Annotated in this window: 53 protein-coding genes and 1 riboswitch (2 of these 54 cut by a window edge); of the genes, 37 read left to right on the top strand and 16 right to left on the bottom strand. The window is 71.7% G+C overall.

The annotated features are described in order from the left end of the window. The 3 genes from AB5J87_RS11015 to AB5J87_RS11005 all read right to left on the bottom strand — a co-directional run. Positions 1-1452, bottom strand: the 5' portion of a protein-coding gene (locus AB5J87_RS11015) for a M4 family metallopeptidase (RefSeq protein ID WP_369376217.1). It extends 591 nt beyond the left edge of the window; 1452 of the gene's 2043 nt are visible here — the first part of the coding sequence; its start codon is at positions 1450-1452; its stop codon lies off the left edge, out of view. Positions 1453-1968: 516 nt separating this feature from the next. Next, the gene (locus tag AB5J87_RS11010) at positions 1969-3930 is read right to left on the bottom strand and encodes an ABC transporter ATP-binding protein (protein ID WP_369383470.1); all 1962 of its coding nucleotides are present in this window, start codon (positions 3928-3930) and stop codon (positions 1969-1971) included. An 8-nt stretch (positions 3931-3938) separates the two neighbouring features. Beyond that, positions 3939-5720 carry an ABC transporter ATP-binding protein gene (locus tag AB5J87_RS11005; RefSeq protein WP_369376216.1) on the bottom strand — a complete coding sequence of 594 codons (1782 nt, stop codon included), beginning with the start codon at positions 5718-5720 and terminating at the stop codon, positions 3939-3941. A gap of 149 nt (positions 5721-5869) precedes the next feature. On the opposite strand from AB5J87_RS11005, the gene AB5J87_RS11000 reads away from it, so the two are divergent. From AB5J87_RS11000 to AB5J87_RS10985, 4 genes are read left to right on the top strand one after another with little or no spacing between them, the layout of a single operon-like run. Next, positions 5870-6811: an ABC transporter ATP-binding protein gene (locus tag AB5J87_RS11000; RefSeq protein WP_369376215.1), complete on the top strand. Its 942-nt coding sequence runs from the start codon at positions 5870-5872 to the stop codon at positions 6809-6811. 2 nt (positions 6812-6813) lie between these two features. After that, on the top strand, positions 6814-7557 hold the full coding sequence (locus AB5J87_RS10995; RefSeq protein ID WP_369376214.1) for an ABC transporter permease: 744 nt from the start codon (positions 6814-6816) through the stop codon (positions 7555-7557). 35 nt (positions 7558-7592) lie between these two features. After that, complete coding sequence (locus tag AB5J87_RS10990; RefSeq protein WP_369376213.1) at positions 7593-8900, top strand: sensor histidine kinase; 1308 nt, start codon at positions 7593-7595, stop codon at positions 8898-8900. Then, positions 8893-9537, top strand: a complete 645-nt coding sequence (locus AB5J87_RS10985) for a response regulator (protein WP_369376212.1) — start codon at positions 8893-8895, stop codon at positions 9535-9537. The genes AB5J87_RS10990 and AB5J87_RS10985 overlap by 8 nt, the downstream gene beginning before the upstream one ends. Before the next feature lie 29 nt (positions 9538-9566). Here the strand turns inward: AB5J87_RS10985 and glgX are convergent, their stop codons facing one another. Beyond that, on the bottom strand, positions 9567-11669 hold the full coding sequence (gene glgX / locus AB5J87_RS10980) for a glycogen debranching protein GlgX (protein ID WP_369376211.1): 2103 nt from the start codon (positions 11667-11669) through the stop codon (positions 9567-9569). A 293-nt stretch (positions 11670-11962) separates the two neighbouring features. Between glgX and AB5J87_RS10975 the strand changes: the two genes are divergently transcribed. From AB5J87_RS10975 to AB5J87_RS10950, 6 genes are all read left to right on the top strand, one after another. Then, positions 11963-13210: an Ig-like domain-containing protein gene (locus AB5J87_RS10975; RefSeq protein WP_369376210.1), complete on the top strand. Its 1248-nt coding sequence runs from the start codon at positions 11963-11965 to the stop codon at positions 13208-13210. Between the two features lie 226 nt (positions 13211-13436). Continuing rightward, positions 13437-14681, top strand: a complete 1245-nt coding sequence (locus AB5J87_RS10970) for an Ig-like domain-containing protein (protein ID WP_369376209.1) — start codon at positions 13437-13439, stop codon at positions 14679-14681. A gap of 85 nt (positions 14682-14766) precedes the next feature. Then, positions 14767-15534, top strand: coding sequence for an enoyl-CoA hydratase/isomerase family protein (locus AB5J87_RS10965; RefSeq protein ID WP_369376208.1), 768 nt, complete (start codon positions 14767-14769; stop codon positions 15532-15534). A 253-nt stretch (positions 15535-15787) separates the two neighbouring features. After that, positions 15788-16291: an ATP-binding protein gene (locus AB5J87_RS10960; RefSeq protein ID WP_369376206.1), complete on the top strand. Its 504-nt coding sequence runs from the start codon at positions 15788-15790 to the stop codon at positions 16289-16291. Between the two features lie 435 nt (positions 16292-16726). Further along, positions 16727-17533 (top strand): polysaccharide deacetylase family protein, encoded by an 807-nt coding sequence (locus AB5J87_RS10955; RefSeq protein WP_369383466.1) that lies wholly within the window; start codon positions 16727-16729, stop codon positions 17531-17533. Beyond that, positions 17533-18714: a YncE family protein gene (locus AB5J87_RS10950; RefSeq protein ID WP_369376205.1), complete on the top strand. Its 1182-nt coding sequence runs from the start codon at positions 17533-17535 to the stop codon at positions 18712-18714. Before AB5J87_RS10955 ends, AB5J87_RS10950 begins: the two co-directional genes overlap by 1 nt. 59 nt (positions 18715-18773) lie before the next feature. Here AB5J87_RS10950 and AB5J87_RS10945 read toward each other — a convergent pair whose 3' ends face one another. After that, complete coding sequence (locus tag AB5J87_RS10945) at positions 18774-19964, bottom strand: cytochrome P450 (protein WP_369376203.1); 1191 nt, start codon at positions 19962-19964, stop codon at positions 18774-18776. Then, positions 19961-20680, bottom strand: coding sequence for a tRNA-dependent cyclodipeptide synthase (locus tag AB5J87_RS10940; RefSeq protein ID WP_369376201.1), 720 nt, complete (start codon positions 20678-20680; stop codon positions 19961-19963). Before AB5J87_RS10940 ends, AB5J87_RS10945 begins: the two co-directional genes overlap by 4 nt. A 369-nt stretch (positions 20681-21049) precedes the next feature. On the opposite strand from AB5J87_RS10940, the gene AB5J87_RS10935 reads away from it, so the two are divergent. Together AB5J87_RS10935 and AB5J87_RS10930 are read left to right on the top strand one after the other, a co-directional pair. Further along, positions 21050-21262 carry an EF-hand domain-containing protein gene (locus AB5J87_RS10935; protein WP_369376200.1) on the top strand — a complete coding sequence of 71 codons (213 nt, stop codon included), beginning with the start codon at positions 21050-21052 and terminating at the stop codon, positions 21260-21262. A 221-nt stretch (positions 21263-21483) separates the two neighbouring features. Beyond that, entirely contained in the window at positions 21484-22050 is a 567-nt protein-coding gene (locus AB5J87_RS10930; protein ID WP_369376199.1) for an HIT family protein, read from the top strand. A gap of 54 nt (positions 22051-22104) precedes the next feature. On the opposite strand, the gene AB5J87_RS10925 is transcribed toward AB5J87_RS10930, so the two are convergent. The 4 genes from AB5J87_RS10925 to AB5J87_RS10910 are packed head-to-tail and all read right to left on the bottom strand — an operon-like array spanning position 22105 to position 25391. Then, complete coding sequence (locus AB5J87_RS10925; protein WP_369376198.1) at positions 22105-22872, bottom strand: hypothetical protein; 768 nt, start codon at positions 22870-22872, stop codon at positions 22105-22107. Positions 22873-22931: 59 nt separating this feature from the next. Further along, positions 22932-24032 (bottom strand): thiamine-phosphate kinase, encoded by a 1101-nt coding sequence (thiL, locus tag AB5J87_RS10920; protein ID WP_369376197.1) that lies wholly within the window; start codon positions 24030-24032, stop codon positions 22932-22934. Beyond that, positions 24029-24694 (bottom strand): d(CMP) kinase, encoded by a 666-nt coding sequence (locus AB5J87_RS10915; protein ID WP_369376196.1) that lies wholly within the window; start codon positions 24692-24694, stop codon positions 24029-24031. Before AB5J87_RS10915 ends, thiL begins: the two co-directional genes overlap by 4 nt. Then, the gene (locus tag AB5J87_RS10910; RefSeq protein ID WP_369376194.1) at positions 24687-25391 is read right to left on the bottom strand and encodes an HIT family protein; all 705 of its coding nucleotides are present in this window, start codon (positions 25389-25391) and stop codon (positions 24687-24689) included. The genes AB5J87_RS10915 and AB5J87_RS10910 overlap by 8 nt, the downstream gene beginning before the upstream one ends. Before the next feature lie 302 nt (positions 25392-25693). Here AB5J87_RS10910 and AB5J87_RS10905 point away from each other — a divergent pair, with 302 nt between their 5' ends. Beyond that, positions 25694-26407 carry an NADPH-dependent F420 reductase gene (locus AB5J87_RS10905; protein ID WP_369383464.1) on the top strand — a complete coding sequence of 238 codons (714 nt, stop codon included), beginning with the start codon at positions 25694-25696 and terminating at the stop codon, positions 26405-26407. 135 nt (positions 26408-26542) lie between these two features. On the opposite strand, the gene AB5J87_RS10900 is transcribed toward AB5J87_RS10905, so the two are convergent. From AB5J87_RS10900 to gcvT, 4 genes are all read right to left on the bottom strand, one after another. Further along, positions 26543-27913, bottom strand: a complete 1371-nt coding sequence (locus AB5J87_RS10900; protein WP_369376193.1) for an L-serine ammonia-lyase — start codon at positions 27911-27913, stop codon at positions 26543-26545. Positions 27914-28072: 159 nt separating this feature from the next. Next, on the bottom strand, positions 28073-29335 hold the full coding sequence (glyA, locus tag AB5J87_RS10895; protein ID WP_369376192.1) for a serine hydroxymethyltransferase: 1263 nt from the start codon (positions 29333-29335) through the stop codon (positions 28073-28075). 25 nt (positions 29336-29360) lie between these two features. Then, positions 29361-29738 (bottom strand): glycine cleavage system protein GcvH, encoded by a 378-nt coding sequence (gene gcvH / locus AB5J87_RS10890; RefSeq protein ID WP_369376190.1) that lies wholly within the window; start codon positions 29736-29738, stop codon positions 29361-29363. A gap of 69 nt (positions 29739-29807) precedes the next feature. Then, entirely contained in the window at positions 29808-30923 is a 1116-nt protein-coding gene (gcvT, locus tag AB5J87_RS10885; RefSeq protein WP_369376189.1) for a glycine cleavage system aminomethyltransferase GcvT, read from the bottom strand. Positions 30924-31072: 149 nt separating this feature from the next. After that, positions 31073-31166: riboswitch (glycine riboswitch) on the bottom strand. Positions 31167-31294: 128 nt separating this feature from the next. On the opposite strand from gcvT, the gene AB5J87_RS10880 reads away from it, so the two are divergent. From AB5J87_RS10880 to AB5J87_RS10830, 11 genes are all read left to right on the top strand, one after another. Continuing rightward, a complete protein-coding gene (locus AB5J87_RS10880) occupies positions 31295-31960 on the top strand; it encodes an AAA family ATPase (RefSeq protein ID WP_369376188.1) in 666 nt (221 codons plus the stop codon). Between the two features lie 67 nt (positions 31961-32027). Further along, positions 32028-32792, top strand: coding sequence for an enhanced serine sensitivity protein SseB (locus AB5J87_RS10875; RefSeq protein ID WP_369376186.1), 765 nt, complete (start codon positions 32028-32030; stop codon positions 32790-32792). Between the two features lie 124 nt (positions 32793-32916). Beyond that, on the top strand, positions 32917-33714 hold the full coding sequence (locus tag AB5J87_RS10870; RefSeq protein ID WP_369376185.1) for an enhanced serine sensitivity protein SseB C-terminal domain-containing protein: 798 nt from the start codon (positions 32917-32919) through the stop codon (positions 33712-33714). Positions 33715-34055: 341 nt separating this feature from the next. Next, positions 34056-35054 (top strand): ABC transporter permease, encoded by a 999-nt coding sequence (locus tag AB5J87_RS10865; protein WP_369376184.1) that lies wholly within the window; start codon positions 34056-34058, stop codon positions 35052-35054. A 66-nt stretch (positions 35055-35120) separates the two neighbouring features. After that, the gene (locus tag AB5J87_RS10860; protein ID WP_369376183.1) at positions 35121-36881 is read left to right on the top strand and encodes an ABC transporter substrate-binding protein; all 1761 of its coding nucleotides are present in this window, start codon (positions 35121-35123) and stop codon (positions 36879-36881) included. A 103-nt stretch (positions 36882-36984) separates the two neighbouring features. After that, on the top strand, positions 36985-37995 hold the full coding sequence (locus AB5J87_RS10855; RefSeq protein ID WP_369376182.1) for an ABC transporter permease: 1011 nt from the start codon (positions 36985-36987) through the stop codon (positions 37993-37995). Further along, positions 37992-39086, top strand: coding sequence for an ABC transporter ATP-binding protein (locus AB5J87_RS10850; protein ID WP_369376181.1), 1095 nt, complete (start codon positions 37992-37994; stop codon positions 39084-39086). Before AB5J87_RS10855 ends, AB5J87_RS10850 begins: the two co-directional genes overlap by 4 nt. Before the next feature lie 65 nt (positions 39087-39151). Further along, complete coding sequence (locus AB5J87_RS10845; protein WP_369383463.1) at positions 39152-40390, top strand: ABC transporter ATP-binding protein; 1239 nt, start codon at positions 39152-39154, stop codon at positions 40388-40390. A gap of 96 nt (positions 40391-40486) precedes the next feature. Then, positions 40487-41896, top strand: a complete 1410-nt coding sequence (locus AB5J87_RS10840) for a M1 family metallopeptidase (protein ID WP_369376180.1) — start codon at positions 40487-40489, stop codon at positions 41894-41896. 43 nt (positions 41897-41939) lie between these two features. Next, a complete protein-coding gene (locus AB5J87_RS10835) occupies positions 41940-42596 on the top strand; it encodes a trimeric intracellular cation channel family protein (protein ID WP_369376179.1) in 657 nt (218 codons plus the stop codon). A gap of 151 nt (positions 42597-42747) precedes the next feature. Beyond that, positions 42748-43587 carry a thioesterase family protein gene (locus AB5J87_RS10830; protein WP_369376178.1) on the top strand — a complete coding sequence of 280 codons (840 nt, stop codon included), beginning with the start codon at positions 42748-42750 and terminating at the stop codon, positions 43585-43587. A 90-nt stretch (positions 43588-43677) separates the two neighbouring features. Here the strand turns inward: AB5J87_RS10830 and AB5J87_RS10825 are convergent, their stop codons facing one another. Beyond that, positions 43678-44319 (bottom strand): TetR family transcriptional regulator, encoded by a 642-nt coding sequence (locus tag AB5J87_RS10825; protein WP_369376177.1) that lies wholly within the window; start codon positions 44317-44319, stop codon positions 43678-43680. Positions 44320-44413: 94 nt separating this feature from the next. Between AB5J87_RS10825 and AB5J87_RS10820 the strand changes: the two genes are divergently transcribed. The 4 genes from AB5J87_RS10820 (at position 44414) to mnmA (ending at position 47293) form a co-directional block, all read left to right on the top strand. Further along, positions 44414-44572, top strand: coding sequence for a hypothetical protein (locus AB5J87_RS10820; protein ID WP_369376175.1), 159 nt, complete (start codon positions 44414-44416; stop codon positions 44570-44572). Positions 44573-44574: 2 nt separating this feature from the next. Continuing rightward, positions 44575-44844: a DUF4190 domain-containing protein gene (locus AB5J87_RS10815; RefSeq protein ID WP_369376174.1), complete on the top strand. Its 270-nt coding sequence runs from the start codon at positions 44575-44577 to the stop codon at positions 44842-44844. 78 nt (positions 44845-44922) lie between these two features. After that, positions 44923-46092 carry a cysteine desulfurase family protein gene (locus AB5J87_RS10810; RefSeq protein WP_369376173.1) on the top strand — a complete coding sequence of 390 codons (1170 nt, stop codon included), beginning with the start codon at positions 44923-44925 and terminating at the stop codon, positions 46090-46092. A 76-nt stretch (positions 46093-46168) separates the two neighbouring features. Next, entirely contained in the window at positions 46169-47293 is a 1125-nt protein-coding gene (gene mnmA / locus AB5J87_RS10805; RefSeq protein ID WP_369376171.1) for a tRNA 2-thiouridine(34) synthase MnmA, read from the top strand. On the opposite strand, the gene AB5J87_RS10800 is transcribed toward mnmA, so the two are convergent. Continuing rightward, positions 47290-47607, bottom strand: coding sequence for a DUF427 domain-containing protein (locus AB5J87_RS10800; protein WP_369383461.1), 318 nt, complete (start codon positions 47605-47607; stop codon positions 47290-47292). The two genes, mnmA and AB5J87_RS10800, sit on opposite strands and share 4 nt — an antisense overlap. 233 nt (positions 47608-47840) lie before the next feature. Between AB5J87_RS10800 and AB5J87_RS10795 the strand changes: the two genes are divergently transcribed. The 9 genes from AB5J87_RS10795 to gatB form a co-directional block, all read left to right on the top strand. Then, positions 47841-48380, top strand: coding sequence for a TIGR00730 family Rossman fold protein (locus AB5J87_RS10795; RefSeq protein ID WP_369376170.1), 540 nt, complete (start codon positions 47841-47843; stop codon positions 48378-48380). A gap of 16 nt (positions 48381-48396) precedes the next feature. Beyond that, positions 48397-49086, top strand: a complete 690-nt coding sequence (locus tag AB5J87_RS10790; RefSeq protein ID WP_369376169.1) for an SDR family oxidoreductase — start codon at positions 48397-48399, stop codon at positions 49084-49086. Continuing rightward, complete coding sequence (locus AB5J87_RS10785) at positions 49083-50111, top strand: methionine synthase (RefSeq protein WP_369376167.1); 1029 nt, start codon at positions 49083-49085, stop codon at positions 50109-50111. The genes AB5J87_RS10790 and AB5J87_RS10785 overlap by 4 nt, the downstream gene beginning before the upstream one ends. Positions 50112-50142: 31 nt before the next feature. Next, on the top strand, positions 50143-52335 hold the full coding sequence (gene ligA, locus AB5J87_RS10780; protein ID WP_369376166.1) for an NAD-dependent DNA ligase LigA: 2193 nt from the start codon (positions 50143-50145) through the stop codon (positions 52333-52335). Between the two features lie 274 nt (positions 52336-52609). Further along, positions 52610-54724, top strand: coding sequence for a putative bifunctional diguanylate cyclase/phosphodiesterase (locus AB5J87_RS10775; RefSeq protein ID WP_369376165.1), 2115 nt, complete (start codon positions 52610-52612; stop codon positions 54722-54724). 152 nt (positions 54725-54876) lie between these two features. Further along, positions 54877-55173 (top strand): Asp-tRNA(Asn)/Glu-tRNA(Gln) amidotransferase subunit GatC, encoded by a 297-nt coding sequence (gatC, locus tag AB5J87_RS10770; protein WP_105871234.1) that lies wholly within the window; start codon positions 54877-54879, stop codon positions 55171-55173. Between the two features lie 4 nt (positions 55174-55177). Further along, positions 55178-56671 carry an Asp-tRNA(Asn)/Glu-tRNA(Gln) amidotransferase subunit GatA gene (gene gatA, locus AB5J87_RS10765; RefSeq protein WP_369376163.1) on the top strand — a complete coding sequence of 498 codons (1494 nt, stop codon included), beginning with the start codon at positions 55178-55180 and terminating at the stop codon, positions 56669-56671. Then, positions 56668-56907 carry a hypothetical protein gene (locus AB5J87_RS10760; protein WP_369376162.1) on the top strand — a complete coding sequence of 80 codons (240 nt, stop codon included), beginning with the start codon at positions 56668-56670 and terminating at the stop codon, positions 56905-56907. Before gatA ends, AB5J87_RS10760 begins: the two co-directional genes overlap by 4 nt. A 16-nt stretch (positions 56908-56923) precedes the next feature. Next, a protein-coding gene (gene gatB, locus AB5J87_RS10755; protein WP_369376161.1) for an Asp-tRNA(Asn)/Glu-tRNA(Gln) amidotransferase subunit GatB crosses the window boundary here: on the top strand, positions 56924-57671 show its beginning. It continues 764 nt past the right edge of the window; only the first 748 of its 1512 coding nucleotides appear in the window; the start codon lies at positions 56924-56926; its stop codon lies off the right edge, out of view.

The raw sequence follows: 57671 nt of genomic DNA, 5'->3' as shown, positions 1-57671 counted from the left end.
GTTGTAGGTCACGCCGTTGATGACCTTGGTGCCGCTGCCCTCGGAGGCCAGGTAGAACCAGTGGTTCGCCGGGCCGGAGGAGTAGTGGACGTCCAGGTTGCCGACGCCGGAGTACCAGGAGTCGGCGGAGCCGCCGTCCTTGCTCGGCTTGTCCATGTAGCGCAGCGGGGTGCCGTCGCCATTGATGTTGATCTTCTCGCCGATGAGGTAGTCGCCCGGGTCCGACGCGTTGTTGGCGTAGAACTCGACCGCGGTGCCGAAGATGTCCGAGGTCGCCTCGTTGAGGCCGCCGGACTCGCCGCTGTACTCCAGGCCCGCCGTGTTGGAGGTGACGCCGTGCGTCATCTCGTGGCCGGCCACGTCCAGCGCGGTCAGCGGGTCGTTGTTGCCCGAGCCGTCGCCGTACGTCATGCAGAAGCAGCTGTCGTCCCAGAACGCGTTGACGTACGCGTTGCCGTAGTGGACCCGGGAGTACGCGCCGACGCCGTCGCCGCGGATGCCGCTGCGGCCGAAGACGTTCTTGTAGAAGTCCCAGGTCTCGCCCGCGCCGTAGGCGGCGTCGGCGCCCGCGGTGGCGGCGTTGGAGTTGGTGCCGTCGCCCCAGGTGTCGTTGGTCTGGGTGAACAGGCTGCCGGTGCCGGACGAGCCGTGGTTCAGGTTGTACGTCTTGTGGCCGCCGCGCCCGCCGTCGGTCAGGGTGTAGTTCGAGCCCGACTGCGTGGTGCCGAGGGTGACCTGGCCGCTGTAGTGGGTGTTGCCGACACCGGTCTCGATGCCCTGCCACTGGTACAGCTTGGCGCCGGTGGCGGCGTCCGTGATGACGTGCAGCTGGTTCGGGGTGCCGTCCTCCTGGAGCCCGCCGACGACGGTCTCGTACGCGAGGGTCGGGGTGCCCTTGGCCATCCAGACGACCTTGCGCGGGGCGCGGTCGGCGGTGGCCTTCTTGGCGCCCTTGTCGGCGGCGGCGGCGAGGGCCTGCTTCTGCGCGCCGGCCGGGCCCTGCTTGGCGGTGGTGGCGATGTTCTTCAGCTCGGCGCGGTTCGCCTTGATGACGCCCTGGGGGGCGCCGGCGGCCGAGGCGTCGACGACGAGGTCGCCGCCGAGGACCGGCAGACCGGCGTAGGTGCGCTCGTAGCGGGTGTGGGTGGTGCCGTTCTGATCCTTGATCACATCCCGGACGACGAGCTTCTCCTGCGCGCCCAGGCCCAGCTGCTTGGCGGTGGTGGCCGCCTTGCCGTCGGCCTGGCGTATCAGCTCGGCGCGCTGTGAGGGCGAGAGCTTGGCGGGCAGGGCGCCCGGGTTGCGTACGGCCTGGGCCTTGAGGGCCTTGGCGGACGCGGAGTCGTCGGGGCGTGCGCTGGCGCTGGCGGCCTGGACTCCGACGGTGAGCATGGCGGCTGCGGAGAGCAGGGCGGCGGTGGCGGTGGCACGACGACGGTGCGTGGATCTCACGCGAACTCCTTCTGCGAGGGGGGTACCGGCGGCTGGGTGAGGCCGTCCGGCTGGAGCATGCGGAGCAGTGGTTCTTGGATCGGGGAGAGAGTGCCAGGAGTGGCCGAGTGCTGTCAGGAGCGCGTCAAGAACTTGGCTGGAAATCGTTCGTTGTGCGCGGGCCCCCGTTCGTTAAGCGAACGTTTCGTGGGTCAACACCTGGGCGCAATCGGGGAGTCGGGGGCGACCGGATAGAGGGGAGTGTCCGGATACGCACCGTGCGCCACCAGCGTGAACGGCCATCGTGAGGGCCGCGGAAGACGATCCTCACAATGGCCGCAATCAGCCTCCGCACTTGCTCCACCCGGTGTCCGCATGGCGGACGGTGTGACGGATGTGGCGTTCCGGCCGGGGTGCGCGGCGCCGCGGCGCACCGCCACCGGGCGGGCGCGGGGCGCCGCGCCCCGGCGGGCGGTCCCGCGCCGCGGACGCGCGTGCCGCGCCCCGCGACCCGGGCGGGGTCCGCAAGGGCCGCCCCTACGCCAGGCTCTCCCGCCACGCCCGGTGCAGATCGGCGAACCGGCCCGTGCCCGCGATGAGTTCGGCCGGGGAGCCGTCCTCCACGATCCGGCCGTGCTCCATCACCAGGACCCGGTCGGCGATCTCCACCGTCGACAGCCGGTGGGCGATCACCACGGCCGTGCGCCCGCGCAGGACCGTGTGCATCGCCCGCTGCACCGCCCGCTCCCCGGGGATGTCCAGGGACGAGGTCGCCTCGTCCAGGATCAGCACCGCCGGGTCGGCGAGCAGCGCGCGGGCGAACGCGACCAGCTGGCGCTGCCCGGCCGAGATCCGGCCGCCGCGCTTGCGCACGTCCGTGTCGTACCCGTCCGGCAGCCCCGCGATGAAGTCGTGCGCGCCGATCGCCTTCGCGGCGCGCTCGATCTCCTCGCGGGTGGCGTCCGGGCGGCCGATGGCGATGTTGTCGGCGACCGTGCCGGAGAAGAGGAACGCCTCCTGGGTGACCATGACCACCCCGCGCCGCAGCTCCCGCACCGCGAGGTCGCGCAGGTCCACGCCGTCGAGCAGGACGTCCCCGGCCGTCGGGTCGTAGAAGCGGGCCAGCAGCTTGGCGAGCGTGGACTTGCCCGCGCCGGTCGAGCCCACCACGGCCACCGTCTGCCCGGCCGGGATCGTCAGGTCGAAGCGCGGCAGCACCTCGCCGCCCGTGCGGTAGGAGAAGCCCACGCCCTCGAACACGACGTCGCGGCCCGGCAGTTCGCCGCGCCGCTCCGGCAGCGGCACCGGGTGCTCGGGCTCGGGCACGGTCGGGGTCTGGGCGAGCAGACCGGCGATCTTCCCCAGCGAGGAGACGGCGGCCTCGTAGGAGTTGAGGAACATCCCCAGCCGGTCGATCGGGTCGTACAGCCGCCGTACGTACAGCACGGCCGCGGCCAGCACCCCGAGCGCGAGGGTGCCGTCGGCGACCCGGTAGGCGCCCCACAGCACCATCGCGGCGACGGCGGTGTTGGCCACCAGCCGGGAGCCCACCACGTACTGCGCCATCTCCAGGATCGCGTCGCCGTTGGCGCGCTCGTGGACGTGGTTGAGCTTCTCGAACTCGGCGTCGTTGGCCTTCTCGCGGCGGAACGCCTGGACCGGGCGGATGCCGTTCAGGGTCTCCGCGAACTTCACGATCACCGCCGCGATGGCGGTGGACCGGGCGTCGAACGCCACCGAGGCGCGGCGCCGGTAGCGGCGGATCAGCAGGTGCAGCGGCGCGTACGAGGCCACCGCGACCGCGCCGATGCCCCAGTCCAGCCAGAGCAGCATGGCGCAGATGTAGACCGCCGAGAGGACGACGCCGATCAGCTCCTGGAGGCCCTCGTTGAGGAGCTCGCGCAGCGACTCCACGTCGGAGGTGGAGCGGGAGATCAGGCGGCCCGAGGTGTAGCGCTCGTGGAAGTCCACGCTGAGCGCCTGCGCGTGCCGGAAGATCCGCCCGCGCAGATCGAGCAGGACGTCCTGGCCGACCCGGGTCGAGGTGCCGATGAACGCGTACTGGAGCAGGCCCGAGCCCAGCGCGCACAGCAGATATCCGGCCGCGACCGCGATCAGCGGCCCGTGGTCGTCGTCGCGGAACGCGGGCACGCCCCGGTCGATGGCGTACGCCACCAGCAGCGGCCCGGCCTGCACCGCGGCCTGCTGGAGCAGCACCAGCAGCACCGTGAGCGCCACCCGCCCCCGCATCGGCCGCAGCAGATCGCGCAGCAGCGCGCGGGTGGCGCCGTGCGGTACGGGCAGGGTGTCGCTGTCGAAGGGGTCGCCGGCGCCGGGGCCCGCGGGCTTCGTGGCGGCGAGCCGGGCGCCCTCGGGCGGGGCGTCCTCGGGGCCGGCCTTCCCGGTCCGGGCCCGCTCGGTCGGGGCGGCGGGCCCGGGGGCCGCCGCGGCCGGTCCGCCGTCCGGCTCCTCCGGGTCGGTGGGGCGCTCCGCGCCCATGGTCGTGGTCACCGGTTCTCCCCCTTGTCGTCCGCGCCCGACATCAGCCAGGCGTACTCGGCGTTGCCGCGCAGCAGTTCCTGATGGGTGCCGACGGCGGCGACGCGCCCGCCGGAGAGCAGCGCCACCCGGTCGGCCAGCATCACCGTCGACGGGCGGTGCGCCACCACCAGCGCGGTCGTCTCGCGCAGCACCTCCCGCAGCGCCGCCTCCACCCGCGCCTCGGTGTGCACGTCGAGCGCGGAGAGCGGGTCGTCGAGCACCAGGAAGCGGGGCCGCCCCACCACCGCCCGGGCCAGGGCGAGCCGCTGGCGCTGCCCGCCGGACAGGCTCAGCCCCTGCTCGCCGACCTGGGTGTCCGGGCCGTGGGGGAGTTTGCGTACGAAGTCGGCCTGGGCGATGTCGAGCGCCCGGTCGAGGTCGCCCGGTCCGCCGCCGCCCATCAGGACGTTCTCGCCGACGGCGGCCGAGAACAGGGTGGGCTCCTCGAAGGCCACCGCGACGAGCCCGCGCAGCTCCTCGCGCGACAGGGCGGTGATGTCCACCCCGTCGAGCGTGATGCGCCCGCCGGTCGCGTCGTACAGCCGGGGGACGAGCGCGGTGAGCGTGGTCTTGCCGGAGCCGGTCGCCCCCACCACGGCCATCGTCTCGCCGGACCGTATGTGCAGGTCGACGCGGTCCAGTACGGGGGCGCTGCCCTCGGGCGCGTCCGGGTAGCCGAAGCTGACGTTCTCGAACCGCATCCCGCCCGCCGGGTCCGCGACGGCACCGGCCGCCGCCTCCCGGGGGGCGTCCGACTCCTCCGGCTCGTCCATCGCCTCGAAGAACCGCTCGGTCGCCGTCGCCGCCTCCTGGCTCATCGCGAGCAGGAAGCCGATGGAGTCGACCGGCCAGCGCAGGGCGAGCGCGGTGGAGAGGAACGCCACCAGCGTGCCCGCCGAGAGGTCGCCGTCCGCGACCCGGACCGTGCCGAGCACCAGCGCCGCCCCGATGGCGAGTTCGGGGATGGTGGTGATCAGGCCCCACAGCCCGGCCAGCAGCCGCGCCTTGCGCAGCTCCGTGCCGCGCAGCCCGCCCGCGAGCTCGGTGAAGGCCCGCGCCTGGCTGCGGTGGCGGCCGAAGCCCTTGATGATGCGGATGCCGAGGACGCTCTCCTCGACCACCGTCGTCAGATCGCCGACCTGGTCCTGGGCCCGGCGGGCCGCCAGCGAGTAGCGCGTCTCGAAGAGCGAGCAGAGCACCACCAGCGGCAGTACGGGAAGGATGAGGACCAGCCCGAGCGACCACTGCTGGGAGAGCAGGATGACAAAGCCCGCCAGGATGGTCACCGCGTTGACCAGCAAGAACGTCAACGGGAAGGCGAGGAACATCCGCAGCAGACTCAGATCGGTGGTGCCCCGCGACAGCAGCTGGCCCGAGGGCCACCGGTCGTGGAAGGCCACCGGCAGCCGCTGCAGGTGCCGGTAGAGATCGGCCCGCATCGCCGCCTCGACCCCGGCCAGCGGACGCGCCACCAGCCAGCGCCGCAGCCCGAACAGCAGCGCCTCGGCGATGCCGAGCAGCAGCAGGACCAGGGCGCCCAGCCAGACGCCCCCCGGGTCCCCTTCGGTGACCGGCCCGTCCACGATCCACTTGAGGACGAGCGGGATCACCAGCCCGAGACAGGACGCGACCACGGCGACGAACGCCGCGATGACCAGGCGGGTCCGGACCGGCCGCACATAGGGCCGGAGCCGCAGCAGCGTGCGGACCGAGGACTGGTTCTTGGTGGGTGCATGTATATCTGGCATCAATCAACGACCCTATGCTTCGCGGCCGGTGACGCCCACGGCTTTTCGACGGGCGACCAAGGTCGTACCCAGCATCGACCGATCGGTTGATGCGGTGTCGAGCGCGATGGGCGATGTGGCCGGATACCGGCGCGGGCGATTCTCGGTACATGCCCATCATCGAGGTCAACACACTGCGCAAGGCGTACGGCCGCACCACCGCCGTCGACGGCGTCTCCTTCACCGTGGAGGAGGGCGAGATCTTCGGGATCCTCGGCCCCAACGGCGCGGGCAAGACCACCACCGTGGAGTGCGTCGAGGGACTGCGGGTGCCCGACTCCGGCACCGTCCGGGTCGCCGGACACGACCCGGTCGCCGACCGCGCCGAGGTCACCCGGCTGCTCGGCGTCCAGCTCCAGGAGAGCGAACTCCAGCCCAAGCTCACCGTCCGCGAGGCCCTGGAGCTGTACTCCGCCTTCTACCCGAGCCCGGCCGACTGGCGCCCGCTCGCCGAACGCCTCGGCCTCACCGACCGGTTGACCACCCGCTTCTGCGCGCTCTCCGGCGGCCAGAAGCAGCGCCTGCTGATCGCGCTCGCCCTGATCGGCAACCCCCGGGCCGTCGTCCTGGACGAGCTGACCACCGGCCTCGACCCGAGGGCCCGCCGCGACACCTGGGAGCTGATCGAGGACGTGCGGCGCGGCGGGGTCGCGGTGCTGCTGGTCACCCACTTCATGGAGGAGGCCCAGCGGCTCTGCGACCGGATCGCGGTGATCGACCGGGGCAGGGTCGTCGCCCTGGACACCCCGGCCGGTCTGGTGAGCCGGGCCGCGGCGCCCACCCTGGTCTCCTTCACCCCGTCCGCCCCGCTCGACGCGGAGCTGCTGCGGGAGCTGCCCGCGGTCTCCGAGGTGGAGCTGCGCGAGGGCCGGTTCATCGTCCACGGCGGCGAGGACACCGTCAACGCCGTCCTCACCCTGCTGGCCCGCCACCACGTCACGGCCGGGCAGCTGCGCGTCACCGAGGCGTCCCTGGACGACGCCTTCCTCGATCTCACCGGGCCCGCCGGGGCTCCGCAGCCGGCCACCGCCCCGCACGGAAAGGCACACTGACCATGTCCACCGCCACCACCGCCGTCCTGCGGACCGAGTTCCGCCTCTTCCGCCGCGAGCCCGCCGGGATCTTCTGGATCATGGCGTTCCCGACCCTGCTGCTGTCGGTGCTCGGCTCCATCCCGTACTTCCGCCAGCCCGACGACTCCCTCGGCCGGCTGCGGCCCGTGGACGTGTACGTGCCGGTCAGCGTGCTGCTCGCGCTGGTGATGGCCGCGCTCCAGGCGATGCCGCCGGTGCTCACCGGCTACCGCGAGCGCGGCATCCTGCGCCGGATGTCCCTCACCCCGGTCCGGCCGACGGCGCTGCTGGGCAGCCAGATGGCGCTGCACGGCGCCGCCGCCCTGGTCTCGGTGGCGCTCTCGCTGACGGTGGGCCGGCTCGCCTTCGACGTACGGCTGCCGGGCAGCCCGGCCGGATACGTCCTCGCGCTCGCCCTGTCGCTGGTGGCGGCGCTGTCGCTGGGCGCGCTGGTCTCCGCCCTGTCCCGGACCGCGAAGATCGCCAACTCGGCCGGTGCCGCGCTGTTCTTCCCGATGATGTTCACCGCCGGGCTCTGGCTGCCGGTGCGGGCGATGCCGGAGGTGCTGGCCAGGATCGTGGAGAGCCTGCCGTTCGGCGCCGCCGCCCAGGCCCTCACCCAGGCCGCCGCCGGAGACTGGCCCGGCTGGTCCCACCTGGGGGTCCTCGCCCTGTGGACGGTGGTCCTGTCGGCCGCCGCCACCCGCTGGTTCCGCTGGGAGTGAGGCGCGTGGAGCCGGTCGTGCCCGACACTGGGCGGATGGACGATCAAGGAAGCGGGGCGGTGCCCCGGCCGGGCGTGACCGTGCTGGTGGGCAGCCGCGAGGCGCGGGCCCGGGTCGACGAGCGGTGGCGGCTGTTCCACCGCTGGGGCCCGTACGTGATGCTCGGCTTCGGCACCCTGGCGGCGGGCGCCACCGCCGAGGCCCTGATGGGCCCGGCCGAGCGGTGGGCCGCCGGCGTCCTGGTGGTGCTGGCCGTCGCCCTCCAGCTGGTCTGGGACCGGGGCCCGGCGGCCCGGCCGACCCCCTCGCGCGCCTCCCTCCTCTACTACGTGCTGCGCTGGGCGATCGCCTTCGCACTGACCTGGCTCAACCCGTTCTTCGCCTTCTACGCCGTCGTCGGCTACTTCGGGGCCCAGCTGCTGCTGCCCGAACGCTGGGTGCGGACGGGCATGTTCGCCACCGCGGTCACCATGGCGGGCTCCCAGTCCGGCGGCATGCCGCCCAAGGGCGGCACCGGCTGGCTGGTGTTCGGGGCGCTGCTCGGCGTCAACATGGTGATGTTCTCCGTCTTCGCCCACCTCGCGGCCCAGGAGGACGAGCGCGCCCAGTTCCAGGCCGTCGCCATCACCGAGCTGGAGAGCGCCAACGCCCGCCTCCAGCAGGCCCTCGACGAGAACGCGGCCCTCCACTCCCAACTCCTGCTCCAGGCGAGGGAGGCGGGCGTCGCCGACGAGCGCAGGCGCCTCGCCGCCGAGATCCACGACACCATCGCGCAGGGCCTGACCGGCATCATCGCCCAGCTCCAGGTCGTGGCGGGCAGCCCCGACCCGGAGGCCGCCGCCCGGCACCTGGCCAGTGCCCAGGCGCTCGCCCGGGCCAGCCTCGGCGAGGCCCGCCGCTCGGTGCAGAACCTCGGCCCGGCCGCCCTGGAGCACGACGCGCTGCCCGAGGCGCTGAAGAAGACGGTCGCCGAGTGGGGCGCCCGGCACGGCGTACGGGCGGAGTTCACGGTCACCGGCACCGTCGAGCAGCTGCACGAGGAGATCCAGGCGACGCTGCTGAGGATCGCCCAGGAGGCGCTCTCCAACGCGGGCCGCCACGCCGGGGCGGCCCGGCTCGGCGTCACCCTGTCGTTCATGGGCGACGAGGTCTCCCTCGACGTACGGGACGACGGGCGCGGCTTCGACCCCGCCGCGCTGCCGCCGCGCTCGGGCACCGGCGGCTTCGGCCTTGACGGGATGCGGGCCCGCGCCGAGCGCGTGGCGGGCACCGTGGCAGTCGAGGCGGAACCCGGTCATGGCACCGCGGTCTCGGCCCGCGTACCGTTGGTCCGCCATGGCTGAAGACACCCCCATCATCACCCTGCTGATCTGCGACGACCATCCCGTGGTCCGGGACGGGCTGCGCGGCATGTTCGCCTCCGCCGAGGGCTTCGAGGTGCTCGGCGAGGCGCCCGACGGCGTCGAGGGGGTGGAGCTGGCCGCACGCCTGGACCCGGACGTGGTCCTGATGGACCTGCGGATGCCGGGCGGCGGGGGAGTGGCGGCGATCGCCGAGCTGACCCGGCGCGGGCTGCGCTCCAAGGTGCTGGTCCTCACCACGTACGACACGGACTCCGACACCCTGCCCGCGATCGAGGCGGGCGCCACCGGCTATCTGCTCAAGGACGCGCCCCGCGACGAGCTGTTCACCGCGGTGCGGGCGGCGGCGGCCGGGCGCACGGTGCTCTCCCCGGCGGTGGCCTCCCGGCTGGTCTCCCGGGTGCGCACCCCGGCGCGCGCCGACGAGTCGCTCTCGGCGCGCGAGCGGGAGGTGCTGGTGCTGGTCGCCAAGGGCACCTCCAACCGCGAGATCGCCCGGGCGCTGTTCATCAGCGAGGCCACCGTGAAGACCCATCTCACCCACATCTACGGCAAGTTGGACGTCAAGGACCGCGCGGCGGCCGTCGCCGTCGGGTACGACCGGGGCATCCTCGGCTGAGCGGCCCCGGGGCCCCGTGCCCCGCCGCGTCAGCTCGCCACCCGCAGCACCAGCACCGACCGGGCCGGGAGCGTCACCCGCGTCCCGCCCGTGTGCGCCGCCTCCGGCGCGGCCTCCTGCTCCTCCAGCGAGGTGTCCACCACCACCTCGTACCGCTGCGCCCACGGCGCCCCCGGCAGGACGAAGGCGGCCGGCGCGCTCCCCGCGTGCAGCACGATCAGGAAGCTGTCGTCGACCACCGGCGCGCCCACCGCGTCCCGGCCCGGGATGTCCCGCCCCGACAGGTACAGGCCCAGCGTCGCCGTCGGCCCGTACCAGTCCCGCTCGGTCATCTCCGCGCCGTGCGCGGTGAACCAGGCCAGGTCCCGCAGCCCGTCCGCGCCCTGGGCCCGGCCGGAGAAGAACGCCCGGCGGCGCAGCACCGGATGGCGGTGGCGCAGCGCGAGCAGCCGCCGGGCGAGCGCGAGCAGCGAGCCGGGGCCCGGCTCGGACAGCAGCGACCAGTCGACCCAGCCCACCTCGCCGTCCTGGCAGTAGGCGTTGTTGTTGCCGTGCTGGGTGCGGCCCATCTCGTCCCCGGCGACCAGCATCGGCACCCCGGTGGAGACCAGCAGGGTGGTGAGCAGGTTGCGCAGCTGGCGGCGGCGCAGCGCGTTCACCCGGGGGTCGTCGGTCTCGCCCTCGACCCCGCAGTTCCAGGACCGGTTGTCGTTGGTGCCGTCCCGGTTGCCCTCGCCGTTGGCCTCGTTGTGCTTGCGCTCGTAGGAGACCAGGTCGCGCAGGGTGAAGCCGTCGTGCGCGGTGACGAAGTTGATCGAGGCGTACGGGCGGCGCCCGCCCCACGCGTACAGGTCGCTGGAGCCCGACAGCCGGTAGCCGAGATCGCGCACATCGGGCAGCGCGCCCCGCCAGAAGTCCCGCACCGCGTCCCGGTAGCGGTCGTTCCACTCCGTCCACAGCGGCGGGAAGGCGCCCACCTGGTAGCCGCCGCGCCCCACGTCCCAGGGCTCGGCTATCAGCTTCACCCGGCGCAGCACCGGGTCCTGGGCGATGACGGCCAGGAACGGGGAGAGCATGTCGACGTCGTGCATCGAGCGGGCCAGCGCGGCGGCCAGGTCGAACCGGAAGCCGTCCACGCCCATCTCGGTCACCCAGTACCGCAGCGAGTCGGTGATCAGCCGCAGCACCTGGGGCTGCACCACGTGGAGGGTGTTGCCGCAGCCCGTGTAGTCCGCGTACCGGCGCGCCTCCTGCTGGAGCCGGTAGTAGCCCCGGTTGTCGATGCCGCGCAGCGACAGCGTGGGGCCCAGCTCGCCCGCCTCCGCCGTGTGGTTGTAGACCACGTCGAGGATGACCTCGATGCCCGCCGAGTGCAGCGCCCGCACCATCCGCTTGAACTCGCCGACCTGCTGCCCGGCCGTCCCGGACGCCGAGTAGGCCGCGTGCGGGGCGAAGTAGCCGATGGAGTTGTAGCCCCAGTAGTTGCGCAGGCCCCGCCGCAGCAGATGGTCCTCGTGGGCGAACTGGTGCACCGGCAGCAGCTCCACCGCCGTCACCCCCAGCGAGACGAGGTGGTCGAGCGCGGCCGGGTGCGCCAGCCCCGCGTAGCTGCCGCGCAGCTCCTCGGGGACGCCCGGGTGCCGCTTGGTGAAGCCGCGCACGTGCAGCTCGTAGATGACCGAGTCGGCCCACGGCGTCTTGGGCCGGTGGTCGTCCGCCCAGTCGTCGTCGTCGTGGACCACGACCCCCTTGGGCACGTACGGGGCGGAGTCCCGCTCGTCGCGCACGGTGTCGGCCACGTGCTGCTGCGGCCAGTCCCGGACGTGCCCGTAGACCTGCGGCGGCAGCGCGAAGTCCCCGTCGACCGCGCGCGCGTACGGGTCCAGGAGCAGCTTCGCCGGGTTCCAGCGCGCCCCCGTCCACGGGTCCCAGCGGCCGTGCACCCGGAAGCCGTAGCGCTGCCCCGGCCGTACGCCCGGCACGAAGCCGTGCCAGATCTCATGGGTGAGCTCGGCCAGCGCCAGCCGCGTCTCGGTGCCCGCGGCGTCGAACAGGCACAGCTCGACCGCCTCCGCCCCGCCCGCCCACAGCGCGAAGTTGGTGCCCGCCACCCCGTCCGGACCGGTCCGCACGCGCGCCCCCAGCGGCGTCGGCGCACCCGGCCACACCGGTGGGCGCAGCGCCCCCGGATCGCCCCGGTGGCCGCCCCGCCGCCGGTGCCGCTGACCGCCCGGAGCCGGCCGCCCCCATCCCCGCTCTGCCTCCCGCTCGGCTGCGCTCGACACCCCTCGGCCTCCCGCGGCTCGGCGCCTGGACGAGCGCGGCGTCCCGGCCGCGGCTCCCCACGCGTGTCTTCGCAGGTGTTCTTCCCGTTACCCGGCTCGTACTCACGTTTCCCCGGCCGGGCCCCGGTCGTTGAGCCGCCGTGAGATGCGTACTGAAGCGGGCAGGGGCGACCGCAGCGGCGGCCCTGACATGGGCAGGACTGACGGCGGCACTGGTGGCCGGGCTGACCGGGTGCAGCGGCGACCGGCTGGACGTGGGCGGGGTCGGCGACGTCGTCGCGGGCAAGGCGGTGTCGCCCCGGGAGGCGATCCTGGTGACCCCCGAGGACGGCGCCAAGGGCGTGCCGGCGGACGGGAGGATCGAGGTGCGGGTGCCCGGCGGGCGCCTGGAGCGGGTCCGGGTGATGAAGGCCGAGGACGCCCAGCCGGAGGAGGTGCCGGGCACGATCACCGCGGACGGCCTCACCTGGTCGCCGTCCGAGGACGCGCCGGGACGGCTGGAGCTGGCCGCCAAGTACACGGTGGACGCGGTGGCGCTGGACGGCCACGGCCACCGCCAGGCCCGCCACACCAGCTTCACGACCCTGGTGCCCGAGCACCGGTTCATCGGCTACTTCAAGCCCGAGAACCGCTCGACGGTCGGCGTCGGCATGATCGTGTCGTTCAGCTTCAACCAGGAGATCGAGGACCGGGCGGCCGTGGAGCGCGCGATCCGCGTCGCCTCGGACCCGCCGGTCGCCGTGGTGGGGCACTGGTTCGGCAAGGAGCGGCTGGACTTCCGGCCGCAGGCGTACTGGCGGCCCGGCACGAGGGTGACCGTGGACATGCGGCTGCGGGACGTGCCGGGCGCGCCGGGGGTCTACGGCATCCAGGAGAAGAAGGTCTCCTTCACCATCGGGCGCTCCCAGGTGTCCCTGGTGGACGCCGAGGCGCACACCATGGAGGTGCGCCGGGGCGGCGAGCTGATCAGTACGGTGCCGATCTCGGCCGGGTCGCCCAAGAACACCACGTACAACGGGAAGATGGTGGTCACCGAGATGTTCGACGTGACCCGGATGAACAGCCGGACGGTCGGCTTCGGCGGGGAGTACGACATCCCGGACGTGCCGCACGCGATCCGGCTCACCGCCTCCGGCACCTTCCTGCACGGCAACTACTGGGCCACCCCGGGCACCTTCGGCACCACCAACACCAGCCACGGCTGTGTCGGGCTGCGCGATGTGAAGGGCGGCAGCCCGGACACCCCGGCCGGGTGGTTCTTCGACCGGACCCTGGTCGGGGACGTGGTGGAGGTCGTCAACTCCCATGACAAGGGCGTCGCTCCCGACAACGGGCTGGGCGGCTGGAACCTGGACTGGGCGAAGTGGAGGAAGGGCTCGGCCCTCTGACCGCGGCCCGGCCGGCCGTCGCCCCCGTACACCCCCGGGTGACGGCCGGATGTCGCCACAGCGAACGCACAGGGACATTGGGACTGAACGGTGACATTCGCGAGGCGATACGTGCGGGTCCGGTGTGATTACCTAAGCAACCGTGTGCGCGCGAGGACGCGCGCGGGGGTGAAGGACCAGTGCGGGCCGTGGCGTGAACCAGGCCGTGCGAGGGGAGAGAACAGTCGTGAACGGGCAGCACATATCGGGGGCTCCGGACAGGGCGGCGGGACGGCGGCGCGGCAAGCGCGGCCTGCTGGCTCTGCCGCTGGGGGCGCTGCTTCTGCTCGCCACCGCGTGCGGTGGCGGGGACGACTCCGCCGGCGGTGACGGCAAGGCGGCCGGCAAGGCGGCCGAGGACACCAAGGCGTCGGCCGCGGTGGTGACCGTGGCGCCCAAGGACGGCGCCAGCGACGTGGCGACCAGCGGCGCGCTGAAGATATCCGCCGCGCAGGGCAGGCTCACCGCGGTGGCCGTCGCGGACACCAAGGGCAACGCGGTGGCCGGCAAGATATCCGCCGACGGCGCGGGCTGGACGCCGGACCAGCACCTGGCATCGGCCACCAAGTACAAGGTCCACGCCGTCGCCAAGGACGAGCAGGGCCGGGAGTCCGCCAAGGACACCGTGTTCACCACGCTGGTCCCGAAGAACACCTTCATCGGCCAGTACACCCCGGAGGACGGCTCCACCGTCGGCGTCGGCATGCCGGTCTCCATCAACTTCAGCCGCGGCATCACCGACCCGGGGGCCGTCGAGAAGGCCATCAAGGTCACGGCCGAGCCGTCGGTGCCGGTCGAGGGCCACTGGTTCGGCAACGACCGCCTGGACTTCCGCCCCGAGAAGTACTGGGCGCCCGGCACCAAGGTGACCGTCAAGTTCAACCTCGACGGCGTCGAGGGCCGCCCCGGCGTCTACGGCAAGCAGACCCGTACGGTGAAGTTCACCGTCGGCCGCTCCCAGGTCTCCACGGTGGACGCGGCGGCGCACACCATGACCGTCGTGCGCGACGACAAGGTCCTCAAGACGATCCCGATCAGCGCGGGTTCCCCGGCGAACACCACGTACAACGGCCAGATGGTCATCAGCGAGAAGTACGAGGTGACCCGGATGAACGGCGCCACCGTGGGCTTCGGCGGCGAGTACGACATCAAGGACGTGCCGCACGCGATGCGCCTGTCCAGCTCCGGCACCTTCATCCACGGCAACTACTGGGGCGACCCCTCGGTGTTCGGCAACAGCAACACCAGCCACGGCTGCGTGGGGCTGCGGGACGCGCGCGGCGCGGGCGACCCCTCGACCCCGGCGGCCTGGTTCTACAACGGCTCGATCATCGGTGACGTGGTCGTCGTGAAGAACTCCAAGGACAAGCAGATCCAGCCCGACAACGGGCTCAACGGCTGGAACATGCCCTGGTCGGAGTGGACCAAGTAGCGCGCGGGCGCCCGCGCGCGGCGGACCCGGTGCTGTGACACACGGCACCGGGTCCGTTGCCGTTAACGCGCACTAACCTGGCGCCATGACTGTGACCCTCGAAGTCTCCGAAGGCGTCGGCACCCTCCGCCTGGACCGCCCCCCGATGAACGCCCTGGACATCGCGATCCAGGACCGGCTGCGCGAGCTCGCCGAGGAGGCGACCCGCCGCGCCGACGTACGGGCCGTGGTGCTCTACGGAGGTGAGAAGGTGTTCGCGGCGGGCGCGGACATCAAGGAGATGCAGGAGATGGACCACACCGCGATGGTGCTCCGCTCCCGCGCCCTCCAGGAGTCGTTCACCGCCGTCGCCCGCATCCCCAAGCCCGTCGTCGCCGCCGTCACCGGCTACGCGCTGGGCGGCGGCTGTGAACTCGCGCTCTGCGCCGACTTCCGGATCGCCGCCGACAACGCCAAGCTCGGCCAGCCCGAGATCCTGCTCGGCCTGATCCCCGGCGCGGGCGGCACCCAGCGGCTGTCCCGGCTGATCGGCCCGTCCCGGGCCAAGGACCTCATCTTCACCGGCCGCATGGTCAGGGCCGACGAGGCGCTGACGCTGGGCCTGGTGGACCGGGTGGTCGCGGCGGACCAGGTGTACGAGCAGGCGCACGCGTGGGCGGCGAAGCTCGCGCAGGGCCCGGCGCTGGCCCTGCGCGCCGCCAAGGAGTGCGTGGACGCGGGCTTGGAGGCGGACATCGAGACCGGCCTCGCGATCGAACGGAACTGGTTCGCGGGGCTGTTCGCGACCGAGGACCGCGAGCGCGGCATGCGCAGCTTCGTCGAGGAGGGCCCGGGCAAGGCCAAGTTCCTCTGACCCGTACGGGGTTGGCGGCCGGGCGTACACCCTGCGGGTGGATTAGCCTGGCCTTAAAGGAACCTTAAGTACGACGGCGTGTGAACCGTTGGTGATCAGTCCGTTGCGGCCCGTCATCGCAGCTCGTGGGCGGTTTGCCCGAGATCCACTGCCGTCGGCATATGCTGAGCGGGACCCCCGGAACCTCTGGTTCCGGGGGCCGTTTTCCCTCGGAACGGCCCCGCGGGGCGCTCCGGGAAGCCATGATGGGTCCATGGCGGGGCTGGAGGGCGTGGAGGAACCGCGGCAGCGCGCAGGCGCGACCGCGGCGCGGTGGACACCGGCCGTGGAGGACGAACGGGCGCTCCAGGCAATGGAGTTGTTCGGAAACCCGACGGAGTCGGAGGTGCGGCTGCCGTCCCGCCCGGAGTCCGCGGCGACGGCGCGACGGCTCACCCAGTGCGTGATACTGCGGCACTGGTCGCTCTCCCCGGCCCTCGCCGAACAGGCGATCCTGCTCGTCTCCGAACTCGTCGGCAACGCGGTCCGGCACACCGGTGCCCGCGCCTTCGGGCTGCGGATGCTGCGGCGCCGGGGGTGGATCCGGATCGAGGTGCGCGACCCCTCGCGGGGGCTGCCGTGCCTGATGCCGGTCCACGAGATGGACACCAGTGGCCGCGGGCTCTTCCTCGTCGACAAGCTCTCCGACCGCTGGGGCGTGGATCTGCTGCCGCGCGGCAAGACGACCTGGTTCGAGATGAGAGTCGCCGACCGCTAGGGCCGCCGGGCGCGGGCTCGGGGCGGCGGGGCGCAGTCGGGCCCCGGATGCGCCGAAGCCCCCGGGTCTGCCGGATGCGGCGGATCTGCGGGGGCCTCTGCGGAGCGCCGCCGTGGATCGAAGGGGGTGTGATCCACGGCGACAGAAGACGACCGGGCTCGGGTCAATGAGGGGTCGTGTCTCCGACTATGGCAGACGGGGGGCCTTCACGCCAAAAGTCCTTACTCGGATAAACGTCCACATATCGCCACAGTTTAGCTGTGAATCGTAGGTGAGGTAGAGCACTCACCTTTCAAATGGTGAATAACTATCGAACTGCATGAGTGATTCATCGAACCGGCCGCTGTCCGGCACGGCGCGTCCCCGACGACGCAAAGGTCCTCAATTGGTTCAATCATTACCTTCCGCTCCCAACCCGACTTAAATGTCCATGTGCTGAATCCAACGCCCCGTGGGGTCGACCGCCGCAGTGCACTGCGCGCCGGGGCGGGGGCGGCCGTCGCCGGAGCCCTCGCGACCGGCTGCGCCGAGAGCGGCGGGAGCACCGCGCCGCCCGCCACCACCGCGCGCTCCGCCACCCCCGCCGCCTCCGCCCGGCCCGGCACCGCCCGCACCGCCCCCGCGCCGCGCGCCTTCCCCGGACAGCCCGCCCAGATCGCCGGCGGACCGCGCGACCGGCCCCGGGTCGCCCTCACCTTCCACGGCCAGGGCGACCCCCGGCAGGCCACCGCCCTCCTCGCCGAGGCCGAGCGGGCCGGGGCCCGTGTCACCGTGCTGGCCGTCGGCAGCTGGCTCGACGAGCACCCGGGGATGGCCCGGCGCGTCCTCGACGGCGGCCACGACCTCGGCAACCACACCCAGCGCCACATCGACATCGGCGCGCTGCCGGAGGCGGAGGCGTACGCCGAGATCACCGGCTGCGCGGACCGGCTGCGCCGGCTCACCGGCTCGATCGGGAGCTGGTTCCGCCCCTCCCGTGCCCAGTACGCGACGCCGCTCGTTCAGAGACTGGCCCGGCGGGCGGGGTACCCGCACGTCCTGTCGTACGACGTCGATTCGCTCGACTTCACCTCGCCCGGCGCCTCGGCCGTGACCCGCAATGTCACCGGGCGGATCCGCAACGGATCCGTGGTGAGTCTGCACTTCGGCTACGCGGACACGGTCGCCGCGCTGCCGGTCCTCCTCGCCGAACTCGACCGCCGCGGACTGCGCGCGGTGACCACCACGGAGTTGCTGACCTGATGCTGACCGCCACCAAGAGGACCGCCGGGCTGCTCTGCGGCCTCCTTCTCGCCGCGCTCGCCGGCTGCGGCTCGCCCACGGACGGGGGCGGGACCGAGGCCATGGGCACCAAACCCGCCGCGCCCCCGGCGCCCAGGAAGGCCGTGCCGCAGGGGCTGCCCGGGATGCCGCCGGTCCTGGACCCCAAGGACGCCTACGCCGCGGACCGCCCGAACGCCCTCCAGCCCGCCGTGAAGCACTTCCTCGAACGCGTCTACGTCCCCAACACCAACTCCAACACGGTGTCGGTGATCGACCCCAAGACGTACAAGGTCATCGAGACCATCCCGGTCGGGCACCAGCCCCAGCACGTGGTGCCGTCCTGGGACATGAAGACGCTCTGGGTCAACAACGACCTGGGCGACAGCCTCACCGCCATCGACCCGGCCACCGGCAAGACCGGCCGGACCGTGGAGGTCTCCGACCCGTACAACCTCTACTTCACGCCCAACGGCAAGTACGCGGTCGTGATGGCGTCGATGGACCGGGAGCTGGTCTTCCGCGAGCCCGTCAACATGAACCGGGTCAAGACCGTTCCCGTGCACTGCGCCGGCGTCAACCACGCCGACTTCTCCATGGACGGGCGCTACTTCATCGTCTCCTGCGAGTTCTCCGGCGAACTGCTCAAGGTCGACACGGAGAAGATGCAGGTCATCGCCCACCAGAAGCTGCCGTTCGACGGGGCGATGCCGCAGGACGTCAAGATGTCCCCGGACGGCAAGACGTTCTACGTCGCCGACATGATGGCCCACGGCATGTGGGTCCTGGACGGCGACCGGTTCAGCACCCCGACCCTGCTGCCCACCGGCAAGGGCTGCCACGGCCTGTACATCAGCCGGGACTCCAAGGAGATGTACATCTCCAACCGGGGCGAGGGCACCATCTCCATCTTCGACTTCACCAAGAACAAGCTGACCAAGAAGTGGCAGCTGCCCGACGGCGGCAGCCCCGACATGGGCGGCGTCTCCGCCGACGGCAAGGTCCTGTGGCTGTCCGGGCGTTACAACTCCGAGGTGTACGCCATCGACACCACCACCGGACGGCAGATCGCCCGCATCCCGGTCGGCTCCGGCCCGCACGGCCTCGCGGTCTACCCGCAGCCCGGCCGCTACTCGCTGGGGCACACCGGCATCTTCCGCTGAACCGTCCCGGACGCACGCACGGCCGCCCCCGCGGGACCTCCCGCGGGGGCGGCCGTGTCTCACCAGAGCACCGGCAGCCGTTCCGGCAGCCGCTTGATGAACCCGGTGCGCCACACCAGCTGCTCCGGCGGGACCGCGAGCCGCAGCCCCGGCAGCCGCTCCACCAGCGCGGTCAGCGCGATCTCCGCGTGCGCCCGGCCGAGCCCGGTGGCCGGGCAGAAGTGCCGGCCCGCGCCGAACGACAGATGCGGATTGACCTCCCGGTCCAGATCGAGGCGGTCGGGGTCGGCGAAGACCTCCGGGTCGAAGTTGGCGCCCTCGACCAGGACGAGGACCAGCTCGCCCCGGCGCACCAGCACCTCGCCGACCCGGACGTCCTCGGTCGCCAGCCGGGGCAGTCCGTCACCGATCGACAGGTTCCAGCGCAGCAGTTCGTCCACCGCCCGGCCCATCCGCTCCGGGTGCTCGCGCAGATACCCGATCAGCTCGGGCCGCTGGAGCAGCGCCAGCACCGCGAGGACCAGGAACGCGGAGGTGGACACCGCGCCCGCGCCGAAGAGCGAGACCGCGACCGTCGCCAGCATCTCGTCGGTGAGGTGCGCGGACTCCTCCTCCGCGCGCAGCTCGGCGAGCCGGCCGAGCAGCCCCGAGCGCTGTTCCTCGGGCGCGTTGAGCCGGTCGACCATGTAGCCGAGGTCCTTGTACCAGTTGAGGCGGGAGCCCTCGAAGGCGTGCGGGCTGGTCATGAACGCGATGTCCAGGCCCGCCATCAGCCGCCGCCAGTCCGCGAACGGCACCCCGACGACCTTGCAGTGCAGCGCCGCCGAGAAGGGGTCGGCGAACCCCGCCCGAAAGTCCGCCGGCGGCCCCTCGGCCAGCAGGCCGTCGATCAACGCGTCCGCCCGCCCGCGCAGCCACTCCCGCAGCCCGTCGGTGCGCGGGTTGAGCGCCTTCATCACGGCGCCGCGCAGCCCCGCGCTGTTGATGTTCCCCATGTTGTTGACGACCTCGGGCGGGATCGTCAGCGCGTACTGGCGCGGCGCGCCCGGGGCCGCGGTGTCCTTGAGGCTGAACCGGTCGTCCTCCAGGACCCGTTTGGCCAGTGCGTAACTGCTCACCAGCCAGGCGGAGTCGCCGGTCAGGGTGCGCACCCGGGCGACCGGCTCCGCGGCGCGCAGCGCGGCGCACTCCGCGGGCAGCACGTCCCCGCGCCGGTCGAGCGGGAAGTCCAGCAGCGGTCCGGCGCTCATGCGGCGACCCCTTCCGCGTCCGCCGGGTGCGGGCGGACCACCGCGTACGCCTGGTTGCGCGAGGCCCGCAGGCCGCCGCCCCTGGCGTAGAGGAGCTCGGTCAGCGGGATCAGCGAGTGGTAGCAGGAGACCGACGAGGGGACTCCCAGGATGCCCGGGGTGTCCAGGAAGAACGGCAGCTCGGCGGCGATGTAGTCGAGACAGGCGGCCGTCTGCGCCTCGCCGGGCCGGGCGCCCCCGGACTTCCCGGCCAGGAACGCCCCGGCCATGTCCTCGCAGCCGGTGCGGAACTCCCCGTCGGTGGCGAGGAAGTGGCGGACCCGGCGGTGCAGCAGGTCGTACACCTGGTTCCCGGCGAACTCCGACAGCGCGTGCACCCCGACCTGGAGGTCCGGCCGGGCGGCCTCCTCGACGCCCCGCACGATCCTCCTGCGGACCGCCTTGAGCTCCTTGGCGGCGCGGCGCCGCGCGTGTGCGTCGTCGTAGCCGAGCGTCGCGAACATCCGGTCCACATGGAGGTCGGCGTAGACCAGGTCGACCCGGTCGAAGCGGGTGGCGGCCCAGCGGACCAGACCGGCGATGCGGTCGGCGCTGAAGTAGCTGTTCCCGGGGCTCACTCCGATGAGGACGTGATCGCCCTCGTCCCAGATGAGCCGGCAGCTGCGGGTGAAGGGCCGGACGGTGAAGGTGGTGGTTGCTTCAGTGGTGGCAGTCACTCCTGAATCGCCCCAGCGCCGCGAGTCCCTGGGAGCCCTGTGCTCCCGGTGTGGCGGCGACAGCAAGAAGTTAGCGCTCGGTGGCGGAGCGTAGGGAAGGGGGTCCCGGACTTTTGGCGGGAACTCGACGCCACGAAACGCGGACCGGAGGTTTGAGTCAACGCGGCCCGTGATCAGCGGCGCCGTCGCTCCTACCGGACGGTAGCCCGCCGCCCGCCCCCGTACGCCGCCGCGGGCACCGCGGGCCGCGCCACCCGGGCGGTCCGGGTCCCCGGGCCCGCGGCCGGGCGAACGGCCGCCGCAGCCCAGGGGGGCGCGGCCGGTTAGTCTGGCCCCCGTCAAAATCGCACCAAGATAGGGGTGGACCCAGTGGCGGACATCGAAGAGGCCCGCAAGGCGTTCGCGAAGCTCGACGTCGACGGCAACGGCGAGATCACGGCGACCGAGTACAAGCAGGTCATGGCTCAGCTGGGCGACTTCCACGTCACCGAGACCGTGGCCCAGGCCATCATCCGGGCCAAGGACGCCAACGGCGACGGCAAGCTCTCCTTCGAGGAGTTCTGGGCGTCCCTCAACAAGTGACCCCGTGCACGGCGTGCGGCCCGCGCTGACGCGGGCCGCCGACCGGCGCTCGAAACACGATCCGAAAACGTTCCCCGCATAGGTCGTCCCCGCGATTTACCCCCGAAAGGGGTGGAATCGCTGGCGTGGCGTCGGCGATTTCGCTACCGTTCTTGCACGTTACTCGACGGTGCTGCTGCCGGCCCCGAGCCTGTACGACCAAATGAAGAGGAGCCGATCAAATGCCCTTCGCGTTGTCACCCGCACCGAAAGAGGGACTGGGGCGGATCGTGCGCCGTCTCTTCGATCGGTCGGGTCCGAGCGGGGCGGAGTCCGGCGAAGCGGCCGACAACGGGCAGCCCGGGAACGGCACTTGTCTTTTCTGTGAACAGGACAACCCCGATCTCAACCGCATCATGAACGAGAACAAGACGTTCTATGCGCGCTATGACAACTTCCCGGCGGCCGAGGGGCATGTGGAAATCGTCCCGAAGCGGCATGTGGAGTCGTTCTTCCATTTGACGGCGCGCGAGCTCAAGGACGCCTACTCGCTGATCCGGTCGGCGCAGGAAAGCCTTTCGGACGAGCACCACCCCGACGGGTACACCATCGGCATCAACGAGGGCCGCGCCGCCGGGCGGACCGTCGACCATCTGCACATCCATCTGATCCCCCGGCACTTCGGGGACGTGGAGGACCCGCGCGGCGGCATCCGCAAGGCCGTGCCCAACTGCGACCCCGACGAGTGGATGCCCAAGGCCCCCGAGGCGGCGGAACCGGCCGTGGAACCGGCGGCCGGGCGGCGGTAGCGCGGCGCGCCCGTCCGGTGCCCCGGACGCGTCGGCCCTCGGGCGCGCGTCGGCTCAGATGTCGTCGAGGCCGCCGTGGCCGAGCCGTGAGCAGAGCGAATTGACCTCGTGCCAGAAGTCCGGCACGTCCAGCGCGTCGTGCCCGCTGCTCGCGTCCACGCTGATGCAGCCGCGGAAGGCACCGGCGGCGCCCCTGATCGGGCTGGCGAAGACCGCGCCGCGGTGGCTCACCCGCTGGAACTCCGGCCAGGTGAACCCCATCACGGCCGCGGCGCCGTGCGCCGTCCGGTACGCCTCGAACCTCGCCCGGTCGCTCAGGTCGGCCGCCAGCTTCGCCACGTCGACCGAGACCTCCGCGTTCCGCTGCCAGCACAGCCCGACCACCCCGACCCCCCGGGGAGGGGCGAACGAACGGGTGGCCGGGGTGCTGCCGAGCCGGTAGGTCGCCACCCGCTGGAGGCAGCCGTGCAGCGGATGGCGCAGCGACCGGCGAATGCGCCAGATGTGCAGCCCCAGGTCCTGGAGTTCGATCGCCGGGTGCGCGTGAATGCCCAGCGAGACCATTTTCCCGTAATGCGTGAGGATTTCCTGGCGGATGGCGGAGCGCCGCTCCACGCCATGCCGCCCGGAGAACGCCTGGAACGGCGTGAAGGCCCCGAAAAGTCCGATCACGCATATCAGGACGACAATGACGTAGGCGTGTTCGTCGGAGATTCCGGTCCAGAATTGTCGGTCGGGGAAATCGTACTGCCGGGCCACCATGCATATGCTGGCCGCGAGCAGCGTGAACCGGTCCAGGATCTTGGCGGTCAAGGCCCTCATCCGGCCAGTGTAGGGGCTACCGGCCGGTCTGTGACCCGGGCAATTGACGGGGTAATCCGCTAGTCCGCGGGCCGCTCCGCGACCAGAAGGCTGATGTCCGTTTTCTGATGTTTCCAGGCAACGCCGGGAAGGGGCCGCACGGCATTGTGGCGGTTGATGGATTCCGCCCGCCCGGTCTCGTCGGCCTCACCGATCACATGGAACTCCAGACCCGCGTCGGCGAAATCCGTGCGGCACTTCTCCAGCGCGCCCGGCGGCACGGTGAACGCCAGCTGGAAGTCCGCTGAGGCGCTCATCGCCAGGGCCAGCGGCTCCACGCCCATCAGCGCCGCGACCTGCTCGACGGCCGGGTCGACGGGCACCTCGTCCTCGACGACCCGGAACCCCACCCCGCTCGCCCGCATGATCTGCTCGATCGTCGCCTTCAGCCCGTCCGAGGTGTCCTGGCAGGCCGTGGCATGGCCCCGCCCGCCGAGGACGCGGCCCTCGGCGACCCGCGCCCGGGGCCGCTTCCAGCCGTCGAGCAGCCGCTTCTCCACCTCGGCCGACAGGCTCCGGGCGAAGGTGTCGCGCTTGGGGAAGTAGGCGACGGCCGCGCCCAGCAGGCCGCAGGGGCCGGTGACGCAGAGCAGGTCACCGGGGCGCGCCCCGCCGCGCATCAGCGCCCCGCCCGGCCGGCAGACGCCGAACGCCGTGGCCGACAGGATGATCCGCTCGGCGTTGCCGATGTCCCCGCCGACGTTGAGCGTGCCGCAGTCCGTGCAGCCCTGGTGGATTCCGGCGACGATCTCGCGGAACTCCGCGTCGTCCACCTCGTGGGGATAGCGGACGACGCTGAGCAGCCCGATCGGGGTGGCGCCCATGGCGGCCACATCGCTGATGTTGGCGATCGCCAGGTAGTACCCGATGTCGAATCCGGAGAGCAGGCCCATCTCGTAGAGCGCGAATTTGGGGCCGCGCACATAGTCCGAGCCCACGACCAGGGACATGGGGGTGTGGAATTCATATACCGCGCAGTCGTCCTTGGCGTCGGCGCCCGCCGTCAGTTCGACGTCGAGGCCGTCCGCGCCGACATTCCGGCCCGACTGGCCGGTCAGGAACGCGTTGACGAGCTGCTGGACCCGGGTGGGCTCGTCGGAGTGGACGGGGCCGCCGCTCATGCCGCGTACTTCCCGAGCTCGCGCAGGGTGGCTCTGCGCACCGCGTCCACCGGCAGATAGGTCGAGTCGAGGTCCAGCGAATTCGGCAGGGCCCGGATGGCGTCGCGGTTCTCCAGGTCGAGCGCGGTGGCGGGACCGACCTTGATGGAGCGGTCGGGATTGTTCCGGTACTGCGCCCGGCGCCGTTCACCGCGTACGGATTCGCTGGCCGTGAGGTAGACGTGCAGGCTCGCACCGGTCAGGAGCGAGGTGGCCACGTCGCGGCCGACGGCGACGATCTTCTGGTGCTTCTCGGCGATCGACCGGTGCAGTTCCAGGATCGCCGCCCGGCAGGCGGGGTTCTGGGCGACGGCCCTAAGGTTGCCGTCCAGCGAGGCGTGGTGGATCCGGTCGGTGATGTCCTGGCCGCGGAACAGGATCACATGGCGCTGCAGGGGGACTCCGCGGCCGTCGCGCGCGTACACCTCGGGGCGGTGGACCAGGAGCGAGCCGAGGTCGGCGGCGAGCGTCCCGGCGCTCTCGTGGTCCAGCGCGAACGCCAGGCTCCGGTAGGTGAGTCCGGTGTCCAGGAACGCCAGGCCCAGCTCCCGGGCGAGTGCGGTGGCGAGGGTGCTCTTGCCGCTGGCGGTGGGGCCGTCGATGGAGAGGGACAGTTCAGTCACGCCTGGCCTCCGGGCGGGCTCGGTCGGGGTCGGGGTCGGCCGGGGCGCCCCAGGAGGACGTCAGCGCGACGGTTTCGCGGAAGAGTTCCTTGCGGACCACGAGCGCGTAGTCCCACAGGGGGTCGGCGATGCCCACGAGGGCGCCGACCTTGGAGCGGAGGTACTGGCTGCGCAGGGGGCGCCGGGGCTGGTAGACCCGCAGGCCCGCGTCGTGCCAGCACATGAAGTACGGAATGCCGCCGAACGCGGCCAGCTGTTCCACGCCGGTCAGATCCGTGGTGCCGAGGCCGTCGGCCACGATGAGCCGGTCCAGGCGGCGGCCGTCCACGGGGAGGACGTGCCAATGGGCGTGGGAGATGCAGGCGCTGGATTGCATACCGGGCGACGAGCCGTGTTCAAGGAGGGTGAATTCACCGAAAGTTTCTCGATACATCGGTTCGAGCGTGCCGAGCATGCTTTCCAGTTCGGCGGGGAAGTCGGTGACCAGTTGGGCAAAGCTGAAATAATGGGCAACGGGAAGCAGTAACAAATGGCCGAGGGTCATGGGGGAGAGGTCGACGAGTAATCGGAAATTCTCGGTCGCACGGATCAGCCGGCTCGGCGGCTCGCCCTCGTAAATGCGCAGGAATGTGGTGTCCCGGGTTCCGGATACCTCGTCGCAGAGATCCGACCCGGTGCATTCCGCCGCACTCGGCATGGCTCACTCCCCAGTGAAGCCGATAAATATGGCGCCAATTTACTGTAGTCGATGTGGACGTGCAAGCGAGGTGCGGTAATTGGCCAAAATGCGGGTGAACATCTGGTGTGCGAGGGATCGGCATATTGATCGAAGAATCGATTCGAAGTGTGCGGACTCCGAGTGGTCGGGCAGTTGGCGGCGCCCCTCGGGGCCCGCCCGACCCCCGCCCCCGCCGGGCTCGCGTCGCCCTCTCCGGTCCTCGTCGCCCGCCCGCGGCCCCCGTCGGCGGTGGAATAACTCCCCGCACCCGTCGGTTGTCGATCACCGCGCCGCACCCGGCGCACCGCAACGCACCACACCGCAGGGGGAGTTCGATGAAGATCGGCATAATCGGCGCGGGCAACATCGGCGGCAACCTCGCCCGCCGTCTCACCGCGCTCGGGCACGAGGTGGCCATCGCCAACTCGCGCGGCCCGCACACCCTCACCGCGCTCGCCGAGGAGACCGGCGCCCGGGCCGCCGCGGTGACCGACGCCGCCGAGGGGGCCCAACTGGTCGTGGTGACCATCCCGTTCAAGAACGTCGCCGACCTGCCCGCCGGGTTCCTGGACGGCGCGGCCGAGGGGGTGGCCGTGCTGGACACCGGCAACTACTACCCCAAGGAGCGCGACGGCCGGATCGCCGAGGTCGAGGAGGGGCTGACCGAGAGCCGCTGGACCGAGCGGCGCATCGGGCACCCGGTGATCAAGGCGTTCAACGGTACGTACGCGGAGGACATCCTCGGCAGGCCGCTCCCCGAGGGCGCCCCCGGCCGGATGGCGCTGCCGGTGGCCGGGGACGACGCGGCGGCGAAGCGGCTGGTCCGCGAGCTCATCGACGAGCTGGGCTTCGACACGGTGGACGCGGGCGGGATCGACGAGTCCTGGCGGCAGCAGCCGGACACGCCGGTGTACGGGAACAAGGGCGGTGTCGAGGAGATCACCCGCGCCCTGGCGGCGGCGTCCCCGGAACGGCCGGAGGCGTTCAAGGCGTGAGGCCCGCCGCCGGGGCGCCGCCCCGGCGGCGGGCCGGGCGGGGGCCGGGTGGGGGCCGCTCGCGCGGAACGGCTCCCCGCGCTCCTCAGCGGGGCTCGGGGGCCCTCCCGGGGGCGCGCTCCGCCGTCCGGCCGCTCAGCACTCGATGATGTTGACCGCCAGACCGCCCCGCGCGGTCTCCTTGTACTTCACGGACATGTCCGCGCCGGTCTCCTTCATGGTCTTGATGACCTTGTCCAGGGAGACCTTGTGGCTGCCGTCGCCGCGCATCGCCATCTTGGCGGCGGTGACGGCCTTCACGGACGCCATGCCATTGCGCTCGATGCACGGGATCTGGACCAGGCCGCCGACCGGGTCGCAGGTCAGGCCCAGGTTGTGCTCCATGCCGATCTCCGCGGCGTTCTCCACCTGCTCCGGGGTGCCGCCGAGGACCTCGGCCAGGGCGCCCGCGGCCATCGAGCAGGCCGAGCCGACCTCGCCCTGGCAGCCGACCTCGGCGCCGGAGATCGAGGCGTTCTCCTTGAAGAGCATGCCGATGGCGCCCGCGGCCAGCAGGAAGCGGACCACGCCCTCGTCGTCGGCGCCGGGCACGAAGTTCATGTAGTAGTGCAGCACGGCCGGGATGATGCCCGCGGCGCCGTTGGTGGGCGCGGTGACGACCCGGCCGCCCGCCGCGTTCTCCTCGTTGACCGCCATCGCGTACAGCGTCGCCCACTCCATGGCGTGCGCGTCCGGGTTGCCCTCGGCGCGCAGCTGGCGGGCGGTGGTGGCGGCGCGGCGGCGGACCTTGAGGCCGCCCGGCAGGATGCCCTCGCGGGACATGCCGCGCGAGACGCACGCCTGCATGACGCGCCAGATCTCCAGCAGGCCCGCGCGGATCTCGTCCTCGGTCCGCCACGCCTTCTCGTTCTCCAGCATCAGCGCGGAGATCGACAGGCCGGTCTCGCGCGCCAGGCGCAGCAGCTCGTCACCGGTGCGGAAGGGGTACTTCAGTACGGTGTCGTCGGGCACGATCGGGTTCTCGCCCGCGACCGCGTCCTCGTCGACGACGAAGCCGCCGCCGACCGAGTAGTACGTCTTCTCCAGGACCAGGGCGCCCTCGCTGTCGTACGCGAAGATCGTCATCCCGTTGGCGTGGTAGGGCAGCGCCTTGCGGCGGTGCAGGACGAGGTCCTCGTCGAAGTCGAAGGGGATCTCGTGGGCCCCGAGCAGGTTGATCCGCCCGTCCGCCTTGATCCGCTCCACCTGCTCGTCGGCGCTCTCCACGTCGACCGTGCGGGGCGAGTTGCCCTCCAGGCCCAGCAGGACCGCCTTGGGGGTGCCGTGGCCGTGGCCGGTGGCGCCCAGCGAGCCGTACAGCTCGGCCCGTATCGAGGCGGTGTGGGCCAGCAGGCCCTCGTTCTTCAGACGGCGCGCGAACATCCGGGCAGCGCGCATCGGGCCGACCGTGTGGGAGCTGGACGGGCCGATGCCGATCGAGAACAGGTCGAAGACCGAGATGGCCACGGGAGGACTCCTAGGTGGGGGTAGACGCCGTTGTCTGCCGGGGTGGTGCAGAGCGAGCAGGTCGAGCGGGCGGTGCAAGGGTTCGGGGCACCGTGCTCACTGTCCAGTGTCCAGTGTGCGCGGTGCCCCGAAGGTTCGTACGAATAAAAGGGTACGAAACTACTTCAGGCCGGGGTACAGCGGGTGCTTGGCGGCCAGGGCCGAGACCCGGGCGGCCAGGCCGGCCTTGTCGAAGTCCGGCTTCAGCGTCTCGGCGATGATGTCGGCGACCTCACGGAAGTCGTCCTCGCCGAAACCGCGGGTGGCCAGCGCCGGGGTGCCGATCCGCAGGCCCGAGGTGACCATCGGGGGCCGCGGGTCGTTCGGGACGGCGTTGCGGTTGACCGTGATGCCGACCTCGTGGAGGCGGTCCTCGGCCTGCTGGCCGTCGAGCTCGGAGTCGCGCAGGTCCACCAGGACCAGGTGCACGTCCGTGCCGCCGGACAGGACCGCGACGCCGTGCGCGGTGACGTCGTCCTGGACCAGGCGCTCGGCCAGGATCCGGGCGCCGTCCAGGGTGCGCTGCTGGCGCTCCTTGAACTCCTCCGAGGCCGCCACCTTGAAGGAGACCGCCTTGGCCGCGATCACGTGCTCCAGCGGGCCGCCCTGGAAGCCGGGGAAGACCGCGGAGTTCAGCTTCTTGGCGAAGGCCGTGTCGCGGGAGAGGATGATGCCGCCGCGCGGGCCGCCCAGCGTCTTGTGCGTGGTGGAGGTGACCACGTCGGCGAACGGCACCGGGTTCGGGTGCAGCCCGGCCGCCACCAGACCCGCGAAGTGCGCCATGTCGACCCACAGCAGCGCCTCGACCTCGTCCGCGATGCGGCGGAACTCGGCGAAGTCCAGCTGGCGCGGGTAGGCGGACCAGCCCGCGATGATGACCTTGGGGCGGTGCTCCTTGGCCAGCCGCTCGACCTCGGCCATGTCGACCAGACCGGCCGCGTCGACGTGGTACGGGACCACGTTGAACTGCTTGCCGGAGAAGTTCAGCCGCATGCCGTGGGTGAGGTGGCCGCCGTGCGCCAGGTCCAGGCCGAGGATCGTGTCGCCGGGCTGGGCGATCGCGAACAGGGCGGCCTGGTTGGCGGAGGCGCCGGAGTGCGGCTGGACGTTGGCGTACTCCGCGCCGAACAGGTCCTTGACCCGGTCGATCGCGATCTGCTCGGTCACGTCCACGTGCTCGCAGCCGCCGTAGTAGCGGCGTCCCGGGTAGCCCTCGGCGTACTTGTTGGTGAGGACCGTGCCCTGGGCCTCCATGACCGCGACCGGAGCGAAGTTCTCCGAGGCGATCATTTCGAGGGTGGACTGCTGGCGGTGGAGCTCGGCGTCGACGGCGGCGGCGACGTCCGGGTCCAGCTCATGGAGGGGGGTGTTCAGAAGCGACATCGGAATATCAGTCCTTACGCCGGGGTCAGCTGCCTGCGAACGCGGTGTACTCGTCGGCGGAGAGCAGGTCGCCCGGCTCGTCCGAGACGCGCACCTTGAACAGCCAGCCGCCCTCGAACGGGGCGGAGTTCACCAGCGACGGGTCGTCGACGACGTCCTGGTTGGCCGCGACGACCTCGCCGGTCACGGGGGAGTAGAGGTCGCTGACCGACTTGGTCGACTCCAGCTCGCCGCAGGTCTCGCCCGCGGTCACCGTGTCACCGACCTCCGGGAGCTGGACGAACACGACGTCACCGAGCGCGTTGGCCGCGTGCTCCGTGATGCCGACCGTCGAGACGCCGTCCTCGGCGCCCGACAGCCACTCGTGCTCCTTGCTGTAGCGCAGCTGCTGGGGGTTGCTCATGACCTGAATTCTCCTGTACGAGGGGGAGTGGTGGTGAACAAGGAAGTGATGCGGAGCGTGTGCGAGGGGTCACTTCTGGCGCTTGTAGAACGGCAGCGCCACCACCTCGTACGCCTCATGCGTACCGCGAATGTCGACGCCGACGCCGGAGGTGCCCGGTGCGGCGTGGGCGGCGTCCACGTACGCCATGGCGATCGGCTTGCCGAGGGTGACGGACGGGGCGCCCGAGGTCACCTCGCCGACGACCTGGCCGTCCGCGACGACGGAGAACCCGGCGCGCGGCACCCGGCGGCCCTCGGCGATCAGACCGACCAGCTTGCGCGGGGCCTTGGCGGCGGCGCGCTCGGCGGCGGCCTCCAGGGCGGCGCGGCCCACGAAGTCCCCCTCCTTCTCGAACTTCACCACCCGGCCGAGCCCCGCGTCGAACGGGGTGAGCGCGGTGGTCAGCTCGTGCCCGTACAGCGGCATGCCCGCCTCCAGGCGCAGGGTGTCGCGGCAGGACAGGCCGCACGGCACCAGGCCCGCGTCCCGGCCCGCGTCGGTGAGCGCCCGCCACAGCTTCTCCGCGTCGGCCGGGGCCACGAAGAGCTCGAAGCCGTCCTCGCCGGTGTAGCCCGTCCGGGCGATCAGTGCCGGGACGCCGGCCACGGTGCCGGGCAGGCCCGCGTAGTACTTCAGGCCGTCCAGGTCGGCGTCGGTGAGCGAGGCCAGGACGGCCGGGGACTCGGGGCCCTGGATGGCGAGCAGCGCGTAGTCGTCGCGGTCGTCGCGGACCTCGGCGTCGAAGGCGGCGGCGCGCTCGGTGATCGCGTCCAGCACCACCTGGGCGTTCCCGGCGTTGGCGACGACCATGTACTCGTGCTCGCCGAGGCGGTAGACGATCAGGTCGTCCACGATGCCGCCGTCCTCCTGGCAGATCATGGTGTAGCGGGCGCGGCCGACGCCGATGGTGCTCATGTTGCCGACCAGCGCGTAGTCCAGCGCCTGCACGGCCTGCGGGCCGGTGACCGTGATCTCGCCCATGTGGGAGAGGTCGAAGAGGCCGGCCCGGGTGCGGACGGCGGTGTGCTCGTCGCGCTCGCTGCCGTACCGCAGCGGCATGTCCCAGCCGGCGAAGTCGGTCATGGTCGCGCCCAGCGAACGGTGCAGCGCGTCGAGGGCGGTGAGACGGGGGGCGTTGCTCATGAGGATGTGGCTCCCAGGGCATGACGGCGAGGACGATCCTCCCCATCTGTCATCGGAACCTGAGAGGTTCGCCGGACGCACGTCGGGGTCCTGGCTTGCACCTTGGGTGGGGCCGCCCCTACGGAACGCGACCCGCTTTTCAGATCTGCCTCATCCACGCGGTACGGGGCCTGAGAGATTCAAGGGAGGGACTTGCTCCTTCGGCGCCTCGGAACTGACCGAGGACTCTCCCGCGTGGATTCAAGCGGCCGGTATGCAGTTGGCGCGCACATCATTGCACGCATCTCCGGAACGTCACATCACTCAGGTCTCATTACCATCTCTTTACGCGCATTGGGGAAGGGTCGCACGACCCGACAGGGGGAGGACCCATGACGGTTCACGAACAGCGGACGGCGGCGCTCGGCGGAGCGGTGCCCGCCCAGCGGGACCGCGCCGCGCACGGCGCCGCCGCGGTGGTGCGGGACCTGCGCGGGCGCGGGCGCCGCACGCCCCGCACCCTGCGGTTCGCCGAGGGGGACGTGGTGGTGGTCTCCGGGCTGCCCGGCAGCGGCAAGACGACGCTGCTGCGCCAGGCCGCGCCCGGCCTCGGCATCGACTCCCAGGACACCCGCCGGGCCTGGGAGGCACGGCTGCCGGGAGTCCCCTACGCGCTGTACCGGCCGGTGGCCCGCATCGCCCACTTCCTGCGGATGCACCGGGCGCTGCGGGCGGGCGAGGGCCTGGTCGTGCACGACTGCGGCACCCACTCCTGGGTGCGCTGGTCGCTGGCCCGGCGGGCGGCCCGGGGCGGGCGGGCCCTCCATCTGGTGCTGCTGGACGTGTCGCCCGAGACCGCGCTGGCCGGCCAGGTGGCCCGGGGCCGCAAGGTCTCCGCGTACGCCTTCGCCCGCCATGCCAGGGCCGTGCCCCGGCTGGTCGACGCGGTGGCCGGGGGGCGGCTGCCCCGGGGCGTGGCCTCGGCGGTGCTGCTCGACCGGGAGGCGGCGCGCGAAGTGGCGAGGATCGCCTTCGGGCCGGGCGGCCCCCGGCGCTAAGGTTTCGTACGGGGCGCGGGGGACCGCGCGACAAGTCACCGACGGTCCGCGGTCAGAAGGACGGCACATGGAATTCCCGCATCCGCACGGCGGCGGCGGCTGGCCCGGCAACGAGCTGGAGGAGGCCCTGGCCGCGGCCCTGGGCAACCCGACGGCGGGCCCTCGCCTGATAGAGGTACTCGGCCGCAACCCGGTCTGGGTCCCGCTGCCCAACGGCGGCGGTCGCGACAGCCGTGACCTGGACCTGCCCACGATGGAGATCGAGGGCGCGCCCTACGTCCCCGTCTACAGCTCCGAGCAGCAGTTCCTCCAGTGCGTCGGCCCGCACATGTCGTTCGCGGTCGCGCCCGCCGTGGAGTTCGCCCGCGGGCTGCCGCCGCAGCTGGGCATCGCGCTGAACCCCGAGGGCGCCGTCGGCGTACCGCTGCCGCCGCCCGCCGTGGCCCAGCTGTGCCGCACCGGGCGGACCGCGCTGGACGGGCCCGCCACCGGCGCCCGGGTGCGGCTGTACGAGCCGGACTGGCAGGACGACCCCGTCGACTTCCTGACCGCCGCCGCCGCCGAGTTCGACGCCACCGGCGTGGTGCGCACCGCCCGCCGCGCGCTCGCCTCCATCGAGGGGGACACCCCGACGCTCTTCGTCGGCGTGGAGTTCTCCACCTGGGACGGGGCCGGGCGCAACGCGCCCATGGAGGCGCTGGGCCGCGCGCTGGGGCGGGCCGCCGTGCCCTGGCCGGTCAACCTGGTGCTGCTGGACGTGGCGCAGGACCCGGTGGGCGACTGGATGCGCGACCGCGTGCGCCCCTTCTACACGCGCGCCGCCCCCCAGTAGGTGGGGCGCGCACCGGGCCACCCCGGGGTGCGCCCGCATAAGCTGGTTTCATAATCCGTACACCCCCACGGCCGCACGCCTGTGCACCGGCGGCGCGGGGGACCGAAGAGGGGCGGGACCCAGGGTGAGTGCGTCAGGCACCGCGGCGGCCGGGCAGGTCGAGCACATGCTGCGCCAGGTGGCCCCCGGACGCTACGACGCGTACGAGGGACTGCTGCACGCCCTCGCCGACCCCTCGGCCGGACGGCTCTGGATGCTGCTCTGGCACGGCCGCCCCGGCGCCCCGGACGCCCAGTACGGGAACATGGAGGTCGACGGCGTCTGCTACGCGCCCTGCGCGACCTCGCCCCAGGAGCTCGCCGCCAGCGGCTGGAACCGCTCCTCCGAGGTCGTCACCGGCCGTGACATCGCCCGTGCCCTCTACCCGGACCGCTATGGGATCTGGCTGAATCCGCACGCCCCCGGCGGCGGCGTCGGCATCCCCTGGCCGGATCTGCGCCGGATCGCCACCGGCCTGGAGCGGATGCCCGCGGGACCGCTGCGGATCAGCGAACCCGCCCTGGACATCCCGCAGTTCTACGCCCTGCTCGCGCAGCACGCGCACCGCACCCCGGCCGTCCGCGCGCTGCGCCGCGCCTGGGTGCAGCCCGCCGTCGGGGTGGCGTATCTGGCCATCGGTCTGGACCTCTACGACACCGGACGCCAGGCCGTGGACTCGGTACGCGCGATGATGCAGCAGTCCGTGGGCGCGGTGCCGGACGGGCTCGCGGTGTCCACGGTGGCCATGTCCGACGAATACGACCCGGTCGGAATGTGGCTGCGCGCCCGGGGACGTCCGTTTTACGACCGCGAGGCGCACGCCGCTCCGGTCGCCCCGGCCGGCGGCTACGGCTACCCCCCGGCCGCCCCGCGCGCCTACTGACACCCCTTCCCCGCCGTACCCGCGCCCGCACGCGCGCCCGCGCCCACGCCAAAACCACTCCCTATAAAGGCAGTTGGGCGACATGACCGATCTGGTCGATTGATGCGCAAGTGATCCGCTCAGGCGATCACACCGTCCGGATAACGGAAGTTCGCTGACCGCATCACGTTTAGGCAACCATTCACCGTCAGGTCTGGCGGGTGATCGCGAACGCGTTGAAGACTCCCGGCTAACAAGGGCCCGTCGGCCCGTCGCAGATCACCGCACCACCTGATGGAACAAGCCGCCACAGCGGCTGGTACGGGCTGGCCAACCGCCGGCCGGGAGGGGTCAGAGGCACTGTGACCGCACCGCTAGAGACCACCGGATCGGCTGCCGAGGTGCCGCCGGAGGCAGTACTCACGGGGGCCAAGCAGAGCCAGATCGAGGGCCGTTCGCTCGGACAGATCGCCTGGACGCGCTTCAAGCGCGACAAGCTCGCGGTCGCCGGTGGCGTCGTCGTCGTCCTGCTCATCCTGCTCGCCGTTCTCTCCAAGCCCATCCAGTGGGCGTTCGGGATGGATCCGAACGAGTTCCACCAGGATCTGATCGACCCGGCCCTGCTGGCCCCCAAGGGCTCCTGGGGCGGCATGAGTTGGGAACACCCGCTGGGTGTCGACCCGCAGTACGGGCGCGACATCCTGTCCCGGATCATCGAGGGCTCCTGGGTCTCGCTGCTCGTCGCGGGCGGCGCCACCCTGCTCTCCGTGGTCATCGGCGTGATCATGGGCGTCACCGCAGGCTTCTACGGCGGCTGGGCGGACACCCTGATCAGCCGGGCGATGGACGTCTTCCTGGCGTTCCCGCTCCTGCTGTTCGCCATCTCGATCTCCGCGTCCCTCCAGGACGGGGCGTTCGGACTGACCGGGCTGCCCCTGCGGATCAGCGTGCTGATCTTCGTGATCGGCTTCTTCAGCTGGCCGTACATGGGGCGCATCGTCCGGGCCCAGACGCTCAGCCTGCGCGAACGCGAGTTCGTGGAGGCGGCCAAGAGCCTGGGCGCCCGCGGCCCGTTCATCCTGGTCCGGGAGCTCCTGCCGAACCTGGTCGCACCGATCCTGGTCTACGCCACGCTCCTGATCCCCACGAACATCCTCTTCGAGGCGGGACTCAGCTTCCTGGGCGTCGGCATCTCGCCGCCGCAGGCGTCGTGGGGCGGAATGCTCACCACCGCGACCGACCTCTACGAGGCGGACCCGCAGTACATGATCGTGCCGGGCCTGGCGATCTTCATCACGGTCCTGGCGTTCAACCTGCTGGGCGACGGGCTGCGAGACGCCCTCGACCCGCGAGGCAAGTAAGCACGCGGCACCTGCCACATCCGTACCACTCCTGCCGCAACCATCCATAGAGGGGGCATTCCTCAGGTGAAGACGAGAAAAGCGACCGTTCTGATCGCTACCGCCGTGGCGCTGACGCTGGGGGCCACCGCGTGCAACGACTCCAAGGACGACAAGGGCGACGGCGGCAAGGGCGGTAAGTCGGTCACCGACGCCGCGCTCAGCCAGATCGTGAACAAGTCCGACAAGAAGGGTGGCACGGCCACCTACGCGATGTCGGACGTGCCGGACTCGCTGGACCCGGGCAACACGTACTACGGCTGGGTGCAGAACTTCTCCCGCCTGTACGGCCGTACGCTCACCACGTTCAAGCCGGCCGCCGGCAAGGACGGCCTGACCGTGGTCCCGGACCTCGCGGAGTCGCTGGGCAAGGCCAGCCCCGACGCGAAGACCTGGACGTACACCCTGAAGAAGGGTCTGAAGTTCGAGGACGGCACGCCGATCACCTCGAAGGACGTCAAGTACGCCGTCGAGCGTTCGAACTTCGCCCCCGAGGCGCTGTCCAACGGCCCGACCTACTTCAAGTCGCACCTGGTGGGCGGCGACAAGTACCAGGGTCCGTACAAGGACAAGAACCCGAGCGGCATCGCGTCGATCGAGACCCCGGACGACAACACCATCGTCTTCAAGCTGAAGGACGCCTTCGCGGACTTCGACTACCTCGCGACCTTCTCGCAGACGGCCCCGGTGCCGCAGGCGAAGGACAAGGGCGCGGCGTACGTGCAGCACATCGTCTCCTCCGGCCCGTACAAGTTCGAGTCGTACGAGGAGGGCAAGGGCGCGACCCTCGTCCGCAACGCGCAGTGGGACCCGAAGACCGACCCGAACCGCCCGGCCCTGCCGGACAAGATCAGCATCCGGTTCAAGGTCAACGCGGTCACCGTCGACAACGACCTGCTCGCGGACAACCTGACGGTCGACGCGGCCGGCACCGGTGTCTCGCCGCAGACCCAGCCGAAGGTCCTGACCAGCCCCAAGTACAAGTCGCAGACGGACGGTTCGTACGCCGGCGCGACCTCGTACATCGGTCTGAACGTCAACGTCGCCCCGTTCGACAACGTCCACTGCCGCAAGGCCGTCCAGTGGGGCATCGACAAGGCGTCGATCCAGGCCGCCGCGGGTGGCGCGCCCAAGGGTGACGTCGCCTCGACGCTGCTGCCGCCGACCGTCAACGGCTACAGCAAGTTCAACCTGTACCAGACCGACGGCGACAAGGGCGACCTGGCCAAGGCCAAGGACGAGCTCAAGCAGTGCAACCAGCCGAACGGGTTCTCGACCAACCTGACGGCCCGCTCCGACCGCCCGTCCGAGATGGCCATGGCCACCGCGGTCCAGGCGTCGCTGAAGAAGCTCAACATCAACGCCGAGATCAAGTCCTTCCCGGCGGGCAAGTACTTCCAGAACTTCGCGGGCAACCCGCAGTACGTGCACGACCACAAGCTCGGCATGATCATGACCGCGTGGGGTGCCGACTGGCCGACCGGCTTCGGCTTCCTGGACCAGATCATCAACGGCTCGGCCATCAAGCCGTCCGGTGGCAACAACGTCCAGGAGCTGAACGACCCGGCGATCAACAAGGCGCTGAACGACGCCATCGCCAACACGGACAAGGCCGCCCGTGAGAAGGCGTGGGGCGACATCGACAAGATGGTCGCCGAGAACGCCTCCGCCGTGCCGCTGATCTACCGCAAGAACCTGCTGTTCCGCCCGACGTCGGCCACCAACGTCACCGTCACCCAGGCGTACCTCGGTATGTACGACTACCTGCTGATGGGTTCCTCCAAGTAAGTAGCGGTTGAACCCCCGAGTTTCTTTGAAAGGCAGGTGAAGGCACCGGTGCCCGCCGGGTCGGGAGACCCCCGGCCGGGCGGGCGCCGGTTGCCGGACAGCTGTGGCTGCGTACATCATCCGACGCGTTTTCGGCGCGGTGCTCCTGCTGCTGATCGTCAGCGCGGTCACCTTCGCGATTTACTTCCTGGTGCCCCGGCTCGCCGGCCAGACGATGGACCAGCTGGCCGCCCAGTACGTGGGCAAGGACGCCAATGCCAGTGCGATCGCCGCGGTGAAGAAGAACCTCGGGTTCGATCAACCGCTCTACGAGCAGTACTGGCACTTCCTCAAGCAGATCTTCGTCGGCGCGACCTACAAGTTCGGTCCCGACGCCTCGGTCTGCCACGCCCCCTGCTTCGGCTACTCGTTCAAGAACCACGTCGAGGTCTGGCCGCAGCTGACCGAGCGCATCCCGGTCACCTTCTCGCTCGCCATCGGTGCGGCCGTCATCTGGCTGGTCTCCGGTGTCGCGGTGGGCGTGGTCTCCGCCCTCAAGCGGGGTTCGCTCCTGGACCGGTTCTTCATGGGTGTCGCCCTCGCCGGCGTCTCCCTCCCGATCTTCTTCACCGGCATGCTGTTCCTGGGCCTGTTCACGGTCCAGTGGCCGGTGTGGTCCGGGGTCAACTACGTGGCGTTCACGGACAATCCGGCCGACTGGGCCTGGAACCTCCTGATCCCCTGGTGCAGCCTCGCCTTCCTCTACTCCGCGCTCTACGCCCGGCTCACCCGGGCCGGAATGCTGGAGACCATGGGGGAGGACTACATCCGCACCGCCCGGGCCAAGGGCCTGCGGGAGCGGACCGTGGTCGGCAAGCACGGCCTGCGCGCCGCGCTCACCCCGATCGTCACCATCTTCGGCATGGACTTCGGTCTGCTCGTCGGCGGCGCGGTCATCACCGAGCAGGTCTTCTCCTTCCAGGGCCTCGGCTTCTACGCCGTCGACGGCGTCCGCAACAACGACCTCCCGGTCGTCATGGGCGTGACCCTGGTCGCCGCCTTCTTCATCGTTCTCTGCAATCTGCTGGTGGACCTGGTGTACGCCGCGATCGACCCCAGGGTGAGGCTCTCGTGAGCGACCTGAACAAGACCGGCGCGGCCGTCGGCGAGCCGGTGACCGAGCGCCCCGCCGACGCCGGGGACGCCTTCCTGTCCGTACGGGACCTGCGCATCCACTTCGACACCGACGACGGCCTGGTCAAGTCCGTCGACGGCGTCAGCTTCGACATCAAGCCCGGCCAGACCCTCGGCATCGTGGGCGAGTCCGGCTCCGGCAAGTCGGTGACCTCGCTCGGGCTGATGGGGCTGCACCGCAGCGCCAACGCCAAGATCTCCGGCGAGGTGTGGCTGGACGGCGAGGAGCTGATCGGCGCCGACCCCGACCACGTGCGCAAGCTGCGCGGCCGGAAGATGGCGATGATCTTCCAGGACCCGCTCTCCGCGATGCACCCCTACTACACGGTGGGCGCGCAGATCGTGGAGGCGTACCGGGCCCACCACCAGGTCGCCAAGAAGGTCGCCCGCACCCGGGCGATCGAGATGCTCGACCGGGTCGGCATCCCCGAGCCCGGCAAGCGCGTCGACTCCTATCCGCACGAGTTCTCCGGCGGCATGCGCCAGCGCGCGATGATCGCGATGGCGCTGGTCAACAACCCGGAGCTGCTGATCGCGGACGAGCCGACCACCGCCCTGGACGTCACCGTCCAGGCGCAGATCCTGGACCTGATCCGGGACCTGCAGAAGGAGTTCGGCTCCGCCGTCATCATGATCACGCACGATCTGGGCGTGGTCGCGGAGATGGCGGACAACCTCCTGGTGATGTACGGCGGCCGGTGCGTCGAGCGCGGCCCGTCCGAGCAGGTCTTCTACGAGCCCCAGCACCCCTACACCTGGGGCCTGCTCGGTTCGATGCCGCGCATCGACCGGGAGGAGACGGACCGGCTGATCCCCGTCAAGGGCCAGCCGCCGTCGCTGATCAACGTGCCGTCCGGCTGTGCCTTCAACCCGCGCTGCCCGTACGCGGACGTGCCCAAGGACAACGTCACGCGCACCGTGCGTCCCGAACTCCAGCAGTGGGACGGCGCCGAGGGCCACTTCTCGGCCTGCCACATGTCGCAGGAGGAGCGGACCCGTATCTGGACCGAAGAGATTGCGCCGAAGCTGTGAGCGAGAAGACGCCCGCCAAGGGCACCGAGGGCACTGAGAAGGCGATCCCGGAGCAGTCGGCCGCCATGCCCGAGCCGCTCCTGAAGGTGGAGGGGCTGGTCAAGCACTTCCCCATCAAGAAGGGGCTGTTCGGGCGGCAGACCGGCGCGGTCAAGGCGGTCGACGGCGTCTCCTTCGACGTCCGGGCGGGCGAGACCCTCGGTGTCGTCGGCGAGTCGGGCTGCGGCAAGTCGACGATGGGCCGGCTGGTCACCCGGCTGCTCGAACCGACCGGCGGCAAGGTCGAGTTCGAGGGCAACGACATCACCCACATGTCGGCCGGGCAGATGCGTCCGCTCCGCCGCGACATGCAGATGATCTTCCAGGACCCGTACGGCTCGCTGAACCCGCGCCACACCATCGGCGGGATCGTCTCCACCCCGTTCCGGCTCCAGGGCGTCACGCCCGAGGGCGGAGTGAAGAAGGAGGTCCAGCGGCTGATGGCGCTGGTGGGCCTCAACCCCGAGCACTACAACCGCTATCCGCACGAGTTCTCCGGCGGCCAGCGCCAGCGCATCGGCATCGCCCGCGCGCTCGCGCTCAACCCGAAGCTGGTCGTGGCGGACGAGCCGGTCTCCGCGCTCGACGTGTCGATCCAGGCGCAGGTCGTCAACCTCCTCGACGACCTGCAGACCGAGCTCGGTCTCACCTATGTGATCATCGCCCACGACCTGTCGGTGATCCGGCACGTCTCGGACCGGATCGCGGTGATGTACCTGGGCAAGATCGTGGAGCTCGCCGACCGCAAGTCGCTGTACTCGGCGCCCATGCACCCGTACACCAAGGCGCTGCTGTCGGCCGTGCCGGTGCCGGACCCCAAGCGCAAGGGCGTCAAGAGCGAGCGGATCCTGCTCAAGGGCGATGTGCCGTCGCCCATCTCGCCGCCGAGCGGCTGCCGCTTCCACACCCGGTGCTGGAAGGCCACGGAGGTCTGCAAGACGCAGGAGCCGCCGCTCATCGCGTTGAAGACCGGCCACCAGGTGGCCTGCCACCACCCGGAGAACGCGCCCGACCAGGCGCCCGGCGAGGCGGTCCTGCCGCAGGCGCGGGAGTCGGCCGAGCTGGTCTCGGTGGCCAAGGGCGCACCGGCCGAAGCGGCCGGGGCCGACGCGGCGGAGGCGGCGGAGCCGCAGGCCGAGGCGGTGCAGGCGGCCGGAGGGGCCGCTTCCGGGGACGGGGCGGCCGAGCCGGTGGCCACCGCGGACGCGGACACCGCCGGTGAATCCGGACCGGACGCCGCCGTTCAGGAGTCAACCGACAAGTAACGCATGACGGTTCGGCAAAGTCATGTTCACGCCGAAACGGGAGAGTGCAGAGTCTGCGTGTCCGTACCCACGGAAACGCGTTCGAAGGGCAGACCCATGGCACTCTCCCGTTCGGCACGTCGCACCTCGCGGCTGCTCGCCCTCGCCACCGCGGCGGCTTCGGCCTTCACCATCGCCGCCGCACCCGGCGGCGGTTCGCCGGGCGCCCCCGGCATCGGCGACCCCTACTTCCCCGACCTCGGCAACGGCGGCTTCGACGCCCTCCACTACGACCTCGGCGTCTCCTACAACCCGGACTCCGGACGGCTCGACGGGCGCACCACCGTCACCGCCCGCGCCACCCAGACGCTGACCAGCTTCGACCTCGATCTGCAGAAGCTCACGGTCGACTCGGTCCGGGTCGACGGCAGACCGGCCGACTTCACCCGCAACGGCGACGAGCTCGTGGTGACGCCCCATCACAAACTGCGCAAGGGAACCGAGTTCGAGGTCACCGTCGTCTACGGCGGGGTTCCCGTGGCGATGACCGGACCCATAGTCTTCGGCTCCGACTACGGATGGATGAAGACCAAGGACGGCGTGTTCGTCGCCTGCGAACCGAACGCCGCCTCCACGTGGTTCCCCTCCAGCGACCACCCCTCCGACAAGGCCACCTACGACATACGCATCGACGCTCCCAAGGGCCTGACCGGAGTCTCCAACGGCCGCCTCGTCTCCTCGTACGACCGCGGCGACCGCTCCTACTTCCACTGGCGCGAGAACCGGCCGATGGCGACCTATCTGGCCACCGCCACCATCGGCAAGTTCGACGTGAAGACCGGGAAGACCCCGGCGGGCACCCCGATCTACGTGGCGATCGACCCGGTCCTCCAGGGGCAGAACCAGGTGGACGTGTACGCGGTGACCGCCGAGGCCACGGACTACTGGTCCAAGCTGTTCGGCCCGTACCCGTTCGAGGAGACCGGGGCGATCGTCGACGACATGCCGCAGGCCGGCTTCTCCCTCGAAGTGCAGTCCAAGCCCGCCTACTCGGCGGTCCGCAACGAGACCACCATCGTCCACGAGCTGGCCCACCAGTGGTTCGGCGACTCGGTCTCGGTGGCGCGGTGGAAGGACATCTGGCTCAACGAGGGCTTCGCCAGCTACGCGCAGTGGCTGTGGGAGGAGCACAAGGGCCGGGGCACCGCGCACGACCTGGCGCTCGCCTACTACAACAGCAAGCCCGCCACGGACGCCTTCTGGCAGACCCAGGTGGCCGACCCGCAGCGCGACACCATGTTCGTCAACGCCGTCTACCGGCGCGGCGCGCTCACCCTCCAGGCGCTGCGCGAGCGCATCGGCGACGACGCGTTCTTCAAGCTGCTGCCCGCCTGGACCAAGCTGCACCGGTACCAGAACGCGAACACGGCGGACTTCATCCGGCTCGCCGAGAAGGTCTCCGGCCAGCAGCTGGAGGACTTCTTCCGGACCTGGGTCTACACGACCGGCAAGCCCGCCTGGTCCTGAGTGTGTGCACCCGGCAGGTGTTCGACCGGGGTAAAAATGTCGGGTGCTCCACGAACTGTTCAGTCCCTCCGTCCAGCATGCGCTAGACCTCGCCGGAATCTTCGTCTTCGCGATCTCCGGCGCACTGCTCGCCGTACGCAAGAACTTCGACGTGTTCGGCATCGCGGTACTGGCCGAGGTCACCGCACTGGGCGGAGGGCTGTTCCGGGACCTGATCATCGGCGCGGTGCCCCCCGCGGCCTTCAGCGATCTCGGCTACTTCCTCACCCCGCTCCTCGCCGCCGTCCTGGTCTTCTTCCTCCATCCGGAGGTCGAGCGCACCCAGACGGCGGTCAACGTCTTCGACGCGGCCGGCCTCGGCCTCTTCTGCGTCACCGGCACCACCAAGGCGTACGACTACGGGCTCGGGCTCACCTCGTCGGCCGCGCTCGGCCTCGCCACCGCGGTCGGCGGCGGTGTGCTGCGCGACGTGCTGGCCAACGAGGTGCCCTCGCTGCTGCGCTGGGACCGCGACCTGTACGCGGTCCCGGCGATCGTCGGCGCCGCGATCGTCGTCCTGTGCATCCGCTTCGACTGCCTCAACGCGGTGACCAGCGGCTTCGCCGTGGTCACCGCGTTCGTCCTGCGACTGGCCGCGATGCGCTTCCACTGGCGGGCACCCCGGGCCTGGAACCGGCGCAGCGCGGCGGCGGAGGAGTAGGGGGCGTGCGCCCGGGGGTGAGCCGGCCGGGCGCGAGGGACCGGGCGCCCTGGACCGGGCGCGAGGGGCCGGTGTGCGCGGTCGGTGCGGTGGGCCGGGTGCGGAGAAAAAAAGCTACCGCTCAGTAACGTAAGCGTGTAGCGTACGAGCCATGGCACAGGCAACGATCGGGGACAGCGAGTTCGACCGCGACACCGCCGTCATCCCGCGCGAAGACGAAGACGGCGTCTACGACGCCCACCTCTCGGCCGGCTGGACGATCATCCAGGCCGTCAACGGCGGCTATCTGCTCGCCCTGCTCGGCCGTGCGCTGGGACAGGCGCTCCCGCACGCCGACCCGTTCAGCGTGACCGCGCACTACCTCACCCCGTCCGCGCCCGGCCCCGCCGTGGTGCGCACCCAGCGCGTGCGCACCGGCCGCACCCTCTCCACCGGCCAGGCGTCCCTCTTCCAGTACGACGAGAACGGCGCCGAGGTCGAGCGCATCCGCGTCCTCGCCTCGTACGGGGACCTCGACGCGCTCCCGGACGACGTCCGCACCACCGCCAAGCCCCCGGCCATCCCGCCGATCGAGCACTGCCTGGGCCCGTCCGACGCCCCGGCCCCGATCCCGGGCAGCTCGGCGATCACCGACCGGCTGATGCTGAAGCTCGACCCGACCACGCTCGGCTGGGCGGTCGGCGCCCCGTCCGGCAAGGGCGAGATGCGCGGCTGGTTCGGCCTGGCCGACGGCCGCGACGCCGACCCGTACTCGCTGCTGCTCGCGGTGGACGCGCTGCCGCCCACCGCGTTCGAGATGGGGCTGACCGGCTGGACCCCGACCGTCGAGCTCACGGCGCACATCCGCTGCCGCCCGGCGCCGGGCCCGCTGCGGGTCGCCATCACCACCCGCAACCTGGCCGGCGGCTTCCTGGAGGAGGACGCCGAGGTCTGGGACAGCGCGGACCGCCTGGTGGCCCAGTCCCGCCAGCTGGCCCGGGCGCAGCGGTAACGGTCCGTACCCTCCCCGCGTCCCTGGACCGCCAGGGGCGCGGGGAGCCGCGCGTGCGCCCCGGCGCGGCGCGCGGGCGCGGGTCCGGCCTCAGTCCAGCCAGTGCCTGCGGCCCAGCGTGATCAGCCGCAACTGCCGCCGCGCGACGGCGACGACGGCCTCCTCGGCGACGGCGGCGTCCTCCTCGTCGCCCCCGGCCCCCGCCTCCAGGATCGCGGACGCCGTCATCACCATGTGGTCGACGTAGACCCCCGCCAGCATCAGCAGATCCTCCGCGCTCCACCCGCGCGACTCCGGATCCGCCCCCAGCGCCGCCGCCACCTCCTCGGCGAACCGGCGCAGCTGCACGCCGATCGCCTCCCGCACCGGCGCGACCCCGCCGTGCCGCTCCCGCGCGATGAACCGGACGTGCGCCGGATGCGCCCGTACGTGCGCGGCGATCAGCGCCACCGCCCGGTCGATCCGCTCGTCGCTGCCGCCGGTCGTCACGATCGCCGCCCGGATCGTCCCGTGCAGACTGCCCAGCGCCTCCTCGACCAGCGCCACGCCCAGGTCGGCCGTGTCCTTGAAGTGCCGGTAGAAGGCGGCGGGGGCGACACCCACGGCCCGGGTGACCTCGCGGAGTCCCAGGCTGCTCAGGCTCTGGTGCTCAAGCAGCCCGAGCGCCGCGTCGAGCAGCGCCTGGCGCGTCTTCTGCTTCTGGGCCTGCCGGATGCCGAGAGTGTGGCTCATACCACTCAGTAAACAGCTGTTCTCTCAAATTGAAAAGGCTAGACTGAGGAGTCAGTGAACAGTCGTACTCTGAAACCGACTTGAGAGGCACCCCATGCTTTTCCTCGTCGCAGCCCTCCTCCTGCTGGGGGTCGTGCTGGGCTCAGCGGCGCACCTCCCGCTCCCGGTCACCCTGGCCGCCGGCGCCGCCATCGGCGTCTGGCTCGTCGTCTTCGCCGTACGTGAACGCCTCGCCTCGCACCGGAGGGCCTGACCATGCAACTCGCACTCGACCGCCGCCGCACCCGCGACAAGGACGCCGACGGCATGGCCGTCGCCGCCTTCGTCCTCGGCCTGCTCGGCCTGCTGGTCATGAACGTGGTACTCGGTCCGATGGCCATCGTGCTGGCCGGACTCGCCCTGCGGTACGGCACCGCCCGACGTGGCCGCGCCTGGCTCGGCATCGCGCTCGGCGTCGCCGACCTCGCCGTCCTGCTCGCCCTGGTGATGGCCGACGGCACGGTCTCCTGGAGCCTCAACGGCTGACGCCCTTGGCCGACGGACGCCTTGCGGGGGACTCGGGGCCCCGGGCCGATGCCGGTGGCTCGTAGAATCGGGCCCACCATGGCTTACCTCGACCACGCCGCGACCACCCCGATGCTCCCGGAGGCGGTCCAGGCGATGACCGCCCAGCTCGCCGTCACCGGCAACGCGTCCTCGCTGCACGCCGCCGGACGCCGGGCCCGCCGAACCGCCGAGGAGGCCCGCGAGGAGCTCGCCGAGGCCCTCGGCGCGCGGCCCAGCGAAGTCGTCTTCACGGCCGGCGGCACCGAGGCCGACAACCTCGCCGTCAAGGGCCTGTACTGGGCCCGCCGTGACGCCGACCCGCGCCGCGTCCGCGTCCTCGCCAGCCCCGTCGAGCACCACGCCGTGCTCGACGCGGTCGACTGGCTCGCCGAGCACGAGGGCGCGACCGTGGAGTACCTCCCGGTCGACCCGTACGGCCGGGTGCACCCCGACGCCCTGCGCGAGGCCATCGCCCGCGACCCCTCCGACGTGGCGCTCGCCACCGTCATGTGGGCCAACAACGAGATCGGCACCGTCCAGCCCGTACGGGAACTGGCCGATGTCGCCCAGGAGTTCGGCATCCCGCTGCACGCCGACGCCGTCCAGGCCGTCGGCCAGCTCGACGTCGGCTTCGCCGCCTCGGGCCTCGCCGCGATGACCGTCTCCGGCCACAAGGTCGGCGGCCCCTACGGCATCGGGGCGCTCCTGCTGGGCCGTGAGTACACCCCCGTCCCCGTGCTGCACGGCGGCGGGCAGGAGCGGCACGTCCGCTCCGGCACGCTCGACGTCCCCGCGATCGCCGCCTTCGCCGTGGCGGGCCGCCTCGCCGCCGAACGCCGCGAGGGCTTCGCCCGCGACATCGGCGCCCTGCGCGACCTCCTGGTGGACGAGGTCCGCAAGGCCGTCCCGGACGCCCTCCTCGGCGGCGACCCGGCCCCGGGCGGTCGCCTCCCGGCCAACGCCCACTTCTCCTTCCCCGGCTGCGAGGGCGACTCCCTCCTGCTGCTCCTGGACGCCCAGGGCATCGAGTGCTCCACCGGCTCGGCGTGCACGGCGGGCGTGGCCCAGCCCAGCCACGTCCTGCTCGCCACCGGCACCCCGCCCGACCTCGCCCGGGGCACCCTGCGCTTCTCGCTCGGCCACACCTCCACGCGGGCGGACGTGGACGCGGTGGCCGAGGCGATCGGCCCGGCGGTGGAACGGGCCAGGACGGCCGGACTGAGCTGACCCGGACCGGGCGCGGCCGGTGCCCCCGATGCTCGGGAGCCGCGCCGCGCCCGCGCCACGTACCCTGGTGGGTGCTATGACGAAGACATCCCCGCGCCCCCTCCGTGTGCTCGCCGCCATGTCCGGCGGTGTGGACTCGGCCGTCGCCGCCGCCCGCGCCGCCGAGGCGGGCCACGACGTGACCGGCGTCCACCTCGCCCTGTCCGCGAACCCGCAGTCCTTCCGCACCGGCGCGCGCGGCTGCTGCACGATCGAGGACTCCCGCGACGCCCGCCGCGCCGCCGATGTCATCGGCATCCCCTTCTACGTCTGGGACCTGGCGGAGCGCTTCCGCGAGGACGTGGTGGAGGACTTCGTCGCCGAGTACGAGGCGGGGCGCACGCCCAACCCGTGCCTGCGCTGCAACGAGAAGATCAAGTTCGCCGCGCTGCTGGACAAGGCGCTCGCCCTCGGCTTCGACGCGGTGTGCACCGGCCACTACGCCACCGTCGTCCTGAACGAGGACGGCAGCCGCGAGCTCCACCGCGCCAGCGACATGGCCAAGGACCAGTCGTACGTCCTGGGCGTCCTCGACGAGAAGCAGCTGGCGCACGCCATGTTCCCGCTCGGCGACACCCTCACCACCAAGGACGAGATCCGGGCCGAGGCCGAGCGCCGTGGGCTGGCCGTCGCCAAGAAGCCGGACAGCCACGACATCTGCTTCATCGCCGACGGGGACACCCAGGGCTTCCTGGCCAAGCGCCTGGGCAAGGCCGAGGGCGACATCGTCGACGAGTCCGGCACCAAGGTCGGCAGCCACGAGGGTGCCTACGGCTTCACCATCGGCCAGCGCAAGGGACTGCGCATCGGCCACCCGGCGGCCGACGGCAAGCCCCGCTACGTCCTGGACATCTCCCCGGTGAACAACACGGTCACCGTGGGTCCCGTGGAGGCCCTCGACGTCACCGGTCTGACCGCCATCAAGCCCCGCTGGTGCGGCGAGGCCCCGGCCGGGTCCGGCACCTACACCGCCCAGCTGCGGGCGCACGGCGGCGAGACGACGGTGACGGCCGAGCCGGTCGGCGACGAGCTGGTGGTGGGCTTCGCCGAGCCGGTGCGCGGTGTGGCACCCGGCCAGGCCATCGTGCTCTACGACGGCACCCGGGTGGTGGGCTCGGCGACCATCGCCACCACCACGCGCCGCACGGGGGCGCCGGTCTAGGCGGTCCGGGCAGGCTGGGCGGTCCGGGCCGGCTCGGTCACCTCCACCGTGCCGATGAAGCACAGGTGGTCCTTTATCAGGGCCACGGCCGCCAGCGGCTCGTGGTACGCCCAGGCTATGTCCGGCGCGTCCGGCAGCGACCAGTACGCCGCAACTCCCTTGTACGGGCAGGTCGTCCGGGTCTCCGACGCGGTCAGCAGGTCGGTGCGGACGTCCTCGGGCGGGAGGTAGTAGCGGTCAGGCAGACCGTCCTCGTGCACCAGCAGTGGGCGGGTGCTGTCGGCGAGCACCTCTCCGTTCCACACCACGCGCACGCGGAGGGCGCCCTCACCGGCGGCCTCGGCCGAGACGCGGTGCTCCGGGTCGTACGGCGGCGGGGGGCCGGGCGGGGGTGTCGCGGCGCCGGTGGGCTCGGCGTGAAGGGTGTACATCGTCGTCGTCATGCCCGCTCAACGGCCCGTCGCCCGCCGGTTGTTCCCCCGAATCGCCGTTCCGGACACTGTTCACCCGTTCGAGTGGCCGAGGTCGTCCGACGTACTGTTGAGCCATGAACATCTGCGTCTTCCTCTCCGCCGCCGACCTCGACGACCGCTACACCCGGCCCGCCCGCGAGTTCGCCGAGCTGCTCGGCAAGGGCGGCCACACGCTGGTGTGGGGCGGCTCGGAGAGCGGGCTGATGAAGGTCGTGGCCGACGGCGTGCAGGAGGCGGGCGGACGGCTCGTCGGGGTCTCCGTCGACTTCCTCGCCGCCTCCGCCCGCCAGGACGCCGACGAGATGGTCGTCGCCAGGGACCTCGCCGAGCGCAAGGCACTGCTCCTGGAGAAGGCCGACGCCGTGGTGATCATGGTCGGCGGCACCGGCACGCTCGACGAGGCCACCGAGATCCTGGAGCTGAAGAAGCACGGCAAGCACACCAAGCCGGTGGTCCTGCTGAACACCGCCGGGTTCTACGACGGCCTCAAGGAGCAGTTCCGACGCATGGACGCCGAGGGCTTCCTGCCGCTGCCCCTCACTGACCTGGTCTTCTTCGCGGAGGACGGGGTCGCGGCGCTCGCCTACCTGGAGGAGTCGGCGGGCATCCGCTAATGCGAGCATGGCGGGTATGGCTACACACCTGATCACCGGGGCAGGCTCCGGCATCGGCGCGGCGGTCGCGCGCCGGCTGCACGAGCGCGGCGACGACCTCGTACTGCTGGCGCGCGACGCCGGACGCGCCCGGGAGCTCGCGGGGCACTACCCCGGCGCCCGCACCCTGGTCGCCGACCTCGCCGACCCGGACCGCATCTCCAAGTCGCTCGGCATGCAGCCGATGCCGGACCACCTCGACTCCCTCCTGCACATCGCGGGCGTCGTCGACCTCGGCCCGGTCGCCGAGCTGCGCCCCAAGACCTGGCACCAGCAGCTCAACGCCAACCTGATCTCGCCCGCCGAGCTCACCCGGCTCTTCCTGCCCCAGCTGCGCGCGGCCCGCGGGCACGTCGTGTTCGTCAACTCCGGCGCCGGGCTCAACGCGCACGCCGAATGGGGCGCGTACGCCGCCTCCAAGCACGGCCTGAAGGCGCTCGCGGACTCGCTGCGCCAGGAGGAGCACGCGGGCGGCGTGCGCGTCACCTCCGTCTACCCCGGGCGCACCGCCAGCCCGATGCAGGCCAAGGTGCACTCGCAGGAGGGCAAGGAGTACGACCCGGCGAAGTTCATCGACCCCGAGTCGGTGGCGACCACCCTCGTCATGGCCCTCGACCTGCCGCGCGACGCCGAGGTCAACGACCTGACCGTGCGGCCGGGCCGATGAGCGGTGCCGTGAGCGACTTCCCCTGGGGCCCGGCCACCGGCGTCGGCTCCATGCCCGGCGGCGACGCGCGCGAGGCCGCCAAGACCGTCACCGGCTCCCTCGTCGGGGCCGACGGGGCCACCGGCGACTTCCCGTTCCTGCCCGAGCTGCCCGGGCGCGGCCCCGGCGCCGACATGATCGGGCGCACCGCCGGCCTGCTCGTCGAGATGTACGCGCGCGTGGAGCCCAGTGGCTGGCGGATGGGGGACCGGCCGGGCCGCGACACCCGGCGGGCCCACTCCTGGCTCGGCGAGGACCTGGACGCCCTGGAGGAGTTCACCCAGGGGTACGAGGGCCCGCTGAAGGTGCAGGCGGTCGGGCCGTGGACGCTGGCCGCCGCCCTGGAGCTGCGCGGCGGCGAGGCGGCGCTCGGCGACCCCGGCGCCTGCCGCGACCTGACGGGCTCGCTGGCCGAGGGGCTGCGCGCCCACCTGGCGGACGTGCGCCGCCGGGTGCCGGGCGCGCGGATCCTGCTCCAGCTCGACGAGCCGTCGCTGACCGCCGTGCTGCGCGGGCAGATCAGGACCGCCAGCGGCTACCGCACCCACCGGGCCGTGGACCGCCAGGTCGTCGAGTCGGCGCTGCGCGAGGTCATCGCCGTCCACGACGGCCCGGTCGCCGTCCACTCCTGCGCGCCCGACGTGCCGTTCGCCCTGCTGCGCCGGGCGGGCGCGGCGGCCGTCTCGTTCGACTTCTCCCTGCTCACCGAGCGTGACGACGACGTGATCGGCGAGGCGGTGGAGAGCGGCACCAGGCTGTTCGCCGGGGTGGTCGGCGGCGTGGACGGCCCATTGTCGGACCCTGCCGGTAGCGTCATGGGTGTCAGGACGTTGTGGCGCAGGTTGGGGCTGCATCCGGGGACCCTCGCGGAGTCCGTGGTGATCACCCCGGCGTGCGGGCTCGCGGGCGCCTCACCGGCGTATGCCCGTGCGGCGCTCGCCCACTGCGTCCGGGCGGCGAGATCGCTCGCGGACAACCCTGAGTGACGGGGAAGACGGTAAACGGGAGGACATGACAGTGGCTGGCGAACAGAACGACGTGGTGCCCGCGCAAGCACGGGAGAAGCACGCGCTCCTCGCCGAGCAGGTCGAGGAGCACCGCTTCCGGTACTACGTGAAGGACCAGCCGGTCATCAGCGACGGCGAGTTCGACAAGCTGCTGCGCGGCCTGGAGGCCCTGGAGGAGGAGCACCCGGAGCTGCGCACCCCGGACTCCCCGACCCAGAAGGTCGCCGGGGCGTACGAGACGGACTTCGCCTCGGTGGAGCACCGCGAGCGGATGCTCTCGCTGGACAACGCCTTCGACGACGAGGAGCTGGCCGCCTGGGCCGAGCGCGTCGCCAAGGACGTGGGCAGCGCCGAGTACCACTACCTGTGCGAGCTGAAGGTCGACGGCCTCGCGGTCAACCTGACGTACGAGCACGGCAGGCTCACGCGCGCCGCCACCCGGGGCGACGGCCGCACCGGCGAGGACATCACGCCCAACGTCCGCACCATCGCCGACATCCCCGACCGCCTCCAGGGCGACCGCGTCCCGGACCTGGTCGAGATCCGCGGCGAGGTCTACTTCCCGATGGAGGCGTTCGAGGGGCTCAACGCGCGCCTGGTCGAGGCGGGCGACAAGCCGTTCGCCAACCCCCGCAACGCGGCGGCCGGTTCACTGCGCCAGAAGGACCCGAAGGTCACCGCCACCCGCCCGCTCCACATGGTGGTGCACGGCATCGGCGCGCGCGAGGGTTTCACCATCGACTGCCTCTCGCACGCGTACGAGCTGCTGCGCGAGTGGGGCCTGCCGACCGCCCAGCACAACAAGGTGGCCGGCTCGCTGGAGGAAGTGCGCGACTTCATCGCGTACTTCGGGGAGAACCGCCACTCGGTGGAGCACGAGATCGACGGCGTGGTCGTCAAGCTCGACGAGATCCCCCTCCAGGGGCGGCTGGGCTCCACCGCGCGCGCCCCGCGCTGGGCGATCGCCTGGAAGTACGCGCCGGAGGAGGTCAACACCAAGCTGATCAACATCCGCGTCGGCGTCGGCCGCACCGGCCGCGTCACTCCGTACGCGCAGGTGGAGCCGGTGACCGTGGCGGGCTCCGAGGTCGAGTTCGCCACCCTGCACAACCAGGACGTGGTCAAGGCCAAGGGCGTCCTCATCGGGGACACGGTGGTGCTCCGCAAGGCCGGTGACGTGATCCCGGAGATCCTCGGCCCCGTCGCGGACCTGCGGGACGGCACCGAGCGGGAGTTCGTGATGCCCGCCGAGTGCCCCGAGTGCGGCACCGGGCTGCGGCCCATGAAGGAGGGCGACATCGACCTGCGCTGCCCCAACGCGCGGTCGTGCCCGGCCCAGTTGCGCGAGCGGCTCTTCTATCTCGCGGGCCGCAAGTCGCTGGACATCGAGAACTTCGGCTATGTGGCCGCCGCCGCCCTCACCAAGCCGCTGGAGCCGTCCGCGCCGCCGCTGCTCGACGAGGGCGACCTCTTCGACCTGACCATCGAACAGCTGCTGCCCATCAAGGCGTACGTCCTGGACCAGGACAGCGGGCTGCCCAAGCGCGACCCGAAGACCGGCGAGGAGAAGGTCGCCCTGGTCTTCGCCAACATGAACGGCGAGCCGCGCAAGAACGCCGTGTCGATGCTGGAGAACATCGCCGCCGCCAAGGAGCGCCCGCTCGCACGGTTCCTGACGGGTCTGTCGATCCGTCATGTCGGCCCGGTCGCCGCCGAGGCGCTGGCGCGCGAGTTCCGCTCCATCGAGCGCATCGAACAGGCCACCGAGGAGGAGCTGCGGGCGGTCGACGGGGTGGGCGAGATCGTCGCCAAGTCCGTCAAGGAGTGGCTCGCCGAGGAGTGGCACCAGGAGATCGTCCGCAAGTGGCGGGCCGCCGGAGTGCGGCTGGAGGACGAGGGAGCGGGCGAGGACGAGGGCCCGCGCCCCCTGGAGGGCCTCACGGTGGTCGTCACCGGAACGCTCCAGCAGCACACCAGAGATGGCGCGAAAGAAGCGCTCCAGAGCCGTGGAGCGAAGGTCACGGGTTCCGTTTCCAAGAAGACGTCGTTCGTCGTCGTGGGGGACAGCCCTGGTTCCAAGTACGACAAGGCGATGCAGCTGAAGGTTCCGGTTCTCGACGAGGACGGCTTCGCTGTCCTGCTGGAACAGGGTCCGGAAGCAGCCCGCGAAGCAGCTGTGCCGAGCGCGGAAGAGGGGGAATAAGAGGAGTGGAAGGCTCCTCCCGGACGGCCTTCGGTCACCCGTTCAGCGCATACCAGACGGATCTGGGTGGCCAGGTCGCATTCGGGCAAGAGCTGTAGACCGCTGCCCGTCCGGGCCTTCCGCGGCCTACTGTTGGGATGTGCGCCAGTCGTGCACGGCTGAAAACGGGGTTCCCCCTGCTCTGCGACGGACTTGGGGAAGAGGACCAGCCGTGGTGGCATGACAACGGAGCCATCGCGTGGCATCGGCACCGCCGGCTGTGAGAGGGACGGGAATGGAACCGACCGAGAGCGCCGCCCCGGCCGCACGGCTGCGCGGGTTCGCGGGATTCTCCTCCAGGCTGACCGCCGGCATCCTCGCCACCGCCGCCCTCGCCCTGGCCACCGGGTTCTACCGGGCGCTCGACACCGGCGGCGCGCTCTTCCCGGGCGCCACCGCGGGCTGGTCGCTGGCGGTCCTCACCGGCATCATCGTGGGCCATCTGGTCGCGCTCGGCCGCGACCGCTGGTGGGGCGGCACCGGCTCCGGCGCCGCCCTCACCCTCGCCGTCCTGCTGCTCTACGGCTGGGTGCCCGCCGGACTCGTCTCCATGGCGGTGGTGGTGCTGGTCGGTGCGGCCCGGCGCCACCGCTGGCGCCAGGGCCTGCTGCACGGCGCGGTGGACGTGCTGGGGATCGGCGCCGCGGCCCTGGTGCTCGCCGCGTTCGGCGACCACCCCAGCGTCCGTACGCCCTGGTGGCCCGCCGAGTGGACGGTCTCCTCGGTCCCGGTGGTGGGCATCGCGGCCGGCACCTATCTGGTCATCACCCGCGTCCTGCTCTGGTACGCGCTGGCGCCCCGGGGCGGCGGGCTGCCCACCGTCGCCCGTACGGCCCTGCTGCGCCAGGGCCTGGTCGCCGTCGCCCTGCTCGGCATAGCCCCGCTGATCTGCGTGGTCGCCATGGCCCTGCCGGTGCTGCTGCCGCTGTTCGCGGTGCCGCTGATCGCCCTGGACTCCACGCTGTGGATCGCCCGCGCCCGCGCCGAGGAGCAGCTGCGCGACCCGCTCACCGGCCTGCCCAACCGCCAGTGGCTCCTGGAGCGGACCTGGTCGGCGCTGGAGGAGGCCGAGGGCCACGGCAACCGGGCCGCGCTCGTCCTCATCGACATGGACCGCTTCCGCTCGGTCAACGACACGCTCGGCCACCTCGCCGGCGACCGGCTGCTCCTCCAGATAGCCGAACGGCTGCGGCTCGCCCTGCCGCGCGGCGCGGAGGCGGCCCGGCTCGGCGGCGACGAGTTCGCGGTGCTGCTGCCCGTCGCCGACTCCGCGACCAGCACCATGCGGATAGCCCGCGGCCTGGTCGCCGAGCTCTCCTCGCCGCTCGACCTGGACGGACTCACCCTGGTCCTGGAGGCCAGCGCGGGCGTCGCCGTCTTCCCCGAGCACGCGCTGGACGCGGAAGGGCTGCTGCGCCGGGCCGACGTGGCGATGTACCAGGCCAAGCGGGACCGTACGGGGGTGGAGGTGTACGAGTCCAAGCGCGACTCCAACACCCCTGACCGGCTCGGCCTGTTGGGTGATCTGCGCCGGGCCCTGGACGCGGGTGACGTGGAGCTCCACTACCAGCCCAAGGTCCGGTTCGACGGCCAGGTGGCGGGCCTTGAGGCGCTGGTGCGCTGGGTGCACCCGGAGCGCGGCCAGGTGCCGCCCGACGAGTTCATCGCGATAGCCGAGTCCTCCGGCCTGATGCCCCATCTGACGGAGTACGTGCTGGAGACGGCGCTCGCCCAGGTCGCCCGCTGGCGGGCGCAGGGGCTGACGGTCCCGGTCGCGGTGAACGTGTCGCCCCGCGACGTCCACACCCCCGGCTTCGCGGGGGCCGTCGCCGCCCGGCTGGCCCGGCACGGCGTACCGGCGGGCTCGCTCCAGCTGGAGATAACCGAGCACGTGCTGCTGGAGGACCCGCAGCGGGCCGCCGACACCCTGGCCGGGCTGACCGGCCACGGAGTGAAGATGTCCCTGGACGACTTCGGCACCGGGTACTCGTCACTGGTGCACCTGCGCAGGCTGCCGGTGAGCGAGCTGAAGATCGACCGCTCCTTCGTGGGCCGCCTCGCCGTCGACAACGAGGACGCCGAGATCGTCCGCTGCACCCTGGACCTCGCCCACTCGCTGGGCCTGCTGGTCGTCGCCGAGGGCGTCGAGGACGACGAGACCTGGGAGCGCCTGCGCGACCTGGGCTGCGACGCCGTGCAGGGCTGGCTGGTGGCCGCCGCGATGCCGCCCGCCGAGACCACCGCCTGGCTGCTGGCCCGCGGCTCGCGCGGCTGGCAGCGCCCCGCCGACCTGGCGGCGGCGGCGAAGCTGGCCGCGGCGGAGGAGCCCTCCAGCGCCCCCGTCCAGTGACCCGACGGCCGCGCTCCGGCCGTCTCCCGGCCGCCCCGGGCGGGCCCCGGCCGCCGCGATCGGGGGGCCCGGCGCAAACCGTTTAGTGGTGTGGTGGCCGCGCCCCATAGGATTGGGCCCAACCACACACACTCACCCCAGAGGATCGCTGCATGCCTGGCATTACGCGCGAGGAGGTCGCCCACCTCGCCCGGCTGGCACGTCTGGAGCTGAAGGCCGAAGAGCTCGACCACTTCGCCGGACAGCTCGACGACATCATCGGCGCGGTCGCCCGCGTCTCCGAGGTCGCCGACCAAGACGTACCCCCGACCTCCCACCCGCTGCCGCTGACCAACGTCATGCGCGCGGACGAGGTCCGTCCGTCGCTCACCCCCGCGCAGGCGCTCTCCGGCGCCCCGGCCCAGGAGCAGCAGCGTTTCAAGGTGCCGCAGATCCTGGGGGAGGACTAATCCCATGACGGACATCATCAAGCTCACCGCCGCCGAGATCGCCGCGGGCATCGCCTCCGGCGAGTTCACGGCCGTCGAGGTCACCGAGGCCCATCTGGCCCGGATCGACGCCGTCGACGAGAAGGTCCACGCCTTCCTGCACGTCGACCGCGAGGGCGCGCTCGCGCAGGCCCGCGCCGTCGACGAGAAGCGCGCCCGGGGCGAGAAGCTCGGCCCGCTGGCCGGCGTGCCCCTCGCGCTGAAGGACATCTTCACCACCGAGGGCATCCCGACCACCGTCGGTTCGAAGATCCTCGAAGGCTGGATCCCGCCGTACGACGCGACGCTCACCAAGCGGCTCAAGGCCGCCGACGTCGTCATCCTCGGCAAGACCAACATGGACGAGTTCGCCATGGGGTCCTCCACCGAGAACAGCGCCTACGGCCCGACCGGCAACCCGTGGGACCTCACCCGGATCCCCGGCGGCTCCGGCGGCGGCTCCTCCGCGGCGCTCGCCTCCTACGAGGCCCCGCTGGCCATCGGCACGGACACCGGCGGCTCCATCCGCCAGCCCGCCGCCGTCACCGGCACCGTCGGCGTCAAGCCGACCTACGGCGCGGTCTCCCGCTACGGCATGGTCGCCTTCTCGTCCTCCCTGGACCAGGGCGGGCCCTGCGCCCGTACGGTGCTGGACGCGGCGCTGCTGCACGAGGTCATCGCCGGGCACGACCCGCTCGACTCGACCTCCATCGACGCCCCGGTCCCGCCGGTCGTCGAGGCCGCCCGCAACGGCTCGGTGGCCGGGATGCGCGTCGGCGTCGTCAAGCAGTTCTCCGGCGAGGGCTACCAGGCGGGTGTCGTCCAGCGCTTCAACGAGTCGGTCGAGCTGCTCAAGTCGCTCGGCGCCGAGATCGTCGAGCTGGACTGCCCCTCCTTCGACCTGGCGCTCTCCGCTTACTACCTGATCGCGCCGTCGGAGTGCTCCTCCAACCTGGCCCGCTTCGACGCCATGCGGTACGGCCTGCGGGTCGGCGACGACGGCACCAGGTCGGCCGAGGACGTCACCGCGCTCACCCGCGAGGCCGGTTTCGGCGACGAGGTCAAGCGCCGCGTCATCCTCGGTACGTACGCGCTGAGCTCCGGCTACTACGACGCGTACTACGGCTCCGCGCAGAAGGTCCGCACGCTCATCACGCGCGACTTCGAGAAGGCGTTCGAGCAGGTCGACGTGATCGTCTCGCCGACCACGCCCACCACCGCCTTCCCGATCGGCGAGCGCGCCGACGACCCGATGGCGATGTACCTCGCGGACCTGTGCACCATCCCGACCAACATGGCCGGCAACGCCGCCATGTCGCTGCCCTGCGGCCTCGCGCCGGAGGACGGCCTGCCGGTCGGCCTGCAGATCATCGCCCCCGCCCTGAAGGACGACCGCCTGTACAAGGTGGGCGCCGCCGTCGAGGCCGCCTTCGTGGAAAAGTGGGGCCACCCGCTGCTTGAGGAGGCTCCGTCGCTGTGAGCGCACTGACCAAGGCCAAGGGCTTCAAGAAGTCCAAGACCGGTACGTATCTGTCGATGGGCACCACCGCGTTCGGCGCGCTCAGCGTGGCCAAGCAGGTCAAGAAGGCCCGCCTGGAGCAGGACCGGCTCCAGCTCGTCGACGCCGTCGTGTCCGCCGCCGCCATCGTCACCGGCCTCGCGATCCTGTACCGCGAGCTGAAGCGCCTCGGCGACGACGACGTCCTGCTGGGCTGAGAGGGAACTTTTCACTGTGACCGTCACCGAACTGCTGTCGTACGAGGACGCCCTCGCGTCGTACGACCCCGTCATGGGCCTCGAAGTCCATGTCGAGCTGGGCACCAGGACCAAGATGTTCTGCGGCTGCTCCACCGAGCTGGGCGCCGAGCCCAACTCGCAGACCTGCCCCACCTGCCTCGGCCTGCCCGGCTCGCTCCCGGTCGTCAACGCGATCGGCGTCGAGTCGGCCGTCAAGATCGGCCTCGCGCTGAACTGCGAGATCGCCGAGTGGTGCCGCTTCGCCCGGAAGAACTACTTCTATCCGGACATGCCGAAGAACTTCCAGACCTCGCAGTACGACGAGCCGATCGCCTTCAACGGCTATCTGGACGTCCAGCTGGAGGACGGCGAGATCTTCCGCGTGGAGATCGAGCGCGCCCACATGGAGGAGGACACCGGCAAGTCGACGCACGTCGGCGGTGCCACCGGCCGCATCCACGGCGCCTCCCACTCGCTGCTCGACTACAACCGGGCCGGCATCCCGCTCATCGAGATCGTCACCAAGCCGATCGAGGGCGCGGGCGAGCGGGCCCCCGAGGTCGCCAAGGCGTACGTCGCCGAGCTGCGCGAGCTCATCAAGGCGCTCGGCGTCTCCGAGGCCCGGATGGACAAGGGCCAGATGCGCTGCGACGTGAACCTGTCGCTGCGCCCGAACGGGACCGAGAAGTTCGGCACCCGCAGCGAGACGAAGAACGTCAACTCGCTGCGTTCGGTCGAGCGCG

Origin of the sequence: Streptomyces sp. cg36 (assembly GCF_041080675.1) — a bacterium.
Lineage (GTDB): Bacteria > Actinomycetota > Actinomycetes > Streptomycetales > Streptomycetaceae > Streptomyces.
The sequence above is the reverse complement of the archived record's forward strand: the minus strand, read 5'-3'. Positions and strand labels throughout refer to the sequence as shown.

Coding starts and splice junctions, on each gene's coding strand:
- AB5J87_RS10925 (WP_369376198.1), bottom strand. CDS start 22,872: ATGAGGGCCTTGACCGCCAAGATCCTGGACCGGTTCACGCTGCTCGCG.
- mnmA (WP_369376171.1), top strand. CDS start 46,169: ATGACGAAGACATCCCCGCGCCCCCTCCGTGTGCTCGCCGCCATGTCC.
- AB5J87_RS10930 (WP_369376199.1), top strand. CDS start 21,484: ATGCCCTTCGCGTTGTCACCCGCACCGAAAGAGGGACTGGGGCGGATC.
- AB5J87_RS10820 (WP_369376175.1), top strand. CDS start 44,414: ATGCTTTTCCTCGTCGCAGCCCTCCTCCTGCTGGGGGTCGTGCTGGGC.
- AB5J87_RS10840 (WP_369376180.1), top strand. CDS start 40,487: ATGGCACTCTCCCGTTCGGCACGTCGCACCTCGCGGCTGCTCGCCCTC.
- AB5J87_RS10960 (WP_369376206.1), top strand. CDS start 15,788: ATGGCGGGGCTGGAGGGCGTGGAGGAACCGCGGCAGCGCGCAGGCGCG.
- gcvT (WP_369376189.1), bottom strand. CDS start 30,923: ATGAGCAACGCCCCCCGTCTCACCGCCCTCGACGCGCTGCACCGTTCG.
- AB5J87_RS10995 (WP_369376214.1), top strand. CDS start 6,814: ATGTCCACCGCCACCACCGCCGTCCTGCGGACCGAGTTCCGCCTCTTC.
- AB5J87_RS10985 (WP_369376212.1), top strand. CDS start 8,893: ATGGCTGAAGACACCCCCATCATCACCCTGCTGATCTGCGACGACCAT.
- AB5J87_RS10810 (WP_369376173.1), top strand. CDS start 44,923: ATGGCTTACCTCGACCACGCCGCGACCACCCCGATGCTCCCGGAGGCG.
- AB5J87_RS10845 (WP_369383463.1), top strand. CDS start 39,152: ATGCCCGAGCCGCTCCTGAAGGTGGAGGGGCTGGTCAAGCACTTCCCC.
- AB5J87_RS10945 (WP_369376203.1), bottom strand. CDS start 19,964: ATGAGCGCCGGACCGCTGCTGGACTTCCCGCTCGACCGGCGCGGGGAC.
- AB5J87_RS10950 (WP_369376205.1), top strand. CDS start 17,533: ATGCTGACCGCCACCAAGAGGACCGCCGGGCTGCTCTGCGGCCTCCTT.
- AB5J87_RS10965 (WP_369376208.1), top strand. CDS start 14,767: ATGACTGTGACCCTCGAAGTCTCCGAAGGCGTCGGCACCCTCCGCCTG.
- gatC (WP_105871234.1), top strand. CDS start 54,877: ATGCCTGGCATTACGCGCGAGGAGGTCGCCCACCTCGCCCGGCTGGCA.
- AB5J87_RS10795 (WP_369376170.1), top strand. CDS start 47,841: ATGAACATCTGCGTCTTCCTCTCCGCCGCCGACCTCGACGACCGCTAC.
- AB5J87_RS10775 (WP_369376165.1), top strand. CDS start 52,610: ATGGAACCGACCGAGAGCGCCGCCCCGGCCGCACGGCTGCGCGGGTTC.
- AB5J87_RS10880 (WP_369376188.1), top strand. CDS start 31,295: ATGACGGTTCACGAACAGCGGACGGCGGCGCTCGGCGGAGCGGTGCCC.
- AB5J87_RS10910 (WP_369376194.1), bottom strand. CDS start 25,391: ATGCCGAGTGCGGCGGAATGCACCGGGTCGGATCTCTGCGACGAGGTA.
- AB5J87_RS11010 (WP_369383470.1), bottom strand. CDS start 3,930: ATGGGCGCGGAGCGCCCCACCGACCCGGAGGAGCCGGACGGCGGACCG.
- thiL (WP_369376197.1), bottom strand. CDS start 24,032: ATGAGCGGCGGCCCCGTCCACTCCGACGAGCCCACCCGGGTCCAGCAG.
- gatA (WP_369376163.1), top strand. CDS start 55,178: ATGACGGACATCATCAAGCTCACCGCCGCCGAGATCGCCGCGGGCATC.
- gcvH (WP_369376190.1), bottom strand. CDS start 29,738: ATGAGCAACCCCCAGCAGCTGCGCTACAGCAAGGAGCACGAGTGGCTG.
- AB5J87_RS10875 (WP_369376186.1), top strand. CDS start 32,028: ATGGAATTCCCGCATCCGCACGGCGGCGGCGGCTGGCCCGGCAACGAG.
- glyA (WP_369376192.1), bottom strand. CDS start 29,335: ATGTCGCTTCTGAACACCCCCCTCCATGAGCTGGACCCGGACGTCGCC.
- AB5J87_RS10825 (WP_369376177.1), bottom strand. CDS start 44,319: ATGAGCCACACTCTCGGCATCCGGCAGGCCCAGAAGCAGAAGACGCGC.
- AB5J87_RS10990 (WP_369376213.1), top strand. CDS start 7,593: ATGGACGATCAAGGAAGCGGGGCGGTGCCCCGGCCGGGCGTGACCGTG.
- AB5J87_RS10830 (WP_369376178.1), top strand. CDS start 42,748: ATGGCACAGGCAACGATCGGGGACAGCGAGTTCGACCGCGACACCGCC.
- AB5J87_RS11005 (WP_369376216.1), bottom strand. CDS start 5,720: ATGCCAGATATACATGCACCCACCAAGAACCAGTCCTCGGTCCGCACG.
- AB5J87_RS10815 (WP_369376174.1), top strand. CDS start 44,575: ATGCAACTCGCACTCGACCGCCGCCGCACCCGCGACAAGGACGCCGAC.
- AB5J87_RS11000 (WP_369376215.1), top strand. CDS start 5,870: ATGCCCATCATCGAGGTCAACACACTGCGCAAGGCGTACGGCCGCACC.
- AB5J87_RS10785 (WP_369376167.1), top strand. CDS start 49,083: ATGAGCGGTGCCGTGAGCGACTTCCCCTGGGGCCCGGCCACCGGCGTC.
- AB5J87_RS10790 (WP_369376169.1), top strand. CDS start 48,397: ATGGCTACACACCTGATCACCGGGGCAGGCTCCGGCATCGGCGCGGCG.